This is a genomic window from Butyrivibrio sp., from assembly GCF_017635265.1.
Taxonomy (GTDB): Bacteria; Bacillota; Clostridia; order Lachnospirales; family Lachnospiraceae; genus Butyrivibrio.
This window is the reverse complement of the sequence record NZ_JAGBLU010000091.1, coordinates 173,014-215,856: the sequence shown is the minus strand read 5'-3', so window position 1 is coordinate 215,856 and position 42,843 is coordinate 173,014. Positions and strand designations below refer to the sequence as shown.

The window sequence follows — 42,843 nt, the reverse complement described above, 5'->3', positions numbered from 1 at the left end:
CTCATATGAGCCAAAACTCCTTTATTCAAGCTTGGTTGGCGAACCCAAAAATCTTGTAATATCGGAGTTTTTCTACTTTAAGCTAAAGCAGCTGTTGTCCCCCTGCATAGCAGGGGGTTTTATTAAAGATGCTACACAAATAGTATAAGGGATTGCTGTTGCAATCCCTTATATATTAGCATAAATATACACCAATGTGAATATTTTTGAATAATTATTCATATTTTATGCATTACCAGAATACATGAGCTCCGATGATGATACCATCTCTTCCGTTTACTCTTCTGAAGTGAAGGGCGGTTCCAACGGTTGTCTCTCCACTTATAGCTGCCTGAGCCGCCTGATAGTTGGTATCTGAAATCTTGCCGCTATTGTATACCTTGGCAACTGTTCCGTTAAGTGCAGGTGTAAACTGACCTGATGCATAAATAACGCTGTAAATACTATTAGGATAAGCTCCACTCTTAACACGGTTCATTACAACCGCACCAACTGCAACTCGTCCTTCATAAGGCTGATTACCGGCTTCACACTGGATAAGTGCTGCAAGAAGTTTAACTTCATCCGCATCTGCACTAACAGCTCCTGTGTTTTTAGTGAGAGCTTTCTTCTTTTCCTCTTCCTCACGGATCTTGATAGCCGCTATTGTCTCACCCTGGTCAATCTTGAATTCTGTAGTAACATATTCCGACTGAACATAACCTGTTTCGTCGTTGTAATCCACACAGATCCATCCATTTCCCAGATCTTCAATCATATCTACGAAAGCTTTTTCTCCAAGGACTCCGATTATCTCGCCATCCTCAGATGCTTCGCTTCTGACATTAAGCGCACTGCTCTGGCTTGTTACCAGCTGTTTTCCTACATCTGTTGCAAGAGCCTGAGCCTCTTCATCAAATAAAAGATATTCATCCTTGGCCCAGCCAATCAGATCTCCTGACTGCAATTTGGTCCATCCGTCTCTTCTCTCAAGGATTCTTCCACCGCAGTCCTTGTATAATACTCCGACTTTCTGTCCATCTTCAGTTGGCTCTTCTCTCACGTTCATGACCTTACTGACATTGGCCATAACCAGTGTCGATTCTGTCGTCTGAGAAGAAGCTTCCGAACTTGCATCTGATGACTTTTCAACGCTTGCCGCAACTTTAACTTCAGTAGCGGTTTTATCAATTCCCAAAGGTGCTACCGGACTAACAATGTTAGATATACCTGCAGAAACTGAAACACCGTAAGCTCCGCCACCTGCCTGTACTGTCATTCCATGGGAATCAAAAAGAATCAAGACGAGACCGCAAATCATGATAAGTCTCATTATCCCACGGGATAACTCTAGCTTTTTATTCATATCCTTGCTTTCCTCTTTATCACCCTGACGAACGCCGGGTAAATATTACGAAATTATTTCGACTTGTTAACAAGTCGAAAACACTCCGAAAGAGATATTAACAAACATATGATTTTTTGTCAAATTTTGCGGCTTTTTTCAATACATGCCTGAACTGCATCCATTACAGTTCCTCTGAATCTCTCTTTTTCAAGAACATGTACCGCTTCAATTGTGGTGCCTGACGGTGAGCATACCATATCCTTGAGTTCACCCGGGTGTTTACCGGTCTCAAGAACCATCTTGGCACTTCCCAAAACTGACTGCGCAGCAAATTCATAGGCTTGTTTTCTGGGCATTCCTCCTGCCACGGCTGCATCTGCCATAGCTTCTATGAAAAGAAATACATAAGCAGGAGATGAACCGCTGACTCCTACCACAACATCCATCATTGACTCAGGAACAGTATAGGCTTTACCAAAACTCTCAAGGAGCTCTATTACAAAGTGAAAATCATTGTCTGTTACAAGGTCATTTCTGCAGACTGCTGAACACCCTTCCAAAACAAGAGCCGGTGTGTTCGGCATTACTCTTATAAGCTTAACCGGTTTCTCAAACTCTTTTGCAAGCCAGTTTATGGTTTTACCTGCAGCAATGCTGACAACAATCTTGTTCTCGTCAACACAGTCCATGATATCCGCAATAACAACCTTTAGATATTGCGGCTTAACAGCCAGTATGATTATGTCTGCATCTTTGGCAACTGCCTCATTGGAACTTCTGATCTGAATTCCATACTTACCTGCAACTTTAGTTCTTGTAGTTTCAGTTGCAGCTGTTCCTATGATCTCATTGGGTCCCATAAGTCCCTTGGCCAGTATTCCACCGATCATAGCCTTTGCCATGTTTCCAAGTCCGATAAATCCTATTGTCATTTTTATTACCCCCTTCTTTGTCTGGATGCTTCAAATGTTAATATCGCCGCAGATGTAGCAGCATTCATAGACTCAACTTCGCCCTTCATGGGAATCAGTATATATTCTGTAGCAGCATCAGCTGTTTCCTTTGTAAGACCGTTTCCTTCATTTCCAATCAAAAAAGCTGTGGGCTTTGTGTAGTCAAATTCATCATAGCTCTTTTTCCCTTTAAGATGCGCAGCATAAGTATTGATACCATTTGCAGAAAGTTTTTTTATCATTTCAGGAAGGCTTTCTACATATATAAAAGGCATTCTGAAAATTGAGCCCATGGTGGATCTGATGACCTTTGGATTGTAGATATCAGCCGAGCCTTTGCTGAGGATCACTCCGGTAACACCGGCTCCTTCACCTGAACGAAGCATTGTTCCAAGGTTTCCGGGATCCTGAATGTTCTCAAGAATAAGGATGAGCGGTTTTGCGCCTTCATCATCTTTATTATACCCTTTCAAAACTTCCTCTTCTGAATAATGGTACTGGGAAACCACCGCCAGAACTCCCTGAGGTGTCTGAGTGTCTGCCATCTTTTTCATGACATCATCTGCCACTTCCTCTGCACCATATCTCCAAAGAATCTCTTTATCTTCCTCAGTGGCTTTATCAAGAAATCTCTGCGTTACATACACTTCTCTTACCTGAAGAACAGGAGCCTCTCTGAGCATTTTCATACCCTCAATGACAAATACGTCTCCGTCCTTGCGGGCCTTGCTCTTTTGCACATAAGCCACTACCTGTTTTACTCTATCGTTATTAGTACTTGTTATCATTATCTTTCCTCTTATTCCATATACCCGGTTAGTGTATATAGTATAACACAACAAACAAAGGATAAAAAAACGGCGGATATAAAAAATCCGCCGTTGAATCATTTTTTCATCAAATATGTAATTAAAGAATACGTGCGATTTCGTACATGTACTCGTTGATATTCTTTTTCATAGCAAGAGCTTCATCGATATCGTAGTCAACAAACTGTCCGTTGCGATAGCCAACTACTCTGTTTGTCTTGCCTGCTGCAAGAATATCTGCTGCATAACATCCCATCATTGAAGCATATACACGATCCTTACATGTCGGGCTACCACCACGCTGCATGTAACCAAGAATTGATGCTCTTGTCTCAAGACCTGTTGCAGCCTCAATTCTACGAGCCATTGATGTTGAATGTCCAATACCTTCAGCGTTTACTATGATGTGGTGTGTCTTGCCTTTTTTACGGTTATCAATAATGTTATCAATGATACGCTGCTCATTGTAATCATATTTTTCAGGAAGAAGAATATCATCTGCACCGTTGGCGATTGAGCACCAAAGTGCAATGTAGCCGGCGTGACGTCCCATAACTTCTACGATACTAACTCGCTCATGGGAAGAAGATGTATCACGGATTTTGTCGATAGCTTCCATAGCTGTGTTGATAGCTGTATCGAATCCGATTGTATAATCTGTACAGGAGATATCAAGGTCGATTGTTCCGGGAATACCTACTGTGTTGATTCCCTGCTGTGACAGCTTCTGAGCTCCTCTGTATGAACCGTCACCGCCAATAACAATAACGCCATCTATTCCATGCTTACGGCAAATCTCAGCTCCCTTAGCCTGACCTTCCGGTGTTGTAAATTCCATGCAACGAGCTGTTCCAAGAATTGTTCCACCTCTCTGGATAATATCGGATACACTTCTTCTGTCCATATCAATGATCTCTTCATTGAGAAGACCCATATATCCTTTTTTAATACCCTTAACCTTAAGACCATTAGCTAAAGACTTACGAACAACTGCTCTGATTGCAGCATTCATTCCTGGTGCATCACCACCACTTGTTAATACGCCGATTGTTTTTATCTGCTTTGCCATATGCTTTCCTCGATTCCTAACCCTAACTAAAATTCATTGATAAATTTATGACATTTTTTCTAGAATATATTATCGCAATTAATTTAAATCTGCAATGGAAACGTTTCTTATTTCAATTTTTTTTAACATTTTAACTAATTTTTTTATCAAATTGTCTGCTTCATACCCGGTATTGGATGTTTAAAGCCTATGATGTATAATTTTAAAATAATTAATTTAGTTGAGGGAAAATATGGCTTTTACGCATCTTCACGTCCATACAGAGTACAGCCTTTTGGACGGTTCTAACAAAATAAAAGAATATGTAAACAGGCTTAAAAGTCTCGGCATGACAGCCGGCGCCATTACCGATCACGGTGTAATGTACGGCGTTATTGACTTTTATAAAGCGTGCCGGGAAGCAGGAATAAATCCTGTAATCGGATGCGAAGTGTATGTGGCTCCTTCGTCACGTTTTGATAAGGAAGCTACAGCAACCGATGACAGATACTACCATTTAGTTCTTTTAGCCGAGAACAATGTAGGCTATGCCAACCTTTCGCACATTGTAAGCCGCGGTTTTACTGAAGGTTACTACTACAAGCCCCGTGTCGATATGGAGCTTTTGGAGCAATATCACGAGGGTATAATTGCCCTTAGTGCCTGCCTTGCCGGTGAAATTCCCAGGAACATTATAAAAGGTGAAAATGCCAAGGCAAAAGAAGCTGCTATCCGAATGAATAAAATATTCGGACACGGCAATTTCTTTTTGGAGCTTCAAGATCATGGTATTCCTAATCAGCGGATTGTAAACAACACTCTTTTGGCTCTGTCAGATGAACTTGACATTCCACTTGTTGCAACCAACGACTGCCACTACACTTATGCTGATGATGCTGAGGCACATGACCTTCTTTTGTGCATCCAGACCGGTAAAAAAGTTTCTGATGAAGACAGACTGCGCTATGAGGGTGGGCAGTATTACGTAAAAAGCGAAGATGAAATGAGAGCTCTTTTCCCATATGCACAAGAGGCGCTTGATAACACGCAGAAAATCGCTGACAGGTGCCATGTGGAAATCGAGTTTGGTGTCACAAAGCTCCCACATTTCGAAGTACCGGAAGGATACGATTCGTGGACTTATCTCAATAAGCTCTGCATCGACGGGCTTCACGAAAGATACCCTGATGATGACGGAACTCTTAAGGAGAAGCTTGACTATGAGCTTGGCGTCATTAAGCGCATGGGTTATGTTGATTACTTCCTTATTGTATGGGACTACAACAACTACTGCCGCGAGCACGATATTGCTGTTGGTCCGGGAAGAGGTTCTGCTGCCGGAAGTATTGTTTCCTACTGCATGCACATAACCAACATTGACCCTATTAAGTATGATCTTCTCTTTGAAAGATTCCTTAATCCGGAACGTGTATCCATGCCTGATATAGACGTGGATTTCGAGTACGAGCGCAGACAGGATGTCATTGATTATGTTACTGAAAAATATGGTGCTGACAAGGTCGTTCAGATCATCACTTTCGGTACCCTTGCTGCCAAGGGTGTCATAAGAGATGTGGCGAGAGTCATGGATCTTCCGTACAGCTATGGAGACCAGATTGCCAAAATGATTCCCAATGAGCTTAACATCACTCTTGAAAAAGCTCTCTCCATGAATCCGGAGCTGCGCACCCAGTACGAAACTGATGAGACGGTTCACAAGCTCATAGACATGTGTAAAAAACTTGAAGGCTTACCAAGGCACACTTCAATTCATGCTGCGGGCGTTGTTATCTGTCAGGCTCCTGCCGAAGACCTCGTTCCTTTGTCACGCTCAGCCGAGGGAAATATAACTACTCAGTTCACCATGACTACCATAGAAGAGCTTGGACTGCTGAAAATGGACTTTTTGGGACTTCGCACCCTTACTGTTATCAAGGATGCCGTGCGTTTTGCCAACAATTCCATAGGTGCCAAAAAAGGTGACCCGAATTTCATTGATATAGATAATATTGATTACAACGATCCAAATGTCCTTTCTCTTATAGGAAGTGGCAAGTGCGATGGTATATTCCAGCTTGAATCCGGAGGTATGCAGGCCTTCATGAAAGAACTTAAGCCTCAGTCTCTTGAAGACATCATTGCCGGAATATCGCTTTATCGTCCGGGTCCTATGGACTTTATTCCTAAATACATATCAGGAAAAAATGACGCTGCATCCATCAGCTATCAGACTCCTGAACTTGAACCGATCTTAAAACCAACCTATGGCTGCATTGTCTATCAGGAGCAGGTTATGCAGATAGTACAGCAGCTTGGTGGTTATACTCTCGGACGTGCTGACCTTGTAAGACGTGCCATGAGTAAAAAGAAGCAGCATGTCATGGAAGTGGAAAGAGCTAACTTCGTTAACGGTAACCCTGATGAAAACGTCCCCGGATGCGCCTCAAAAGGCATATCTCCCGAAGTTGCCAATGCCATTTACGATTCCATGATGGACTTTGCCAAGTACGCTTTTAACAAATCCCATGCAGCTTGCTACGCTGTAGTTGCCCTTCAGACCGCATGGCTGAAAAACTATTACCCGGTAGAGTTCATGGCTGCCCTCATGACTTCAGTTATAGATAACCCCGGAAAAGTATCGGGTTATATCATGAGCTGCAGAAACATGGGAATAACTCTTTTACCACCTGACATTAACGAAGGTTATTCAGGTTTTTCTGTTACCGGACATGATGGTAAAAAGGCCATAAGATATGCCCTCACAGCCATAAAAGGTGTCGGAAGACCTGTTATTTCCGCTATTGTAAGAGAGCGTGAGCTAAGAGGCAAATTTAAGAACATCAACGATTTCCTCACAAGAATGCAGGGAAGAGAAAGTGATGTTAACAAAAGAGCTATTGAAAACTTCATAAAAGCCGGAGCCTTTGACTGTTTCGAGGGAACCAGAAAACAGCTCATGACTGTCTATGTTCAGATAATGGATCAGCTTCATAACAGCGGAAGGAACTCAATGGCAGGTCAGATGTCCCTGTTTGATCTTGCAGGAGAAACCGAGAAAAAGCAGTACGAAGTGCCTCTTCCAAATGTGGGGGAATTCCCTCGTGAGCTTCTTTTGGAATTTGAAAAAGAGGTCCTTGGAATCTATGTTTCAGGCCACCCTCTTGAAGAGTACGCCGGAATGTGGAAAAAGAATATCACTAACACCACAACAGATTTTTATCTTGATGATGAAAGTGGCATTCCCGTTGTAAAGGACAATACTACTGCCAAAATCGGGGGAATCATCAGTGATAAAAAAATAAAGTACACTAAAAATGATCAGGTAATGGCTTTTATTACTTTGGAAGATATGGTCGGAAGTGTTGAAGTGATAGTTTTCCCCAAGACATACGAGGCTAACGCCCCCCGTCTTAATGCTGATTCAAAAGTCTTCATTGAAGGCAGGGTTTCTGTAGAAGAAGACCGCGATGCCAAGCTTATTGCCAGCAAAATCACCATGTTTGAAGAAATTCCGAGAACAGTATGGATAAGATTTGCCAATCTGGATGAGTACAGCATTAACGAGGGCAAACTCTTTTCAATGCTGTCAGAAAGTGATGGCAAGGATGACGTTACCGTATATCTCACAGAAACCAAGCAGGTTAAAAAGCTTGGAAAAGGATACACCATAAAGGCAGATAAGAATATGATTGATGCGCTATCAGATGCATTTGGAAAAGAAAACGTTCAGGTTGTTTGATACAGCCTGAACGTTTCATTTATTCAATGTATGTTTTTGAGTAATTTAGTTACTGTGTCATCAGATTCCAAAGTTCATCATCATCAAGGTGAGCCTTGATTCTGAGGATCAGATGTACTTTTTCTCCTCCGGATTCTTTCTGGAACTTGCGCTGCCACTTATAAAAATGCGGTCCATCTCCTAATGTCCTGAGATATGACATAAGACTTGCTGCAACAAATCCTGACTGTCTGATATCTGCTTCACAGTCATTTTCATAAAATCCTTCCCAGATATCATGCTCGTGGCTTCGCATCACATTATAGCCTTCAAAAAACGCTTTTTTGGCAAGACCAGCCTCATAAAATGCAGTTAGAAAGTCAACCTGTTTCCCGTTAGAACCTTCCTCCAGTACATCTATGAATTTGCCGCCTTCTGTCCTGTCATCAAGACAGGTAATAATAGCTCTGCAAATATGATATGCTCCGAGATAGCTATAGTAGTGGTATTGAACCTGGCATATCAGATTATTGTCCAATACTTCTGCTGCCTTATTTTCGCCTTTTGCCATCAGTTCTTCTTTAATGTTATTGCATTCTTCAAGGTATTTAGTGTATCCCTCAAGAGCTTCTTTATATTTTTCTTCATGCCACTTTGTCTGTTCTAAAAGTGTATCCTTTGCACAAATCCAATTAAGTTCCGGAAGTGCTCCGGTCTTTGAAGGCTCAAACTTGTCAAAATTGCTGATAAAACCGCAGGCAAGAATCCTTGATCCATGGTTGCTGAACTGCTCTCCTGCGTGATCATCATCATTAGGACCGTACTTGGGAGTATAATCAGGCCATGCTTTATAGGCATCTTCTATCCTTGAAATAAAGTCAGGCGTGGTGATACTGCCATAATATTTTCTCACATAGTCATGAAGATGTTCAATCCCATATTCCTGCGCATTTAAGCTCTCTCTGCTATTACAATCAGAATTACTCTCATCGCAAGCACTCCACATTTTGGCTATCAAATCCAGATAATAAGTATGGGGCTTAATATTGGAACAGTTAATTATCCAAAAATCATCTGCGCCATGGGCATAGACATCAGTAAGCTCTTTTACCACAAATTCAGGAGCATTGGGAAGCATGGTCATCATGGCTGCTGCCTGAAGGTCATAGAAAGATGCATGGTAATAGATTCCATGAGCACTGTTATCCCCTTCATGAGGCAGAGCATAAACCCTTGGATTATGGTTGTTCTGTCTTCTTGAAACCATCTTACCAAAACCGTTATCTGCCCAGATCTTTATTACGTCACTTGGGAAAGTCAGGTATCCATCCTTGTAGAGCTCCATGGTTTCACCATAAAGGTTTGTACAGCAAACTGCATCCTTATCTGACTCTTTTACCAGATTGTACTGCTCAAGGATAAGCTCGCTCATGAGCTTGCCGCGAGCTTCAGGTGTATCGTAGGTTGGATCATCAGCCCAGAATGGCCTGTCTCCCTGACCTCTAAAGCCAAGATTCCACACCACTTTACAGTTCTTTTGGTCCTCAATCGCCTGCTGCCAAAGCCCCCTAAAAAGATCCGGATGTTTATTAAAACTCGCCTCCAGATCAGGATAAGCTCGCGCAAACATCTGGGCTCCCAAGGGCTCTGCATGATGATGGGTGATCCAAAGTCCATACTCATCAGCAAGCTTTTTATACCTGTGAGAATTATGGTCAGTACCGGGGATTGTCATATTTCCGCCGCAGCGAAGGAGAGCTTCAAAGGCCATTTCCCACGGGAAGTTCTCGCCGACCTTTTCTCTCCATCCGTCAAAAAGGACCTCATCATTTATAAACCAGCCGCGGAATCTGACTTTTGAAGGTTTTGATTCGTAGTGATAGTTATCAGGAACTACGTGCTCAGGTTGTTTATAAAGCTCCTGCTCATTCCAAAACCAGAAATTCTGAACCCCAAGAAATTCTCTGCTGATATGATAAATACCATAGATAAGTCCAAAGTCACTTTCAGAAGTAATCGTCAGCTCATGGTCCTTCCGATCAACTATGAACCTTTCCTTTGAAGCGTCATATGAAATTGACTTTTGTATTACCGGTGAAGTCATGGTATTTGTTTCATTTTCTGCTGTTTTCTTAGTTCGAATCAGCCTGATCTCAAGTCCGGATTCTGAATTTTTTTCACATGTGTTTTTTAAATCCCTCTCAAAAGCCTTAACTGCCTTTTGTATCGGCACGCTATCCACATCACCGGTTATCTTTGTACTAATGTTTATCTGCATAGTGATTCACCCCATCTCCAATTCCATTATCCACAAATCACATGGCTCAATAGTAATGTTTTCCACATTTGTTCTGCTCTCCAGTGTATAAGGATTCCACATTGAAACCATTTTGTACTTACCGGGTTTGCAGCCCACTTTGATAGACTCCACACCTTCATTAGCGAGGATAAGAATATCTTTTCCCTCCTTTACTATATGGCTGCAGCGAAGGTCATAGGTATCGCCGCTAAAAGTAAGCTCCCTATGAATACTATTTAATACAAACTGCAGTAGTTCCCGGTCATTTCCACCACCAATCAATAGTTTTCCACCACTCTGCTCAAATTCTTTTAACAGACTCTTATCGCTTTCATATAGAGCTTTATACTCTTCCGGCTCTGCGATCAAAACCGAATACTCCTGAGAAGCAATATGTATCTTTCCATCTGAAATCCTGCACTCAGACAAAAGTTCCGCTTCCAAATAGTTAAACTCTATCTGATTGGTAAAAAGAGGTTTTGCTATTTTCCATGACAAAGTATCCTGTCCGCATAAAATGGCAACCTGAGCACAGTTCACAGAATCAGTGTTCAGATAGCACATTCTTTTAATAAAATCACTCATCTTGTGATACTCCGGCCAGAATGGATTGTTAAGCCCCACTTCCGGCGGACGCTCATCTCCCCTGTCTTCTCTTATTGAATAGTAGAACGCATGAGGGTAAATCAGATTTACTCCTCTGACAAAAAGCCAGTTAAGATACCATCTCATATCCTTTTCTGTAAAGAGTTTCGGGTCCTGTCTTTGTCCGCAACAGCCAAAGCATTCATTACCGTTTCTTCTCCTGCCGCGATGTCTTGCACTGTCTGCAGAGCACTTACCCATTGTCGAATGTTCTCCCTGAATTGCGTGCCCATCCTCAGGTTCGACAAATCTCCAGACTATGTCCTGGCACGGCCTTTGAAAGTACTTCAGATAACCAATATCAGTGCTCTTCTCAGGATGTCCCGTCAGTTCAATTTTATGGGCTGTGCACCAGTCGGAGAGCTGCTTGTAATAGCTGTTTGCAAGTCTGTTATGAACTACCTGCCTGTAGATTCTTTTTGTAGAAATGGAAATATCAGAAGCAGTGTCTTCGAACAGATAATGCAAATCCTCTTCTTTTCCGCCTGCTGCCTTGAATTCATCTATTAGTCCCTCGGTCCAGGGAATGATATCTTCTCTTGCGTTTCTTCCGAGTATATTAGGTTCGTCGGTAAAAAAGGCTATGATCGTATCCCCAAAATACTCAGAAAGTTCAGCATAATACTTTTCATGAGTAAGCTCTATGAATTTAGCTACAGCCTTAGGATTTAGAAGATCTGCACTTTTGGGAGCATTTTCCTCTCCATCATCTTCCCCGGGATGAACTCCTCTTATGGTGCCGCCGCTTTCCTCAAGCGTATAGACTATCTGCTCGCCATCTTCTATAGTCTGCACTATTATCCTCTTCTCTCCAATAACCGAATCTTTTCTTATCCTATTAAGCCCCTTTGATGCAAAAGAAATATCTGCCTTTACCACTTCTCCATGAGCTGAGCCTGAAGGATACATGGCTTCGTCATAAAGCACCACCTTCATATCCATCTCTTTTGCCATCTTCACCGCAAACTTAACATAATGAAAATACTCATCAGATAAATAGCCAATGGAAGAGGGCAGCCCTTTTCTTGGATGAATAATAAATCCATCCACCCCCTTATCCTTCATTTCTTTCATCTGTCTAAGGATTTCATCCTCATTCAGTTCATCATTCCAAAACCAAAATGGTATCGGTGTAAACTCCTTAAGCGCCTTGATTTCCATACCTTCTCCTTGTCAATTAATTCTTATATACTTAAACACTCCTGATGATTTTCCTTTTCCACCAATAACTCCAATTCCCAGCATCGTCCCTACAAAACTTGGATCTGCTGCAAAGCCTGTTATTATCGGGTTATTAAACCTCATAATGTTCACTCCTGTATTGCCCCGGAGTTGTTCCGGTGTACTTTTTGAATCTGCGGGTGAAGACATGATCATCTTCGTAACCTACTTCCATGCTGATATCTCTGATTTTCTTATCAGTATGTCTAAGCAGTTCCTTGGCTTTCTCCATTCTTACAGTTGCAAGATAGTCGGATGGACTGATATCCATTTCATTTTTAAAATTAACGGAAAGAGTAACTGCGCTGATTCCAAGCTTATCCGCAAGAACACTCATGGTAAAATCTGAACTTGCATAATTCTCTTTAATATACTTAATTGCTCTTTGCACCATGGAATCATCTTCAGATGTTTTTTCCGACTTGTTATGCATAAGGCCTCTGCAAACATCCAAAAGTACTCCTCTAAAATCCTGAACAGTCATACACTGCGACAAAGTGTAAACACTGAAAATATCACTGTTTTCATTATCATCCCACTCATCTATCAAAAGATGAATAATGTCGTTGCACATTATTCTGAATCCCATGAGCGATTGCCCATTTTGCTGCATGTGCTCGGCAATCTCATCGACAGTTTTTTCCATGTTTTCTATCTGTCCAAGTCTTATTGCATTTTTCAGTCTTTGCATAAATCCAGCCGGAAGCTCTTTTATAGACTCAACAACAGATACGTCGTTATAATAAAGAACAGCATCGTTATCCGCAAGAAATCTATTGTCATAGGCTGCGTCAGCCTCAAGATATGCCCTGGATGCTTCTCCGAAATCACTGTGGAAGTCACTTGCCGAAAGAATAAACTTCTCGCAGTTATTCTTCCCAACTGCAAGCATCTTATCGAGAAATTCCTTTATTGCTTCTTTATTATCTCCAAACACCACAAAAAGACTCTGCCTTTTCGCAATCAGATTAAGCCCGTAACCTGTAAGCCTTTTTTCAGCTTTTAACATCTCAAGAATTATGTCATTAACCCTGCGTTCATTACCGTTTTCTTTTTCACCGGTCAGCGTGACGACATAAAGCTTATCTTCAATATCAAGCTCTGCCTTCCTCGCATTTTTCAGGACATCATCGTTATTCTCAAAGCCGTTACAGACAAAATCATTAACGAACTTTCCTCTTCTGTGCTTTAGTCCTTCCAGCTCTGATGCCTTTTTATTCTCATCAAGAGCTCTGATTCCTCTCTCTATTGTTGCAAAGCTGTCATCATCCTCATTCAGAAGGTTTGAAATGCTCTTAACACGCTTGCCCATATTTCTTCTGATAACCACGACCACCGTAGACAGAACAAGATAGGAAATTATAGTTATAAAAAATATGGTCCACTGCCCCTGAACGAATCCATCATAAAAGCTTGATGCTGACTGCAAAGTTATGTATTCAAGACCACTGTCACTTTTTTTATAAACCACTGCATAGTTATCCCCATTTATCCTAATGAGTTTATCTTCAGACAGTTCCTTATAACCATCTATATCTGACAATTCAATTCCCAGATATCCTCTGGATGCAATCACCTGTCCATCATAAACAATCATGGTCTGTCTCTTATCAGCAGCATCGCTTTCAAGAAGTGTATCATAATACTTGTTTCCGACTATAAAAACTGCCGTTCCTCCCATCTGTGGGACGATGGGAAGAAAAAATACCGATACCTTATTACTTAACTCGCCATATCTCTCTATTACATAGCCCTCTGCCTTCTGCTCCGGGATAACCTTCATAACATCTGCATTTTGAAGATAATCACTTATAGTATCTTTGGATGAGTTTTCAAGCAAAAGGCCATCACTTAGAAACATCGTAAGTTCAATAGAAGTTGCTCCGTTATAGACATAATGATCATCGCGGTTATAATAGAACATCTGATTAAAAGACTGACTGACCTTTGTATACTGATATAATCTGTCAATAAGGTATCTGGCTTTTACCGGCTGTTCGCTTAGTTTAAACTTTGTAATATCTTCAGAAAGCGCAAGCTGTGTCACAATATTGTTCATTATTTCAATATCGTTTTCCTGTCTGTTGACCACGGTTTCCTGATACTGTCTGTTTGATGAAAAGAAATTGTCAAGCATAGTTCTGTAATAAAAAGAATACAGATATCCTGCGATTATCAGGATAATAACTCCAATAAAAACATTAAGGATCAGCATCGACTTATATATTTCATTTGTAGTTCTTTTTCTATGATTTCTCATATAACCCCATTAATCAAAAGAAATAATCTCCGCCTCTACCAAAGGCTCTCCATCAGAACTGACTATAACCTGCAATTTCCCATTAAATGCATGTCTTTCGCAAGACAACTCACTCTCATGGCAGGATGGATCCCCATTTCCGGCACCAATAAGCGTTGTTCCTTCTCCGGTCACAATATGAATAAGCGGGCAGGCATCCGGTACAGTCTTCCCATCTTCATCCACAACATCAATATTCCATATACTGATATTATCACTTATGAGAATATTTTCTTCGTATTTTCTGACCATTAACTTGTCTATCTTTTTCGTTGTGACAACCTTCTCGCAATACTCTTTTCCACCCTTTGTTCCTACTGCCTCCAGCATCCCGGGCTCATATACTACATCTTCCCACCGGACATACCAGTTACTTTTTACAGACTTTTTACCATAGCTTTTCCCATTAACAAAAATCTCGATTTCATCCATGTTGCTATAGGCATAAACTGTTAGTCTTTCTCCAGGATTGACCGGATTATTCCAATGGGGAAACAAATGAATAGTAGGTGTTTTCCCCCACCAACTCTGATAAAAGTAAAAACTATCTTTTCTGAATCCACAATAATCAAGTATTCCAAAAGTAGATGACACGGCAGGCCATGGCATTGGCGTCGGCTCACCTCTGTAATCAATTCCTGTCCACAGAAAAGCTCCTGCCAAATACTTTCTTTCAGCAGTTTCTTTCCAAAATTTCTCTCCTATTTCAAAGCGCTTTTTCACTCTTTGAATGTCTGTACACTTACTTATGTTATTCGGATCTAAAGTAAAAAAATGTCCCTTCGACACGTCAGTTGAATATATTCCTCTTGCTGAACTATTTGCAGCATCAATTTCTGTGATTATAATCGGCTGATTGGGGAAATGATTATGATAATCGTCCCAGGCGCTGTCACAATAATTAAAGCCCATTACATCCAAATGCTTAGCCACATCAAAATACTTTGTAGCATATTCAAACCTGTCTTTCCCATCCCAGCATACGATGGCACTTGTGAAGTACCTTGTTGAGTCAAGCTTTCTAATCTCTCGCTTCAGCCTTTCAGTTACCCTTATTGTTTCATCCAAATGCTGAACATTTATTTCTTCATTGCCTATTCCCCACAGGAAAACACATGCATGATTTCGCCCTTGCTTTATAACTTTTCTTAATTGTTCTATGTCCTCCTCTGCGCTGCTCATCCTCCTGTTTTCAGAGAAAACAAGAATCCCTAAACGATCACATAGATCAAGTAATACATCTGAAGGCTGATGATGTGCCGATCTTATTGCATTCATACCCATCTTTTTCAGCTCTCGAAGCCGATATTCTATAACACTATCCGGCACTCCAATACCAACTCCCGAGTGATCCTGATGTAAACAAAGGCCTTTTATCTGCAGCCTATTCCCATTTAAGTAAAGTCCATCACCAGCTGTAAACTCCACTCTCTTTATACCAAAGGTCACATCTTCACAGACAATATGCCTGTCGCTTTCTCCCAGTATAATTGTGGTCTTAAGGGTATAAAGAGCCGGATTGTCAGTGCTCCAAAACTCAAAGCTTCCTTTATCCAAAGAAAATGTTGTCTTTGCATATTCTTCTTCCCAATCCCTGACGTTTAAATCAACGTGCTTTTCAGCGATCATGGCATTTTTTTCATCAAAAATCCCAAAGTTAACAGTTATGTCTTTATCCTTATATGCTCTGCTTATAATCTGTGCACACACTGAAATATCTACTCTGTTTTTTTCATCATCAAAAGACACTTCCACTTTATTCTCATATGGAAGTATCATGAGTTCATCATACTTGTAAAGCCATACATGGCGATATATGCCACCGCCTTCATACCACCAGCCTTCTCGTTCTCTTGGATCAATTCTTACGCTGATCAGATTATCACCTTCAACTAAAAAATCTGATATTTCAAAATAAAAATATGTATACCCACTCCGATAGGAGCCTACATACTTTTGATTCAGATATACGTCACAGTTTCTGTATACTCCATCAAACTTAATAACATAATTTTTATCAAGATCTTCTTTATTTATTATGAAATGTTTTCTAAACCAGGCTACCTTGGGCTCAAGACACCCTCCTGCATGAAGCCTTGAACGGATAGACTGCATTTCCGGAATATTCCCCATACCTTCTGTATCGGCTGTGTCAAGAACAAACTCGCCTTCCCTCACATAATCATATGGAAGATCAATATTTTTCCAATCTTCTTCATTACAGTCTTTGGCTGTTGCACCGAAATCATATGCTCCGGCTTTTGCTCCTCCCCATCCGCTCTCAGGGCAATGCGGTTCTAAATCTTCTATCTTAAATTTCCACCCTTTATCAAAAAGAATCTTCTCCATTTTAAAATACCTTCATAAAAAACTATACGCGGAGCCTATGCATTAAAGCATGGCCCCGCCTGCAATCCTTCTATAAAAATTATTCCATATCCATTGTATTTATTGCATCCTGATAAATCTGTACGTAACTGTCTGTATCCATGCCATCAAAAATAGCAACAAACTGATTCCATGTCTGGTCAGTAACTCCATTTGTTATGAATGATGCCACATTTTCAATAACAGCATTGTTAATATCAGTCTCCTTTAACGTAATGCTCTGAAGCTGCTCAGATGTAAGAGGCGCAAACTTAAAGTAGTCATTTGAATATTTCTGGATAATTCCTGCTTCATCATATGTCCGGCAGTACTCAGTCTTTTCAACACGCTGAGCAGGCATGTTAAAGTTATCATAAATGTAAGTAGCAGGAGCAAAGAACATAGTATTGCAATCGATATAATTCTTTACATCAGCTGTTCCGTCATTGAGAGAATCAATTTTACCGTTCTCATTGTATGTCCAACCGGTACCATCGGTTGCATCCTTCTCGCCATAATAAAGTGAGAACATCATCTCCGTATCAAGCATTGCATCAAGTAGCCTTAAGGAATCCTCAACATGTTCATTGGTAGCTGTAAGGTAAGCACCGCCCTTCGCAACTTCAAGGATTCTTGCAAACTTTGCTGAGCTATCAGGCGTGTAGAGGGTGCACGTCTTCATAACGCTATCATCAAAGCCCATTGCAATAAGTCGCCATGCTGCAAAGAAGCCCACATTTCCAGCCTTAAGCTTTGTCTCGATTGTGTTTATATCCTGAGAAATAACTTCTGCATCTACAAGACCTTCTTCATAACAGGTATGAAGCCATTCCATGCACTGTCTGAAGTTATCGGTTGTAGGAGCAAAAACTACGTTCTTATTATCATCAATATATATCCATCTGTCAGAATCAACAGGAACTCCAAACATTGGAAGAATATATCTGATTCCGTAAAAACCGGTATCAAGTCCCATCTCAAGTGGAATCTCATTGGCGGCATCACCGTCTCCGTCAGCATCTTCTGACTTAAAGGTTCTGAGCACATTTGTCAGTTCGTCCACGTTTGTAGGTGTCTCAAGTCCCAAATTATCAAGCCAGGTATTGTTGATGAAATAGTGCTGATTTGTATTGATGTTCTGTCCCACCAGATAGCCTATAGCATACTTATTTCCATCTGATGCGACAAGGCTTGTGGTTGGATCAGCATCCTCTGCCTCTCTTCTTGCCGTATAATTAGGCATATATTGACTGGTAAGATCATCATTAAGTGTCTGAAGCAGTCCCTGTGTAACTCCATATTCTTCATAATCTACAGAAACTGTGTTGGCAATAATAATGTCCGGATAGTCGCCTGATGCAAACATTAGATTTAGTTTTGTCTCCCAGTCGGATCCTTTTACAACTTCCCACTCAATGTTAATGCCGGTCTGTTCTTCAAGCCTCTGTACTGCCGGCATCTCTGAAATATCAATAAGAGAATCCACATCTCTTATTCCCAGCATGACCTTAAGTGTCAGATTCCCATTTTCTACTGATTCTGAATCTCCGGTATTCTCACTAACTGTTGCATCCTCAACTTCTGTGTCTGCACCGCACCCGCTTACAATGCCCATAATCATCGTAGCTGATAAAAGTATTGCTAAAAATCTTTTTTTCATTACTAACCCTCCTATATTTAACAGTGCTTTGACACTGTTATTATCATATCATCCTTTAAGTGAACCTATCATTACTCCTTTTTCAAAATATTTCTGCATCACAGCATACAAAATTACCACCGGTCCGGTAGCCACTACGATAATGCAGTACTTTGCCACGTTGGCAATTCTTGTAGCTTCTGCCATCGAAGCTGCGCTATCTGCCATTGAGATCATATAATCTCCCGACTTATCCACCTGAAGTGTCGCCAAAACCTCCCTTAGAACTGTCTGCAGCGGATATAGCGATCTGTCTCTTAAATAAACAAGTCCTGTAAAATAGTCATTCCATTTTGCTACGCCATAATAAACTGCAAGCACAGCAATGATTGTTTTACTAAGTGGCACCACAACCTGTATGAAGTATTGGAAATGTGTTGCTCCATCCAGCATTGCTGCTTCATATAGCTCATGTGGGATACTTGTTTGTATAAATGTTCTTGCCACCATCAGATTCCATACGCTAACGCATCCCATAAGAATTATTACGAAAGGTGTGTTATAGAGCTTAATGTCTTTTAACGTAAGAAATGTAGGTATAAGTCCTCCGTTAAAAAACATAGTGAATACGAAATATAAATTAAACAAAGCCTTTCCTTTAAATTTGGGGCGTGACAGCGTATAAGCCGCACACAAGGTTATCACAATGCTGAGTGTTACGCTTATAAATGTATAAACAAGTGAATTGCCATAGGCTCTTATAAGCTCGCTGTACTTAAAAATTGCCTTATACCCCATAAGTGATACATCAACCGGATGCCAGATTACCTCTCCTCTTACAATTGCATCCGGATCAGAGACTGAGGCAATGAGAACCAGATAAAGAGGATATAGAATCAAAAACATTACGATCACCCAGAAAATTGTGTTAACAATTCCAAAAATTCTGTTACTCAAACTCTTCTTAAAATAGGCCGACATCTGTTAACCTCCTTGAAAGCTTATTTACTGCAATGATAAGGACAAAGTTGATTATATTTATGAAAAGACCTATCGCTGCAGTATAGGAAAACTGGCCACTTCCAAGACCGATGTTGTAAACATAAACACCGATTATATCTGATGTTGGAATATTTCCTGCAGTTTGCATTACAAGAGCTTTTTCTGTATTACTGCTAAGAAGCCTTCCACAATCAAGCACAAGAACCATCATTATTGTTGGAATAAGGCTTGGAAGATCAATATATCTGATTTTCTGCCATATGCTTGCTCCATCTATTTCCGCTGCCTCATAAAGCGCCTGATCTACCCCCGCCAGTGACGCAATAAAGAGAATCGTGTTGTAACCTGCTGACTGCCAAATACCTGATATTATGTATATTGACCTGAAAGCTTCAGCGCTGGACATATAGTCAACTGCACTCATCCCCATAAATCCTCTTACAGTATTAAGGATTCCACTGGTGGGTGATAAAAAGATATATAGCATTCCTGCCAAAACTACTGTGGATATGAAGTATGGAACATAAATTGTGGTCTGTATCATCTGGCGGATTTTATTTCCTTTTACCTGATTAAGTAATATTGCCATAATAATCGGCACTGGAAAGCTCCATAACAAGTAATAGACATTGAGCAACAGAGTATTTCCCAACAAGCGCTTAAAATAATAAGCATTAAAGAAGTTTGTGAAATGTTTAAATCCCACCCATTGACTTCCTGCAATTCCACTTACAGCTTTGTAATCCTTAAATGCAATCTGTATTCCATACAAAGGTAAATAATTGAAAACAAAGAAGTAGATAACAGCCGGAGCTATCAGAACATATAGCTGCCAGTTGTTCTTAAGATAAGTATGAAATTTCTTCCCCATAAAAAATAATGCACCTCCCTTTCCTTCTCTAAACTCACTTTAAAGGTGGTAAGGTAACAAAAAAAGTTCAATAAATTTTTACCCCTGTGAAAGCTCTTAAAACAAGGCAAAAAAAGACAAGGGACTAAATTTTAATCCCTTGCCTCTAATATTTGCACCTGTTTTTTATTTATTGAACTGCTGCCTTAAGCTCTTCTACCTTGTCAGTCTGCTCCCAAGGAAGGTTGAGGTCGTTGCGGCCGAAGTGTCCGTAAGCAGCTGTCTGCTTGTAGATTGGACGGCGAAGATCGAGCATCTTGATTATTCCTGCCGGACGAAGATCGAACACCTTACGAACTGCCTCTGTAAGCTTCTCATCAGAAACCTTACCGGTTCCGAAGGTATCTACAAGAATTGATGTAGGCTGTGCAACACCGATTGCATATGAAAGCTGGATTTCAGCCTTATCTGCAAGGCCGGCTGCAACGATATTCTTGGCAACATATCTTGCTGCATATGCTGCAGAACGGTCAACCTTTGTGCAGTCTTTACCGGAAAATGCTCCGCCGCCATGACGAGCTGCTCCGCCGTAAGTGTCAACGATGATCTTACGACCTGTAAGTCCTGCATCACCCTGAGGTCCGCCGATTACGAAACGGCCTGTCGGATTGATGTAAATCTTGGTGTTAGCATCTACCATAGCACTGTCTACAACTGTATCTATAACATACTTTCTGATATCTGTGTGAATCTGCTCCTGAGTAACCTTCTCATCATGCTGAGTAGAAATAACGATTGCTTCAAGTCTTTTTACCTTTCCGTTCTCATCATACTCAACTGATACCTGGCTCTTTCCATCTGCTCTAAGATATGGAAGAGTTCCGTTTTTTCTGACCTCTGTAAGCTTCTTGGTAAGCTTGTGTGCAAGGCTTATAGCATATGGCATATAATCGTCTGTCTCGTTTGTAGCGTAACCAAACATCATGCCCTGATCACCGGCACCGATTGCTTCAATCTGCTCATCAGTCATCTGGTTCTCTCTTGCCTCAAGTGCCTTGTCAACACCCATGGCAATATCAGCTGACTGCTGATCAAGCGCAACAAGTACCGCACATGTATTTCCGTCAAATCCCTTGGCTGAATCATCATATCCAATCTCTTTGATTGTCTTACGGGCAATTCCCGCATAATCAACGTGAGCCTTTGTTGTAATCTCACCTGTTATAAGAACAAATCCTGTACATGTTGCTGTCTCACAGGCAACACGGCTCATAGGATCCTGCTCCATGCATGCGTCAAGAATTGCATCAGAAATGTTATCGCATATCTTATCAGGATGTCCTTCTGTTACTGATTCTGATGTAAAAATAAATTTATCCATATAATACCTTTCTGCGCCCTAGCGCTACATAAATGATTCTTCTGCTACACTAAACTCGAAATAACCTAGTGTGGCTGTTTTTATATTTCTCGACTATATTGCTTAGATATAATTTGCAATCTACAAGGCGGAAGATGGAGTCGATGGGCGTCCATCGACGACTGATGACAACGTAGTAGATTCAAATTATAGCAAGCATATAGTCGAGTTAATATAAAACAGCTACACTAGTTAAGTGTACAGAAGTGGTTCGCACTAGATTCGAAAAAAACTCATCAAGTGCTCCACACAAAAAATCCACTCGATTTATGACGCGTGCAAGTCACAAATGAGTGGAACTAATCATCACAAGTTCCTCTTATTGCTCGTAGTCCGAAACTCGGAATTGCACGCTCAGGTTGGCACCTTCCTGACTGATCAAGGGGTTGCCGTGGCTTCTTAGGTCCTATGTACCTCCACCACTCTGAATAAGAGAACAATTAATTATAAAAGCGGATATATTTCTATATCCGCTTAAATAGTACCCTATATATATTAATAAATCAATAGGACAATTGATAACATTTGTCTAATAAAACTATAAACAAATGATAGCCACCTATCAAATAATCTTATCAAAAAAATAAATTAAATTATGACCAACTATCAGATGATCTTATCAAAAGTCTCGGCAAGAGCAGGATAGATGTTTTTGAACTGCTGATATCTTGCTTCATATTTAGCTACAAGTTCAGGATCGGGCTTCTCTGTCTTATCAACTTTAACTATTGCAGCTGCTGCCTCTTCAACGCTCTTATAAGCTCCGCAGGCAACCATGGCAAGCATAGCACCGCCCATTCCCGGGCCTTCCTCACAGGCAGGAACATCGACTTCAATGTTGAGGATATTGGCAATCATTTTTCTCCACAGAGGGCTCTTTGCTCCGCCGCCGCAGATCATAGTTCTCTTCGGAGCTACACCGATTGACTTGGCAACTTCATACATATCTCTTGTAGCAAAAGCAACACCCTCAAGAACTGCCTGTGTCATATCTTCTCTTGTTGTATCCATTGTAATACCTGTAAATGTAGCTCTGGCATTAGGGTTGTTCCAAGGAGATCTCTCACCCATAAGGTAAGGTAAAAAGAATACGTGGTTCTCCCCAAGCTTCTCAATGCCCTTCTGTTCATCAGCATAATCTTTTGTCTTTAGGATTTCATCCATCCACCACTTGTTACAGCTTGCAGCGCTGAGCATACATCCCATCAGATGGAAGTGTCCGTCTGCATGGTCAAAAGAATGAAGCGCATTGTTCTTATCAACTGCAAAACTGTCAGCGGACATGAAGATGGTTCCACTTGTTCCAAGAGAAATATTACATCTGTTATTTCCAACTGTTCCTGTTCCAACAGCTGCTGCTGCGTTATCTCCGGCACCTGCTGCCACTACTACGCCGTTTTCTAACCCAAGCTCAGAAGACAATTCTGCTGTAAGTTCTCCAACCTTTTCGTAGCTTTCAAAAAGCTGCGGTAACATATCTTCTGTAATATGGCAAATATCGCACATCTCCCTGGACCACTTGCGGTTCTTAACATCAAGAAGAAGCATTCCCGAAGCATCAGAATAATCTGTACAGAATGTTCCTGTAAACTTGTATGCGAGGTAATCCTTAGGAAGCATGATCTTTTTGATTTTCTTAAAGTTCTCAGGTTCGTTTTCCTCAACCCAGAGAATCTTAGGTGCAGTAAATCCGGCGAATGCAATGTTTGCTGTGTACTCTGAAAGCTTGTCCTTGCCAATCTCGCCATTTAAATAATCAACCTGCTTCTGTGTTCTTCCGTCGTTCCAAAGAATTGCAGGACGAATTACATTATCATTCTCATCAAGGATAACAAGACCGTGCATCTGACCGCCAAAGCTGATGCCCGCAACCTGTGACTTATCCACATCCTTTAAAAGCTCTTTAAGGCCATCTACAGCCTCCCGGTACCAATCCTCAGGATTCTGCTCCGACCATCCCGGCTGTGGAAAAAACAGAGGATATTCTCTTGAAGTTGTTCCGTGAATAGTTCCCTTTTCATCCATAAGTACCAGCTTAACAGATGAAGTCCCCAAATCTACACCTATATAAAACATACCTTCCTCCTAATATAAAAACTATTTTTATTTGCTTTACTATCCACACTATGAAAAATCGTAAATTCAGATTTCCACAATGCTTATTATACATTTTTTGTACATAACTATCATTCCAGATTTTGCTTTTATTTAACTAAATATTTGCATTTACTAGTTTTATATCATAGGAAAGCAATTTCCTATGATATAAAAAGACCACTCTGAATAATCAAAGTGGTCTTAAAATCAGTCGTTTGCATTTCCTTTGAAAATGACAATTCCCTTTTTCTTGAATTTTTTAGGTGCTTCAGTAGCAGTAGCGGTATTTTTGGGTGTTTCTGCCTTTGAAGTGCTTGCAGATGCCACGGGTGTTGACTGCATCGTCTTTGGAGCAGCGGCCTTTTTAACAGGAGCTGCTTTTTTGGTAACTCCCGCTGCCTTTGCAACAGCGTCGACTACAGATGTTCTCTTGGCTGCAGGCTTTGTCTTCTCCTCCGGCTTTACCTTTGGCGCAGGCCTCTCTGCTGCCTTTGCAGCCGCTTCGGCAGCAACCTTAGCAGGATCCTGAAGCTTCATTGTAAGAGATATTCTCTTTTTATCAAGCTCCACATCAAGAACCTGTACGTCTACAATATCGCCTACACTTACTGCCTCAAGAGGATGTTTTATGTACTTGTCTGTAATATGTGAAATATGAACAAGTCCATCCTGATGGACACCTATATCTACAAAACATCCAAAGTCGATTACGTTTCTTACCGTACCCTTGAGTACCATTCCCGGTTTCAGGTCTTTCATATCAAGAACATCGCTTCTAAGAATCGGTGCCGGCATATTCTCACGGGGGTCTCTTGATGGTTTCTCAAGCTCTGAAAGGATATCTGTAAGTGTGATCTCACCAATCCCAAGCTCTTCTGCAAGTTTCTTTTTCTCTGCCTCTGTTACTTTCTTTGAAAGAGATCCTGAAGCATTTGTTGTATTCACATCTGTTTCTGTCTCTTTTGCCTTTTTTGAAGAAGCAGCCTCATCTTGTGTTACTGCCAGGTTACTTCCTGCAAGAGCCGCTGCAAGTGCTGCCCCCATTGCTGTACTTGTATTTCTTATAACTACCTGTTTTGGTTTTTTCTGTGGTCTTGGCTTTTCTTCCTTTTTTGCTGCAGGCTTTTCAAGTGAAGCCTTGGCTGCATTCTTCTGCGCCTGTCTCACATCATCAAAGGTAATTCCAAGCTTATCCATAAGCTTAAGTGTTGCATCATAAGACTCAGGATGAACACTTGTGGCATCAAGCGGGTTCTCACCATCTGCAATTCTAAGAAATCCTGCACACTGTTCATAAGCTTTTGGTCCAAGCTTAGGGACATTTAAAAGTTCTGCTCTGCTGTTAAATTTACCGTTCTCTTCTCTATATTCAACGATGTTTTTGGCAATAACCTTACTGATACCTGAAATATACTGAAGAAGCGGAGCAGATGCAGTATTTAAGTCTACACCAACCTTGTTAACACATGTCTCTACCACGCCTTCCAGAGCTTCACCAAGCTTTTTCTGGTTCATGTCATGCTGATACTGACCAACACCGATTGACTTAGGATCAATCTTAACAAGCTCTGCAAGAGGATCCTGAAGTCTTCTGGCAATGGATGCCGCACTACGCTGTCCAACATCAAACTGTGGGAATTCCTCTGTGGCAAGCTTACTTGCCGAGTAAACAGAAGCACCGGCTTCATTTACAATAACGTACTGAACAGGCTTATCCAGCTCTTTTATCAACTCAACAATTACCTGTTCCGATTCTCTTGATGCTGTACCATTGCCTACAGAAATAAGATCAACATCATATTTGTCTATGAGCTTTTTAAGCTCTGCCTTGGACTCCTCAACCTTGTTCTGTGGAGCTGTGGGATAAATAACCTTTGTATCAAGGACCTTACCTGTCGCATCAACAACAGCAAGCTTACAACCTGTTCTGAAAGCAGGGTCCCATCCAAGCACTGTCTTACCTGCAATAGGTGGTGCCATAAGAAGCTGGGTAAGGTTTTTGCCAAATACCGAAATAGCGCCGTCCTCAGCTTTTTCTGTGAGTTCATTTCTAATATCACGTTCAATGGCAGGAGCAATAAGTCTCTCATACGCGTCCTGATTGATTTCTTTTATAACAGGAGTTGTGACAGGATTGTCATTTTTAAGCATCTTCTTGTCAAGATACTGTAAAATCTGCTCTTCGGGAGCTTCGATTTTAACAACAAGGAACTTCTCTGCCTCTCCACGATTAAGAGCAAGTACTCTGTGTCCGAGAACTTTTTTAACAGGTTCCTCATAGTTGTAATACATTTCGTATACACTCTCAGCCTTCTCGTCCTTGGCTTTACTGGTTAGAACGCCCTGTTCCATTGTTACTTCTCTGATATATGTTCTAAAGTCAGCATTGTCGGAAACATCCTCAGCAATGATATCCATTGCTCCCTGAAGAGCCTCTGCCGGGTCATTAACCCCTTTTTCAGGGTCAACAAATGCAGCAGCTTCATCCTGAAGCGGATTGGTTGTTTCCTGAGCCAAAAGAATATTTGCAAGGCCTTCAAGTCCCTTCTCTCTTGCCACGCTGGCTCTTGTCTTTCTCTTTGGTCTGTATGGAAGATAGAGATCCTCCAGAGCTACCATTGTTTCTGCAGCTATAATCCTGGTCTTTAGTTCATCAGTCAGCTTTCCCTGCTCTTCGATAGAAGCAAGAACCTGCTCTCTGCGTTCCTCCAAGCCTCTTAAATACTTCAGTCTCTCGTCAAGATTACGAAGCTGCTCGTCATTAAGTGAGCCTGTTACTTCCTTTCTGTAACGTGAAATAAACGGAATCGTGTTGCCCTCATCAATGAGCTTTATTGCAGCCTCAACCTGCCATTTTTCCACGTTAAGTTCTTCTTTGATCTTTAATACTATATCCATACTTCCCTCGCTTATAAAAAGCTATTAAAATAATAAATTTTTGCTGAATTTTCTATAAATCAGCACACTCCCCTATTATACCAAGCATTTTGTACCGTTTTCAAGCTTTTCATAAAAGCTCAAACATTGTAAAAATGCCATAATTATTGTATATTTAGTACATGAAATTGTGCTTACGAGGAGTTTTTTCATGGGCGAGAATGGGGAAGATAAATACTACTACAATAATTACAACTACAACAAAAGTCACAATCAGCTTGACAGCCATGTAAATATGGCAACTGTATCACTTGTTACAGGGCTTATAGCTATTCCTCTCTGTTTTGTAATGAATATAGGAATTGTCCTTGGGGGAGTTGCAATTGTCTTAGGTATTTTATCAAGAGGTTCTGAGAAGAAGTTTCTTCCTCAGGCCAAACGCGGAATTATTTATGGAACTATCGGAATAGTTCTTGGTTACGTTGTTTTTGTTTCATCTATTCATACAGTTCTTACAGACCCGACTTACAGACAACAGCTCAATCAGATATCACAGCAGATGAACGGTCAGAGTTTCGACGATATGTTAAAAGAGCTGGGAATAAGCAGTGATACATCTCAGTAAGGATTATATGTGGAAAGAGGTGCCTATGAGTATTATCGGTTCAATAGGTGGTGGATACGGAATGTTTGAAGGTTCTGCTTATAGCGGAGCTACTGCTGCAAGTGCAACAGGTTCAGCAAAAGAAACAGGGCCTATCCTTAATCCCAATGAGTCTACCCAGAAAGCTCCCGGTAAAACATCATCTCCTGCAGAGTGTGAAACCTGCAAAAACCGCAAATATCAGGACGGTTCAAATGAGATGGTTTCTTTTAAAAGCGCACAGCACATTGATCCTGCAGCAGCAGGTGCAAGAGTCCGCGGTCACGAAGCCGAACACGTAAGTAATGCATTCAAAAAGGCTGCACTAAATAACGGCAAGGTTTTGCAGGCTTCAGTTTCAATCAAAACAGCAGTATGTCCCGAGTGCGGACGTGTTTACGTAAGTGGCGGCGAAACAGCCACAAAAATACAATATCAAAATGAGGAGAATCCTTATCAGAAGGCAAGAAAGTCCATTGACAGACAGGGACTTGTGGGGAATAACGTAGATCTTGCCGTATAAGACGGGTTTTTTTATCAAAATGACTAATCTTAAATCATCAGCAGAACTTAAAGCAATTGCACGGGAAAAATCCCTTGAAAGGTATGGCACACTTATATCTGCCGACCTGATAGTTTTGATTATACAGTTTGTTCTGTCAGGTATTACCACTATTTCCAGTTCAGGTAATATTTTTCTTTATATCATAAATGAGATAATTGTGCTTATTGTAAGCATTCTTTTGGGTGTTCTTGTTTCAGGCAAGACATTCCTTTATATGAATCTGATTTATTCCCAGAACGTCTCTATTTCAGACCTGTTTTACGGTGTAAAAGTGTTTCCGGAAAAAGCGGTTAAAGTTCAGGCTCTTTTCGTGCTGGTTGATTTTGTTGCAGGTCTTCCTGCCACATATCTTCTCTATCTTACTCAGCATAATCCGACGCCTGATCTTTATCTTGGAACGATTCTGGCACTTCTTTTTGAACTTGTAATTAACATCTATGTGCATCTTACCTATTCACAGGCTTTCTACCTGCTCCATGATTTTCAGGACAGAAACGCCAAAGAACTTTTATCCACAAGCAGGCACATTATGAAAGGCAATCGCTTCAAGCTTTTTTATCTTAATGTTAGTTTTATTCCAATCATGCTACTTGGTATGATAGCTCTTTTCCTTCCTCTTCTATGGATAAACGTCTATCGAAATGCCACACTGGCAGCATTTTATCAGGATCTTATTATGCAATACGCATCTAAAAATACAGTAGAACAGTAAAAGGGTGGTAAACTATGGACTTAATTGATGCAATCAAAGCAATCGATAAGCCCCATGAGGACGACATTCTAAACAGACTCTACACTACATGGGGTGAAAACGTTGATCCAGACAATCTTCTAAAAGAGTATCCCCGTCCCCAATTTGTCCGCGATAGTTTCATTAACTTAAACGGCTATTGGGAATATCTTTTTACTCCTGTTAATTCACGAGATGAAATTCCCTCCGTTATGGAAGGGAACATCCTTGTGCCATTTTCGCCTGAAGCAATGCTTTCAGGTGTTGAAAAAAGGCTTCTTCCCGATCAGCTTCTCTGGTACAAAAAAAAGCTTCCCGTTATAACAAGAAAAACTCCAACTGCAAGGATTTTACTACATTTTGGTGCAGTGGACCAGTTTGCTGATATATTTATAAATGACGCTCTGATAGGTTCACACAGCGGTGGATATCTGCCTTTTACCATAGACATTACAGATTATCTTAATTACACGGAAAATAAACTTGTTACTACCTCTAATACTCTCTATTTGCGTGTTCGTGATACCAGCGACTCATCTTATCACAGTCGTGGCAAGCAAACCCTGAAAAGAGGCGGAATGTATTATACTGCCCAAAGCGGAATATGGCAGACTGTGTGGATTGAAGAGGTTCCTGAAGTCTATATAAGAGAAATAAAGATTCATCCCGGGACTGATCTACACTCTGTAACTGTTGAAGTTGCCACAAACAAAAAAGCCTCCGTCACCGTAAAAATACCGGGCTATGAGCTTGTGAAATCACCGGCCTCCGATGTTCCTCCCGGAACCTGTTTTAGTGGAGACTATTCTTTTTCATCAGATACATTTCCATCGATCGGTATAGATCACTCTGCTGTTGCTCCATCATATTACAGCTTTAAGTTTAATATTGAAAATCCTCATCTTTGGACACCTGAAGATCCATATCTGTATCCGCTTCAGATTACGTGTGAAGATGATAATGTAAGTTCCTACTTTGCCATGCGCTCTTTTGAAGTAAGGCCAGATGACAGAGGGAAAACAAGATTCCATTTAAACGGACACCCCTACTTTCTCATGGGTGTTCTGGATCAGGGCTACTGGCCGGACGGGCTTTATACAGCACCTTCTGACGACGCCCTTATCTACGATATTACGGAGATGAAGCGCCTTCATTTCAACATGATGCGCAAGCATATAAAGATAGAATGCGCCCGCTGGTACTATCACTGTGACAGACTTGGCATGATTGTCTGGCAGGATATGGTTAGCGGCGGCTCTTCCTATGCCAAGCCCGTAGTTTCTTATCTGCCAACACTTTTTCCGAAGGTCTTTGGCCGCATGAGCGACGGACCTGCCTACTACAAGACATTCTCTCGCGGGTCAGCAGATGGGCGCAGAGAGTGGCTTGATGAAATGCAGAACACCATAAGGTATCTCTTTAATGTTCCATCAATCGCAACGTGGGTTCTTTTCAACGAAGGTTGGGGACAGTTCAATGCTGCCGGTGCCACGATTATGGCAAAAGAACTTGACCATTCCCGCCCCGTAGATCAGGCCAGCGGATGGTTTGACGAGGGAAGCGGCGACTATAGAAGTGTTCACAACTACTTCCGTCCTCTTACAGTTGAAGAAGACAAAAAAAATCGTGCCTTTGTCATATCGGAATATGGCGGCTTTACCTGCCACATAGATGGTCACTCCAGCGTCGATCGTGTCTATGGCTACAAAAAATATGACAACTTAGATAAACTTGGCGTTGCCTACTACAACCTCATCAATGCCTCCCTAAAGCCCCTCATACCAAAGGGTCTTGCTGGAGCCGTATACACTCAGGTCTCCGATGTCGAAGAGGAAGTCAACGGTCTCATGACCTACGACCGCAAAATCACCAAGATTAACCCCGACATTGATCCCAACATGACAAGCGGCATCAACTCATAACCCTTGCCGGCCTCCAGACTTGGAGCACAGCCCCCGGAGGTAGCCTTTTGCATGTTTGAGAGAGTTTAGTTAAGTTTATGAGCATTTAAATTTTCGTTTGTAAATACCGCTTTTGGATCACATGTTTGAGCCACCGGCTCTATGCACTTTTAGGAACTGTGCAGCTTCATTTTTCTCCGGCCAAGAAAACGAAACTTTTCCAAGTGCTCAGGCATCTTTTTCTTTAATGCGCATGCTGCAGCTAAAACTCGCAGGGCTAAATAATAAGAACAGATAGTCATTGGTGCTACGCACCTTGGACATAAAAAAAGAAGTTTTCTCCCAAACCAGTTTGGGGAGTAACTTCTTTTTTTGTCCAAATGCCCGCACAGCGGGCAAGACTATCTGTTCTTATTATTTTAACGCCCTGCTCAAACAACGCTTCGCATGCGCTGATCAAAGCTGCCTTTGAGCACCGGAAAATGACGTTTTCTTGTAACGGAGAAAAAGCAAAGCTCACAGTTCCAAAAGTGCAAGCGCCCGGTGGCGAGTTTGATCCAAGGTATTTACAAACAAAAATTTGATGCCATAAACTTCTAAACTCGAAATGATATGCAAATGGCTACCTCCGGGGGCTGTGCTCCAAGTCTGGAGGCCGGCAGGCATAATCAATAGATTTCCACCTGACCACTGAAGATCCTGCGGAGCTTGTTCCTTACCATGATGAAAGCGGGGATAAGGAAGATGTCTGCGAGAATCCAGGCTGCTGGTGATGCGAGACATATTGCTATGAAGCCAAATCGGGGTACAAGCAGTACTGCTACAACACTTCGGCCTATCATCTCCATAACTCCGGCAAGAACGGCAAACATCGAAAAGCCCATGCCCTGAATAAGGAAACGTACTATGTTGACCAATGCCAGCGGAATGTAGAACATACTGTTGTAGAAAAGGAACATATGAGCATTGTCAAGACAGGCTGCTTCTCCTGCATCAAGGAATATCATTGAAAACTGCCTTCCAAATAATGCAAGAACTATGAACGCAAGGATGGCATAGCCGCAACCGAGTTTAACTGCTGCCATAAGCCCCTGCTGTAAGTGATCAAGCTTTTTGGCTCCCACATTCTGACCACCGTAAGTTGCCATAGTCGATCCAAGGGCATCAAACGGGATACAGAAGAACATTCCCACCTTACTTCCGGTTGTGACAGCAGCTGCCGCATCTGTTCCAAGGGCATTGATAGCAGTCTGAAGGATAACACTGCCAATTGCTGTTATGGAATACTGAAGTCCCATAGGAACCCCCATATTAAACAGAATCAGGAAATGATCTCTGTCAAGCTCCCAGTCTTCTTTCTTAAGATGAAGAATATCTATCTTTTTGATAATGAATATCAAACACATAAGTCCTGCCGCAAACTGAGATATAACTGTTGCAAAAGCGGCTCCGAAAATTCCCCAGTTAAGAGGAAGAATAAATACAAGGTCAAGTATGATATTAAGAACTGATGCAATAATAAGATATTCAACAGGGTGCTTTGAATCTCCAAGTGCTCTTATTATGCCTGATAAAAGGTTGTACATATATGTAACAGGTATTCCAAGGAAAATTACAATAATATACTGATAAGCATATTCAAATACGTCTTCAGGAGTCTTCATAACAACAAGAATCTGTCTACAGAAAACGCTGACAAAAAATGTCATCACTACGGCAAATACAGAGCAAAGAATAATTGCATGAGATACGAATTTTCTCATGCTCTTATAGTCTTTTGCTCCGAATCTTTGTGCAACAGGAATTGCAAATCCGTTACAGACACCCATGCAAAAGCCCATTATTAAAAAGTTCACGGCACCGGTTGTACCCATTCCGGTGTATGCCTCTTTTCCCAAAAACCATGAAACTATCGCAGTATCTATGATGTTGTATAACTGCTGAAAAAGCATTCCCCAGAACAATGAAAGGGCAAAGCCAAAAATAAGTGACATTGGATTTCCAACTGTTAAATCTTTTATATTACTTGTTTTCTTCATAAATTACCTATTCTCTTGAATCCTAATTCATAACGCGCTTCGCAAAAAGCTTTGCTCAAACAAATATAAGTCAGAGCATTTATAAACCCTGACTTAAACTTACTAACAACGAGATAGTCTACTACTTTTTATCAAAATTTCAAGTGAATTTTTTATGTCTTTTTCATAATATAAATCCCTTACACAGAGGTTGTCCATGTAAGGGATCTGGTAAAATTTATCAGTTCTCTTTAACTGATCTTGAAAATGCACCAATGATCAGAATGATATCAGCTACAAGGAAAGCTGCAATTGAAACTACTGTTACGTAGAATACCTGCCAGCCTACTGTGTTGACTGAATCATAGCTGAAAAGTCCTGCAATAAGGAGGATTCTCTCTGAAAGAACCTGACCAAATGCTGCTGTATAAACTGCAATGGCACCAAGAACTGCAAGAGTTCCTAAGATGTCATGGTTGCCAAACTTGTTTGGAAGGCAGATTGCAGCTACTGCAAGGATTATTCCGCAAGCTCCAAGGAGTGCGATAGTTCCCATGTTTCCAAGAGCATATGTCACTGTCATGTTACTGCAAATTACTGCTGCCACAATTCCAACAATACCCAGTACTGCTGCGATGCAGTTAAAGTATGAGCCAATGCTCTGCTTTTTCATAAAGTCTGCCATATTCAAGCCTCCTTCTTTTTTCTCTTTGAAAGAACGTACAGCAGTGCAAACAGTACTGTAAATGCAGCTGTAACTCCGATTGCTGTGTAGTAAGCTGTTCTCCACCATGTGTTTAACTTAACAACATGTGTTGTTGCGTTGTATCTGTTCATAAGGTTACTTGATGCTATTGCATAGAGAACATTATGAGCTGCCTCACGAACCGCAAGCTGAGCGTTCTTGTCTCCTGCAAATACCGATGCACTGATAGTTGAACCATCTGCCTGATTTGCAAATCTTGGGCTGTCAAGAGTTGTATCTGTGTAGAATCCTGACATTCCTCGTGTGTCGTAACATGTAGCACCGGATGTAAGAACTGCTGTGTAAAGGTCAAAGTCATCATAGATATCTGTTACAGCATATCCTGTGAAGCCCCATTCCTTCTTGAGGATCTCAGTCATAAGTCCTGTGCTTACAGTACACTCAACCGGTCCGATCTTGGAGAAGGAGATCATGAGACCTCTCATGCCTGCATCGTAGTCTTCTGTATCATACTTTGTTGCTTCAAAAGCAATCTGGTAAGCTCTAAGCTCAACTTCACGGGCTCTCTGCTCTGTCATGAATGGAGCAACACCTGCTCTGTTTGTCTCCTGGTCGTTGAATGCATAGTGCTTAGGAGCAGCAATAAGACCATAGTTAAGAGCACCAATTGCAAATTCCATTGCTGTGTAGCCTGAGAGGATAGGATCCTCTGAATAGTACTCGCCGTTACGTCCGTTATAAGCGTGGCGGTGTGTGTTAAGTCCGGGACCCCAAAGGATCGGAATACCTGTAAAGAGTGACTCGATACCGATAAACTCGCCGAGCTCATAAGCAAGCTGTGGGTTAAATGATGCTGCTGTAAGCGGGCTGCTTCCGAATACTTCAGGATGCCAGTTTCCGTTAGGATCATCACTTGAGATGTTCCATGGAGCCTCTGTATCTTTTGACGCATTGAGGTTAACTGCAATACCGTTTCCGGCATTCTCTGTCATGTATGTCTCAACTGTTCCAATTGAGTCAGCACCAGGGATACTTGGGCCACCGAATGTAGCAAGGTACTGAGCCTCTTCAAGTGTCATCTCTGAAAGAAGTTCATCCCACTTCTCATCATCAAAGTCAAGGCCTGCCATCTCATAGAACATAAGGTCGCCGTCCTGGCCCCACTTGATATCTGATGTATCATCATCTGTCTTAAGTGTGTAGTATTTACCATTGAGGTAATCAATGAGTTCCTGACTTGTAAGTTCCATATCGCTGTATGTCTTAGGATATGTGCCTTCCCAGTCAGCACGGCTAAGGTATGTAACCTCGCCATCCTGGAAGTAATTCCAGTCAGCATAATCAAGCTGGTTAGAGATCTTTTCACCTGTCTTTGAATATGCAAATGATGTTCTTGCAAGTGTATCTTCTGTGATCTCTGTCTGGTATGCATAGTCTGCATTTGCTTCGCCTACAAGTGATGCAGTGTCGATGCCCTGAGCTGCCATGATATTGTTAAGTGCATCATGGGCGCCGTTACCGAATGCGAAGTAGTATGTGCCTGGATCGATAACGTATGTACCGAATGTTCCATCGCCATTGTCAAAAGAGCTGTCGTAAGTAGCAATGTACTGAAGATCAACAGTTACAGGAACTACTTCTGATTCTCCGGGCTGCAATGTGCCTGTTTTTCCATAGTTCAAAAGAACTATTGCGCTCTTCTCAAGTCCGCCTTCTGTATAAGGAGCCTGTCCATAGATCTGAACGCTCTTTTTACCTGCTACATCACCTGTATTTGTAACCTTTACATTAAATGTGGCTGTTGCTGTTGTTACATCGCCGTCTTTTGAAATTTCAAATACCGGATCACCTTCATATTCCATATCAAAAGTTGTATATGAAAGTCCATAGCCGAAGCCATAAGCAACTTCTGCGTCATAATCCCAGCCGTTAGCTGATGCATATGTTCCTGCATTTGAAGTAGCATTTCCCTGTCCGAGAACTGCATCATAATATCTTGTTTCATAGTAGCGGTAACCAACATAGATTCCCTCAGCCTCTATGATGTAGTTGCTGCTGTTTTCTCTTGTGATAACTGATTCAGCATTCTTGTATGAGAAATTTCCCATATTCTGCATAGCTGGAGCAGAAAGGTTATATGTTGGGAAAATATCAGCAAGTCCGCCTGAAGGGCTAACCTTTCCTGAAAGGATATCAGCTACACCGAGCATTCCGTATGAGCCGGGTGCACCGATCCAAAGGATAGCATCAATATCTGCATCATCCTTAAGGTCGCCGATCTCTACTGCTGAGGCGCTGTTAATAAGAACGATAACCTTATCACTGCATTCTTTTGCAAGAGCAATAATATCTTTTTCATTAGTTGTAAGAGCAAGAGGCTCCTCTGCACCAAGTCCTGCTACGATTCCACCAGGAAGGTAGTCTTCACTCTCTGCGCTTGGTCTGCCGATAACAACGATCGCTGCATCGCCATACTGAGCAAATGTGCTCTTATAATCTGCGTTAACTGCCTCAATTTCTGCAATTGAAGGCTCGCCCGGATCATACTCTTCTGAAGGGCCTGCATTTTCTGTGTGAAGGTATGTCTCATTGAGCTTTGTATAGATGCCGGTCATTGTAGAATTAACCTTGAATCCGGCACCGTCAAAATCAAACTCATCACCAGACCATCCGTCTGTTGTGTATCCTCTTTCAACCTGGCCTGTTGCCCAATTCTGTGAAAGGGATGTTGTGATGTGATGAGCGAAATCTGTCTTATTGTTCTGAAGTGCCTCATCGAGATTGATAAAGCCTCCGCATGCTTTTACACCAAAGCTTGATCCTAAGATCGGCACCTGGGATCTTATGCCAAAAAGTGTAACTGCACTTCCTGATGAAAGAGGTAATACTCCATTGTTCTTAAGAAGTACTGTTCCTTCTGCTGCCTGCTGTCTGTTAAGATCAATAGCAGCCTGGATAAGTGCGTGTGAGTTACCTGTACCGTCTTCGTTAAGAAGCTCTGCAGGTGGTGTGAATTTGTCGTACACAGCATCCTGATCATCTGTTACCATCATCTCACTCTGTGTTCCAAGAGCAGTGTCGATTGTTGATGAAAAGGACTCAAGTGTGTTTCCAACGATTACTGAGATTGACAGCAAAAATGTCATCAGTGCTGCTAAACCTCTGAAAATACCTGTCTTTTTCAAGTTTTCTTTCCTCCTGTTATTTATATTGTTCCATTGCCTTCTCTATACTCATACCTTCTTCAATGGCCTTCTTGCGCTTCTGATTAACTTCCTGAATCTCGCGCATCTTTTCCCCCGTTAAGATGTAACCCTTCATAGCAATTATTGTTGCAATCCACGCGACCATAGGCACTACGCAGAAAAGTATGATAACAACTACATTCATTCCCGATGAATAGGGAGTTTCCGCAGTTGGAAGAGACTTAATTCCAATCAGACTTACAGCGATTCCCACTACTGTAGCTGACAGTGAGGAAACAAGCTTATCCACAAGAGAAAAGAGTGTTCCCATAATTCCGGGAATATATTTTCCCGATCTGTACGTTTCATAATCCGAACAGTCTGCCACCATTGGGATAGGCATATCTGCTGTTGAATAATAGGCACCATATCCAACACCAAAGAACACTATGAAAAGTATCGTGTAGATGTTGATATTAAGTTTACCGTTTGATATAAGCGTGAGATTAACTCCGGGTACTCCCTGCTTCCATGCAAGTAAAAGTGCAAGCACACCTACATAACAAATAAGTGCAAGTGATACATATCTTAGGAGTGATGCCCTTTGCCCTTTCTTCTGGCTTGTTCTTACTGTGAGAACAAAGAAAGGAACTGAAAAAACATAACCTACAATCATCATCGGAAGATAAAGTCCGTCATAGTTGCCCATCATACAGCCGTAGAGCATGCACAAAACTGTTGTGTTTGTGGCAATTGACAGCGCAAGCTTACAGCCTGCACCTGCAATCATAAGCCTCTTCATCGGACTGTTATTTTTGATGATCTCAACATATTCTGAAATCTTGACTTTTTCCTGCTTGCTTCCACCGATTCCGAAATACTTCGGCTGGTCTTTTTCCCAAATACCGATGATGGCAAGAACTGTAAGTGCGATTGAAACCGTTATTCCGATTGGTGTTAAAAACTTATAGAAATCTGCGCTTGAATAATCTGCTACGTTAGCTCTGATTATCGGAGCAAGAAACTGCATAACACCCATTCCTGCAAGAGAACCTACTGTATTAAATATTGTGAAAAGAGGTCTCTGATTCGGATCTGAAGTAAGAACAGTCTGACCCGCTCTTGTACAGGAGGTCTGAAATGTATATCCGATTACCCAGATAGCATAAAGGCCAACAAAAGCTGCATATCTAAATCCCATCATGGTTTCAGGAATATTGGGTGTGATGATATACATGGTGATGATACTGATTGCCATAATGGCATTTCCAATTACCATAAACGGCCTGAACTTACCAAATTTTCCGTTTGTTCTGTCCATCAACGCGCCAATTATAGGATCCGTGAAAGCATCAAATACTCTCATTCCCGTAACCATTACTGACGCAAATAAAACACCAAGTCCAAGTACATTTGAACCAAAGGTTGCAATATATGCAAGAACCAGGACGTAATAAACATTTGTAGCTCCGTTATTCAGTGGAAAAAGCACCAGCTGATAGAGCTTTGCTCTGTTTATTCCATCATTCTTATTTACTGTTTCTGCCATAACTCTTCTCTTCTCCCTTATTACTTTGTCCAGTTAGCTCCCTTATCTCCTGATTCCTTAAGTGTATATTCAGGATTTGGTCTGCTAACCTTTCTAAAGACTGCTTTATCGCGACATGCTCCGCTTACAGCCATAAATTCATTTTCTCCCGTAAGAGAAACCTTAAACTCAAATACGTGCTGGCCATGCCTAGTCTCAAGCTTGTTTCCATCTTTGTAAAGAGTGACTTCGTTCTGATTTGAATAAACCTTTACAGTTATCTTGTTTGAGGTTCTGTCCCTAAATCTCTTGGATGTGATATGAACAAAAGGTTCTTTGCTCCACCATGCTTTGTAGATGTAGAAGCTGTCTTTTTTGGTCTTCCTGTCAAAAGTGATCAGTCCCTTGTGGTTCATGCCCGGCTCACCGCCCTGGTTTCTGGCATCTGCCGCAAAATCGAACATGTTCCAGACGTGAGTAGCCCACATAAACGGATTTCTTTCAAAGCATCTGAGCATATATTCGTGATAATGAGCCTGATATTCCTCTGTATGGTCACCTCTTTTTGGCTTTTCCGAGTGAAGGTTTGGCATTCCCTCGCATCCGTATTCAGAGTATCCAAGGCTTCTATCCGGATAAACAAAGTGGAAAAACCTCATCCATATATCATTCAAAAAAAGCCCCGGAACATACCACCCAAGATAAAGATTCCAGCTAACAGTGTCTGTAATATGCGCGACCTTATTAAATGGTCCGCATACTGCATAGCAGGCAAGTGTCGTGAATCTTGTCTTATCCATCTCATGGCACAGATCATTTAATTCTCTGTGGTTATCAAGCATGTCATTTTTATCTTTTGTGGATATTGTTATCTCATTGGAAATGCCCCAGCACACAATTGATGGATGGTTATAGTTCTGAATGATCAGTTCTTTCATCTGGCTGATGGTGTTGGCTCTTGCGTTTGGCATATGCTCTGAAATATAAGGAATCTCAGCCCAGACAACCATTCCTCGCTCATCGCACAGATCATAAAAGGTCTGACTATGCTGATAGTGGGCAAGTCTTATGGTGTTGGCTCCCACTTCACAGATAAGATCCATATCTTCTTTATGCATCTCATCTGTTATGGCATTGCCGACACCTTTTCTGTCCTGATGTCTGCTTACGCCGTGAAGAGTATATTTCCTTCCGTTCAGATAAAAACCTGTCTTGGGATGATAATGAAAATCTCTCACACCAAAGCGTGTTTCAACTTCATCCACCACAATTTCATCAACTATAAGTTCCGCTTTTAACCTATACAGATATGGATCATCAATTCCATCCCAAAGATGAACGTTCTGGATAATTACATCCGACCATGCTTCATTTATGGATCTGTGAGTCATCTCCTGACAAACTTCATTTCCCTCCTTGTCAAAAACCGTAACCCGTACTTCCCCTGAATCTGTGTTAAGCCACATCTTTGCAGACACTTTTGCTTTCTTGTAGCCTTCAATAGGATTAGCTGTAACCTGAATCCCACTTCCTCCAAAGTAATCGAGGTCGAATCTTTTTTTATTAACCACTATAAGCTTCACATCTCTGTATATTCCGCCGTAGAAAGTAAAATCTGCCTTCTGCGGATATACTTTATCGTTTGGCCTGTTATCCACTTTAACAAGGAGGTTGTTTCCCCCCTCCATTAAAACTTCTGTGATATTTTCCCTGAAGGTTGAATAACCTCCTTCGTGTCTGAGAACCTTTTGATCATTTATAAAGACATCACACTCCGAATTCACTCCATCAAATTCCAGATACACGTCTTCACTGTTTCTATCAAATGAAGGACATTCAAATCTCTTTTCATACGTAGCCAGTGTCCTTAAATAGTCATTTCCACCATCCTGCCCGTCGATATTATTCCAGGTATGCGGAATATTGACTACTGTTTTTTCTTTTCCATCAATAGAAAAGTTCCAGTCGTTGTTAATGTTGTGAATTTTTCTCATGCCAAATCTCCTTTATATGGTTAAATCTTACAAAATTGCAATATATGATTTCAATCATTGTGGAATAATCTACAGTTTTGACAGCATAATTTACAATGTCAGGCTCAATGCTGTAAAATAATGTCATGAAACAGTTTAGAGTAGCCATTGTTGAAGACGATATTGAATATTCTTCATTCCTTGAAGATTGCCTTAATAAATACGGTAATGAAAAGGGATTTGATTTTAGTGCCAGAACTTATTCCAAGGCCGAGAGCTTTTTAGATGATTACAAAAAAGCTTTCGACATTGTTTTTATGGATGTTGACCTCGGAAAGGGCTTTTTAAATGGCATGGAAGCAGCCAAAAAGCTGCGTCTTATCGACGATACTGTTCTTTTATTCTTTGTGACAAACATGCCTCAGTATGCTCCTGAAGGCTACGGTGTTGATGCTTTGGACTATTGCCTTAAGCCAATCAGCTACAGCAATCTCTCCGTTAAGCTTGACAAAGCCATGCGCCTTTTAGAAAGCCGCAAAGGTCAGCCTGTTAAGGTTAAGGACAAGCGAGGCACTCACATTCTTTCTTCCAATGACATTATGTATATAGAAGTAATGGGACATGATCTTATGTTCCACACCACTGACGAAATCATAGATTCCTACGGCGGTCTTAGTGAGAGGGAAGCTGAACTCTCCGGCAATAATTTTGCCAGATGCAGTGCTTCTGTTCTGGTCAATCTTGCTTATGTAAAAGGTCTTTACGGAGATGAGATTAAGGTTGGAAAAGATATGATAAAGATTGGTCGTTCCAAGAAAAAAGCCTTTTTGGAGCAGCTTAATATGTACCTTGGAGGATAAACAAAAAGTGAGCGAATCATTGATAAGCAGCTTTACATCAGTTGGCTATTACCTTGAAATTCTCATTGCGGAATTTCTTTTCTTAAAAACTTTTGAAAAAAGAAACCATTTTTTCTTGAGATTCCCTGCACTTATAATTGCCTCAATTATCATAGTTTTCCGGGTTGATTTAAGCAGCACGTCTTCGACATTCATCAGATTTTTTATGCTCCTGATGATCATTGGCATATCAATTTGTGTGTATCTATTCAGCTTTAAAGGCAATTCTTTTTCAATCATTTCCTCATGCATAGGCGGTGTTGCAACGCAGCATATAGCCAATAAGTTTACGGTATTGTTTTCACTGACACCACTTGCCAAAAGGCTGTATTCCATTTCTTATTTTTATCCAATCATCTTAGAAATTGCCGTTTTTACTGCTGTTTATCTGGCTGTATATTTTCTGGTTGCCCAGAATTTCCATTTTGAAAAAAACTCCATCAGACTAAACGTTCTCTCCATAACCATCGTAATTACCTGCATCGGTGTAAACAGACTTATTGCCGATCACAATGTTTTTAACACATACTACGAGGCTGCATCCTGTATCTATGCCATCATCTGCTGTGCTCTGGCTCTTGCCATGCAGCTGTATCTCTATAAATGGCAGGAAGAAAAAACAGAGTCGCTGGTTATCAAAGGTCTTTTATCTGCTTCTGAAAAGCAATACGAACAGTGGAAAGCAATGGTACAGTTTACCAACATTCAGACCCATGACCTTAAACATATGCTTGACAGGATTGAACGTCTTGCAAGTGACAACAAGCTCGATATTCCCGATTTGTCTCCTATCAGAGATTCCATCGAAGGTTTTTCTCCCTTGGTAAAAACAGGTAACGACGTTTTGGATGTTCTTTTAAGAAACATGAGCACTCTTTGCAAGCAGCAGAATATCCGCTTTAACTGTGTAAGCTACACTGATTCTCTCGGAGCCTACGACAGTATGTCTTTGTATTTTCTTTTTGCTAATGCAATAGACAATGCAAGAGCCGGAGCCGATACTGTAACAGATCCCGACAAACGTGTCATTGATGTCAGTCTTAAGAAATTCGGTGATTCGGTAACAATACACATCTGGAACTATTTTGAAGGTGAGATAGTCTTTGAAGACCGGCTTCCGGTAAGAGAAAACAGCGAAGGGGGCCACGGCTTTGGAGTAAAGAGTATAAAGATGCTGGTAGATAAATTCGAAGGAGCCATGAATGCTTACGCTGAAGAAAATGTATTTCATCTGAATATTATTCTGCCTATTTAACTTTTAAATCCAGGACAATTATTGTAAAATAGACCTATCTTACTAGCACTTTCGTGCAGAAACGGGGATAAAATGGACAATATTAAGGCTGTAGTTTCTCTAGGACATGAAGCTCTCGGTGTTACAACCAACGAGCAGATGAATGCAACAAAGGTAACTGCCAAGGCATTGGCGGATCTGATAGAAGCTGGTTACCAGCTCGTCATTACCCACAGTAACGGGCCTCAGGTCAGCATGATACACAAGGCCATGACTGAGCTCCACAGAATCTATATCGACTACACAGCAGCTCCTATGTGCGTGTGCAACGCCATGAGCCAGGGCTATGTAGGTTACGATATTCAGAACTCCCTAAAAACAGAACTTACAAGTCGCGGCATCTCAACACCTGTAAGCACACTCCTTACTCAAGTTACAGTAGATCCTTATGATGAGGCTTTTTACGCTCCTACCAAGGCAATCGGAAGAAACATGTCAAAGGAAGATGCTGACAACGAAATTAAGAAGGGTAATTTTGTAAAAGAAATCCCGGGCAAGGGCTATCGCAGAATAATCGCAGCTCCCAAGCCTATAGATATAGTAGAAATTGATGCCATAAGAGCACTTGTGGATGCAGGACAGGAAGTTATCGCATGCGGCGGCGGCGGTATTCCCGTAATTGAACAGGGACACGTACTTAAGGGCGCTTCCGCTGTTATTGAAAAAGATGCTATAGCCGGCAAGCTTGCATCAGACCTTAATTCTGATAAGCTTATAATTCTAACTTCTGTTCCTTATGTATATACAAGCTTTGGAAAAGAAGATCAACAGCCTATCCAGAAAATGGATGTGGAGACAGCAAAAAAATACATCGAAGCCGGAGAATTCGG

General features: G+C 41.3%; 28 protein-coding genes and 1 riboswitch (1 of these 29 only partly in view). Of the genes, 8 read left to right on the top strand and 20 right to left on the bottom strand.

The features are described 5' to 3' along the window. Positions 1-232 precede the first annotated feature (232 nt). The 4 genes from J6O61_RS10990 to pfkA form a co-directional block, all read right to left on the bottom strand. Positions 233-1,345 carry a cell wall hydrolase gene (locus J6O61_RS10990; RefSeq protein ID WP_292213022.1) on the bottom strand — a complete coding sequence of 371 codons (1,113 nt, stop codon included), beginning with the start codon at positions 1,343-1,345 and terminating at the stop codon, positions 233-235. A 119-nt stretch (positions 1,346-1,464) separates the two neighbouring features. Then, on the bottom strand, positions 1,465-2,259 hold the full coding sequence (gene proC / locus J6O61_RS10985; RefSeq protein WP_292213020.1) for a pyrroline-5-carboxylate reductase: 795 nt from the start codon (positions 2,257-2,259) through the stop codon (positions 1,465-1,467). Positions 2,260-2,264: 5 nt separating this feature from the next. Then, positions 2,265-3,068: a TrmH family RNA methyltransferase gene (locus tag J6O61_RS10980; protein ID WP_292213016.1), complete on the bottom strand. Its 804-nt coding sequence runs from the start codon at positions 3,066-3,068 to the stop codon at positions 2,265-2,267. A gap of 121 nt (positions 3,069-3,189) precedes the next feature. Then, positions 3,190-4,158 (bottom strand): 6-phosphofructokinase, encoded by a 969-nt coding sequence (gene pfkA / locus J6O61_RS10975; RefSeq protein WP_022775861.1) that lies wholly within the window; start codon positions 4,156-4,158, stop codon positions 3,190-3,192. Between the two features lie 232 nt (positions 4,159-4,390). On the opposite strand from pfkA, the gene J6O61_RS10970 reads away from it, so the two are divergent. Continuing rightward, on the top strand, positions 4,391-7,876 hold the full coding sequence (locus tag J6O61_RS10970; protein WP_292213014.1) for a DNA polymerase III subunit alpha: 3,486 nt from the start codon (positions 4,391-4,393) through the stop codon (positions 7,874-7,876). A 49-nt stretch (positions 7,877-7,925) separates the two neighbouring features. On the opposite strand, the gene J6O61_RS10965 is transcribed toward J6O61_RS10970, so the two are convergent. From J6O61_RS10965 to J6O61_RS10915, 11 genes are all read right to left on the bottom strand, one after another. Continuing rightward, on the bottom strand, positions 7,926-10,133 hold the full coding sequence (locus tag J6O61_RS10965; RefSeq protein WP_292213012.1) for a glycosyl hydrolase 115 family protein: 2,208 nt from the start codon (positions 10,131-10,133) through the stop codon (positions 7,926-7,928). A 6-nt stretch (positions 10,134-10,139) separates the two neighbouring features. Then, the gene (locus J6O61_RS10960; RefSeq protein WP_292213010.1) at positions 10,140-11,960 is read right to left on the bottom strand and encodes a hypothetical protein; all 1,821 of its coding nucleotides are present in this window, start codon (positions 11,958-11,960) and stop codon (positions 10,140-10,142) included. A 12-nt stretch (positions 11,961-11,972) separates the two neighbouring features. Continuing rightward, complete coding sequence (locus J6O61_RS10955) at positions 11,973-12,104, bottom strand: hypothetical protein (protein ID WP_292213007.1); 132 nt, start codon at positions 12,102-12,104, stop codon at positions 11,973-11,975. Then, positions 12,094-14,280: a helix-turn-helix transcriptional regulator gene (locus J6O61_RS10950; RefSeq protein ID WP_292213004.1), complete on the bottom strand. Its 2,187-nt coding sequence runs from the start codon at positions 14,278-14,280 to the stop codon at positions 12,094-12,096. The genes J6O61_RS10955 and J6O61_RS10950 overlap by 11 nt, the downstream gene beginning before the upstream one ends. 9 nt (positions 14,281-14,289) lie before the next feature. Then, on the bottom strand, positions 14,290-16,668 hold the full coding sequence (locus tag J6O61_RS10945) for a glycoside hydrolase family 2 TIM barrel-domain containing protein (protein ID WP_292213001.1): 2,379 nt from the start codon (positions 16,666-16,668) through the stop codon (positions 14,290-14,292). 79 nt (positions 16,669-16,747) lie between these two features. Continuing rightward, positions 16,748-18,346: an extracellular solute-binding protein gene (locus tag J6O61_RS10940; protein ID WP_292212999.1), complete on the bottom strand. Its 1,599-nt coding sequence runs from the start codon at positions 18,344-18,346 to the stop codon at positions 16,748-16,750. A 48-nt stretch (positions 18,347-18,394) separates the two neighbouring features. Beyond that, positions 18,395-19,306, bottom strand: a complete 912-nt coding sequence (locus J6O61_RS10935) for a carbohydrate ABC transporter permease (protein ID WP_292212996.1) — start codon at positions 19,304-19,306, stop codon at positions 18,395-18,397. Next, positions 19,290-20,198 carry an ABC transporter permease gene (locus tag J6O61_RS10930; protein ID WP_292212993.1) on the bottom strand — a complete coding sequence of 303 codons (909 nt, stop codon included), beginning with the start codon at positions 20,196-20,198 and terminating at the stop codon, positions 19,290-19,292. The genes J6O61_RS10935 and J6O61_RS10930 overlap by 17 nt, the downstream gene beginning before the upstream one ends. Positions 20,199-20,367: 169 nt before the next feature. Then, positions 20,368-21,558 (bottom strand): methionine adenosyltransferase, encoded by a 1,191-nt coding sequence (gene metK, locus J6O61_RS10925; protein ID WP_292212990.1) that lies wholly within the window; start codon positions 21,556-21,558, stop codon positions 20,368-20,370. A 355-nt stretch (positions 21,559-21,913) separates the two neighbouring features. Then, a riboswitch (SAM riboswitch) is annotated at positions 21,914-22,032 on the bottom strand. Positions 22,033-22,203: 171 nt separating this feature from the next. Further along, entirely contained in the window at positions 22,204-23,673 is a 1,470-nt protein-coding gene (gene xylB / locus J6O61_RS10920) for a xylulokinase (RefSeq protein WP_292212987.1), read from the bottom strand. A 228-nt stretch (positions 23,674-23,901) separates the two neighbouring features. Beyond that, positions 23,902-26,592, bottom strand: coding sequence for a Tex family protein (locus J6O61_RS10915; protein ID WP_292212984.1), 2,691 nt, complete (start codon positions 26,590-26,592; stop codon positions 23,902-23,904). A gap of 190 nt (positions 26,593-26,782) precedes the next feature. On the opposite strand from J6O61_RS10915, the gene J6O61_RS10910 reads away from it, so the two are divergent. From J6O61_RS10910 to J6O61_RS10895, 4 genes are read left to right on the top strand one after another with little or no spacing between them, the layout of a single operon-like run. Then, a complete protein-coding gene (locus J6O61_RS10910; RefSeq protein ID WP_292212982.1) occupies positions 26,783-27,196 on the top strand; it encodes a DUF4190 domain-containing protein in 414 nt (137 codons plus the stop codon). Positions 27,197-27,221: 25 nt separating this feature from the next. Further along, complete coding sequence (locus tag J6O61_RS10905) at positions 27,222-27,737, top strand: hypothetical protein (RefSeq protein WP_292212980.1); 516 nt, start codon at positions 27,222-27,224, stop codon at positions 27,735-27,737. Between the two features lie 19 nt (positions 27,738-27,756). Next, positions 27,757-28,491 (top strand): DUF975 family protein, encoded by a 735-nt coding sequence (locus J6O61_RS10900; protein WP_292212977.1) that lies wholly within the window; start codon positions 27,757-27,759, stop codon positions 28,489-28,491. A 14-nt stretch (positions 28,492-28,505) separates the two neighbouring features. Continuing rightward, positions 28,506-30,431 (top strand): glycoside hydrolase family 2 protein, encoded by a 1,926-nt coding sequence (locus J6O61_RS10895; RefSeq protein WP_292212975.1) that lies wholly within the window; start codon positions 28,506-28,508, stop codon positions 30,429-30,431. A gap of 647 nt (positions 30,432-31,078) precedes the next feature. Here the strand turns inward: J6O61_RS10895 and J6O61_RS10890 are convergent. The 5 genes from J6O61_RS10890 to J6O61_RS10870 form a co-directional block, all read right to left on the bottom strand. Then, positions 31,079-32,449, bottom strand: coding sequence for an MATE family efflux transporter (locus J6O61_RS10890; RefSeq protein ID WP_292212972.1), 1,371 nt, complete (start codon positions 32,447-32,449; stop codon positions 31,079-31,081). A 220-nt stretch (positions 32,450-32,669) separates the two neighbouring features. Further along, positions 32,670-33,113 carry a hypothetical protein gene (locus J6O61_RS10885; protein ID WP_292212970.1) on the bottom strand — a complete coding sequence of 148 codons (444 nt, stop codon included), beginning with the start codon at positions 33,111-33,113 and terminating at the stop codon, positions 32,670-32,672. A gap of 2 nt (positions 33,114-33,115) precedes the next feature. Beyond that, entirely contained in the window at positions 33,116-36,319 is a 3,204-nt protein-coding gene (locus tag J6O61_RS10880; RefSeq protein WP_292212967.1) for a glycoside hydrolase family 3 C-terminal domain-containing protein, read from the bottom strand. 16 nt (positions 36,320-36,335) lie between these two features. Beyond that, positions 36,336-37,868, bottom strand: a complete 1,533-nt coding sequence (locus tag J6O61_RS10875; protein WP_292212965.1) for an MFS transporter — start codon at positions 37,866-37,868, stop codon at positions 36,336-36,338. Positions 37,869-37,888: 20 nt separating this feature from the next. Beyond that, a complete protein-coding gene (locus J6O61_RS10870) occupies positions 37,889-39,841 on the bottom strand; it encodes a glycoside hydrolase family 2 protein (RefSeq protein ID WP_292212962.1) in 1,953 nt (650 codons plus the stop codon). A gap of 125 nt (positions 39,842-39,966) precedes the next feature. On the opposite strand from J6O61_RS10870, the gene J6O61_RS10865 reads away from it, so the two are divergent. The 3 genes from J6O61_RS10865 to arcC all read left to right on the top strand — a co-directional run. Next, entirely contained in the window at positions 39,967-40,680 is a 714-nt protein-coding gene (locus J6O61_RS10865) for a LytR/AlgR family response regulator transcription factor (protein ID WP_292212960.1), read from the top strand. A gap of 7 nt (positions 40,681-40,687) precedes the next feature. After that, positions 40,688-41,974 carry a GHKL domain-containing protein gene (locus tag J6O61_RS10860; protein WP_292212958.1) on the top strand — a complete coding sequence of 429 codons (1,287 nt, stop codon included), beginning with the start codon at positions 40,688-40,690 and terminating at the stop codon, positions 41,972-41,974. Between the two features lie 72 nt (positions 41,975-42,046). Then, a protein-coding gene (gene arcC, locus J6O61_RS10855) for a carbamate kinase (RefSeq protein WP_292212956.1) crosses the window boundary here: on the top strand, positions 42,047-42,843 show its 5' portion. Its footprint extends 142 nt past the window's final position; 797 of the gene's 939 nt are visible here — the first part of the coding sequence; its start codon is at positions 42,047-42,049; its stop codon lies off the right edge, out of view.

Bases quoted from the DNA above. Each gene is read 5' to 3' on its own strand.
- J6O61_RS10960 (WP_292213010.1), bottom strand. From the start codon at position 11,960: ATGGAAATCAAGGCGCTTAAGGAGTTTACACCGATACCATTTTGGTTT.
- J6O61_RS10875 (WP_292212965.1), bottom strand. From the start codon at position 37,868: ATGGCAGAAACAGTAAATAAGAATGATGGAATAAACAGAGCAAAGCTC.
- J6O61_RS10905 (WP_292212980.1), top strand. From the start codon at position 27,222: ATGAGTATTATCGGTTCAATAGGTGGTGGATACGGAATGTTTGAAGGT.
- J6O61_RS10970 (WP_292213014.1), top strand. From the start codon at position 4,391: ATGGCTTTTACGCATCTTCACGTCCATACAGAGTACAGCCTTTTGGAC.
- J6O61_RS10890 (WP_292212972.1), bottom strand. From the start codon at position 32,449: ATGAAGAAAACAAGTAATATAAAAGATTTAACAGTTGGAAATCCAATG.
- J6O61_RS10980 (WP_292213016.1), bottom strand. From the start codon at position 3,068: ATGATAACAAGTACTAATAACGATAGAGTAAAACAGGTAGTGGCTTAT.
- J6O61_RS10950 (WP_292213004.1), bottom strand. From the start codon at position 14,280: ATGAGAAATCATAGAAAAAGAACTACAAATGAAATATATAAGTCGATG.
- xylB (WP_292212987.1), bottom strand. From the start codon at position 23,673: ATGTTTTATATAGGTGTAGATTTGGGGACTTCATCTGTTAAGCTGGTA.
- J6O61_RS10930 (WP_292212993.1), bottom strand. From the start codon at position 20,198: ATGGGGAAGAAATTTCATACTTATCTTAAGAACAACTGGCAGCTATAT.
- J6O61_RS10865 (WP_292212960.1), top strand. From the start codon at position 39,967: ATGAAACAGTTTAGAGTAGCCATTGTTGAAGACGATATTGAATATTCT.
- pfkA (WP_022775861.1), bottom strand. From the start codon at position 4,158: ATGGCAAAGCAGATAAAAACAATCGGCGTATTAACAAGTGGTGGTGAT.
- J6O61_RS10955 (WP_292213007.1), bottom strand. From the start codon at position 12,104: ATGAGGTTTAATAACCCGATAATAACAGGCTTTGCAGCAGATCCAAGT.
- metK (WP_292212990.1), bottom strand. From the start codon at position 21,558: ATGGATAAATTTATTTTTACATCAGAATCAGTAACAGAAGGACATCCT.
- J6O61_RS10965 (WP_292213012.1), bottom strand. From the start codon at position 10,133: ATGCAGATAAACATTAGTACAAAGATAACCGGTGATGTGGATAGCGTG.
- J6O61_RS10895 (WP_292212975.1), top strand. From the start codon at position 28,506: ATGGACTTAATTGATGCAATCAAAGCAATCGATAAGCCCCATGAGGAC.
- J6O61_RS10900 (WP_292212977.1), top strand. From the start codon at position 27,757: ATGACTAATCTTAAATCATCAGCAGAACTTAAAGCAATTGCACGGGAA.
- J6O61_RS10935 (WP_292212996.1), bottom strand. From the start codon at position 19,306: ATGTCGGCCTATTTTAAGAAGAGTTTGAGTAACAGAATTTTTGGAATT.
- J6O61_RS10915 (WP_292212984.1), bottom strand. From the start codon at position 26,592: ATGGATATAGTATTAAAGATCAAAGAAGAACTTAACGTGGAAAAATGG.
- proC (WP_292213020.1), bottom strand. From the start codon at position 2,259: ATGACAATAGGATTTATCGGACTTGGAAACATGGCAAAGGCTATGATC.
- J6O61_RS10990 (WP_292213022.1), bottom strand. From the start codon at position 1,345: ATGAATAAAAAGCTAGAGTTATCCCGTGGGATAATGAGACTTATCATG.
- J6O61_RS10940 (WP_292212999.1), bottom strand. From the start codon at position 18,346: ATGAAAAAAAGATTTTTAGCAATACTTTTATCAGCTACGATGATTATG.
- J6O61_RS10945 (WP_292213001.1), bottom strand. From the start codon at position 16,668: ATGGAGAAGATTCTTTTTGATAAAGGGTGGAAATTTAAGATAGAAGAT.
- J6O61_RS10910 (WP_292212982.1), top strand. From the start codon at position 26,783: ATGGGCGAGAATGGGGAAGATAAATACTACTACAATAATTACAACTAC.
- J6O61_RS10885 (WP_292212970.1), bottom strand. From the start codon at position 33,113: ATGGCAGACTTTATGAAAAAGCAGAGCATTGGCTCATACTTTAACTGC.
- J6O61_RS10870 (WP_292212962.1), bottom strand. From the start codon at position 39,841: ATGAGAAAAATTCACAACATTAACAACGACTGGAACTTTTCTATTGAT.